Origin of the sequence: Shewanella sp. KT0246, assembly GCF_019654955.1 — a bacterium.
Lineage (GTDB): Bacteria > Pseudomonadota > Gammaproteobacteria > Enterobacterales > Shewanellaceae > Shewanella > Shewanella goraebulensis.
In genome coordinates this window covers 1-48,171 of sequence record NZ_BPEV01000036.1, presented here as the reverse complement: position 1 = coordinate 48,171, position 48,171 = coordinate 1, and the positions used below count along the sequence as shown (strand labels likewise).

Below are 48,171 nucleotides of genomic sequence, written 5' to 3'. Positions count from 1 at the left end.
CGCCGCTCGTCAGCAAAGAAAGCAAGCTTTCTTCCTGTTACCGCTCGACTTGCATGTGTTAGGCCTGCCGCCAGCGTTCAATCTGAGCCATGATCAAACTCTTCAATTAAAGTTTTTTGAAACATTCACTCTTATAAATAAAAGAGAAGTTTCGGCTCAATGAATTCTGATTACATTATGCAGACTCGGAAGAATCTACATCCTGTTTGTTACATATTGCTATGAACACTCATCACTTACGTGATTCAGAAAATATTGATAATAATTTTGATTGCTTCCTAAGAAGCAATTTCGATTAACTCAACACCTGTGAGTGTCCACACAGATTACTTGATAAATTGTTAAAGAGCGGACTCGGTAACTAGCGCTAGACGCCTTGTTCCGTGTCAGTGGTTGCGCATTATAGGGAAATCATTTTATCCCGCAAGTGCTTTTATAAATTTATTTATAAAAAACAGTTCAAAAGCACATTTTTTAAACGTTTCGACCTAAAAACCATCAAAATAGGCGTATTCATGACTTTTTAAGACAATTTAAAGGCGCTTTAATCTAATCAAATTATAGTTGTTTAATATAAGCTGGTACATCAGCAATACTATTTACGACTGTCGTAGCAAGCTCTAAACCTGCCTCATCGACCACTTTGCCACTGCGAACTAATATTGCAGTGTTAATACCCGCAGCTTTAGCTGCACGAATATCATCAGCTTTATCACCCACCATTATAGAGTTAGCCATATCTATTTTAAGGAACGCGGCAGCATCTAGCATCATTCCAGGTTTAGGCTTACGACAATCGCAATCCTGCTTATATTCGCCTAAACCATTTACAGGGTGATGCGGACAGTAATAGATACCATCTAACTCGACACCTTTATCTGCAAAGTTCCAGTCCATCCACTCCGTTAAATGATGAAATTCGTCTTCTGAATACATGCCACGAGCAATACCTGACTGATTTGTCACGACTACAATTTTATAACCCATCTCTTTAAATGCTAAACAAGCTTCGAAAACCCCTTCGATATATTCAAAGTCATCCACAAGGTGCACATAGCCCTTATCAACATTAATGACTCCGTCACGATCTAAAAAAACGGCTTTATTCACGGTACTACTCCTAAATTCTTTATTAGCGTGATTATCCCATTACTGAGAAAAATATGCACTTGTATTATAAAAGGTACATTTTTTGCGGTTGTACTTTATAATGCATTCTGTAAAGGTTACCCTTCCGTAGATATTTTGTGGCATTTATTAAGAAGTAATGAGTCAAATACAACCAATAATTCATAAAACACGAACCCAAGCAGTTGTTGAAGTGCTTAGAGAGCGTATTTTGTCTGGCTATATAGAAGCAGGCGAACCTCTAAGACAGTCTGCAATTGCTGAACAGCTCAATGTAAGTCGTATTCCAGTACGCGAGGCGTTAGTTCAACTTGAAGCGGAAGGCTTAGTTAAGTTTGAAGCGCATAAAGGCGCTACTGCGACTGAACTTTCTGTAGAACAAGTCACAGAATTATTTGAATTAAGGGCTATGATTGAGACTGATTTACTCGCAAAAGCAATTCCCAATTTGCGAGAAGAAGATTTCAATAAGGCTGATGCAGTTCTAGCTAAATTAGAGTCGGCATTAAAGTTACAAGACTCCGTCGCAACATGGAGCGAACTCAATACTCAGTTTCATACCTGTTTATACGAAGCCGCAAACAAACCACATACACTCGAAGTTGTCCATGGACTGAATAACAACTGTGATCGCTATATTCGCTTACAGCTATTGTTAACAGGTGGTATTCCCACCGCTGAGCGAGAACATCGCGCACTATTCGAGTTATGTAAAAACAAAGATATCGATAAAGCGACGCAGCTTTTACGCGAGCATATTTTACATGCCGCAAAAGCAATTAAAAAATTGGTGATTCAGCAAATTAAATAATTTGCACACTCGTCTAATGTCGTTTTAACAAACAATTTTAAATTTTATTTGAGAGATAAACACATGCAGTATGCTCATATTACCGGTTGGGGAAAATGTGTCCCACCAGCAACATTGACCAATGATGACCTAGCCACATTTATGGAAACGTCTGATGAGTGGATTAAAACTCGTACAGGCATTAGCGAAAGACATATCAGTCATGTGAATACATCTGAGCTTGCGACAGTAGCTGCAAAAAACGCACTACTAGCAGCAGGTATTGATGGAAGCGAATTAGATTTAATCATTTTAGCAACAGCGAGCCCTGATACGCTGATTCCAAATATAGCATCAACAGTTCAAGCGAATGTGGGCGCTACCTGTGGTGCATTTGATATCAACGCTGCATGCAGTGGATTTTTATATGCTTTAGGCATGGGTAGCTCAATGATTAAGAGCGGCCAAAATAAAAAGATATTAGTAATAGGTGCAGAGCGCTTATCTTTCTACCTAGACTGGTCACGTCGTGAAACCGCAGTGCTATTCGGAGATGGCGCTGGTGCTGTTGTTATTGAAGCCAGCAACGAACCTGGTGGTGTATTAGGTTATGAATTAAACAATGATCCTGCTGCTCGTGATATTTTATATTCAGGTTTTGGTACCCAGATGGATCGTTTTGATTCTTCATCTTTAGATTTCTATATTAATCTAAATGGACAAGAAGTCTTTAAGCGTGCAATCCATGGCATGGGGGGCTTAAGTACTAAGGTGCTTGCTAATTGTGAGATGACTAAGGAAGAAGTTGATCTTGTTATCCCTCATCAAGCCAATGAACGTATTATTGATACGTTAATCAGCCGAATGAAAATCCCGAAAGAAAAAGCATTCGTGAATATTGCAAACTACGGTAACACCTCAGCTGCAACCATTCCTATCGCAATTTGTGATGCGTTAGATCAAGGCCGAATAACTGCTGACCAAACGATTTTATCTTGTGCTTTTGGCGCAGGACTGACTTCTGCAGCGTTATTACTGAAATGGGGGCAACGTACTCAACCAATTAATCCTCCAACAGCTGAACTACCACCGTGTGAGGTCTCAGCCTTAGAGTTGATTAAACCGGCGGTTGACTTTTTCTGTAATAAAGAAAAATAAACTGGGTTAATTAAACTTAACTCATCTAACAGATTTAAAAACCAGCATAATGCTGGTTTTTTTGTGCCTAAAACTGGGCAAGCGGTATGGAAAAACCTGTAATGAACAGCTTATAAAAGCGGCCTATATAAAAAAGCTTGAATAAACCAGTTTAAATTGAAATAAACTCTGACACTGACAATTTGTTAATATCGCCAACAGAATTGAGTTGCGCGACAAGTAACTCTGCGCAGGCTAATGCATCAATTAAAGCATCATGCCCAGAATACGTAGGTAAACCATATCGCTGCCTGCATGCATCTAGGCGTAAACTCCCCTCTTTTAACACATCATGTTGGCGAAGCAATCGCTGCTTTTCTAGTGCTAAGGTATCAATATAAGGAAGTTTAATAGCTCTATTATGACTTTTTAATAAATGAGATTGTAAAAAACCGATATCCATTGGCGCATGATGTGCAACCAATATATGTCCTTTTGTTTGTTCAATAAACCATTCCATGGCTTGCTCTAAGCTAAGAGCATTCGATAAGTGATTATCAATAATACCATGCACCGCCGCACTTTGACCGACACTACCATCGATATTTATCATTACCTGCTGCGCTTTTGAAAGCGGAATTGATAAAGGAATTAGACTTGGTTCAATAGGAACGATACCAATACTAATAATTTGGTCTTGAAGTGGATTTAAGCCCGTCATTTCTAAATCAATAGCCATTAAAGGAGCTTTGATGATGGGTTTATCAATCACACTTAAACAATGTAGCTGATATTCAGACAACTGATCTTTTTGACCGAAAGTTTCAAAATAAAGCCGCGTTTTGAGCCAGAGTTCATTCACAGATTAATAGCTCCGCATGAACTTCATTCTGAGACCTGATTGCGCATCATGAACCACTTTAAAAGCATCTCGCAATTGATGACGCATTAACGAAGACAATTGTTGAGGTTTTAAATAATTCGTCGCCTCTTGCTGACTGGTATATTGCTCGCCTTGATTAGCTAGGCGCATATGAGCGATAAACTCATGGGCATCTGCAAGATTAAGTGCATCTTTACGGTTAATAATATTAGCATCCATAAGTGCTCGGATACGTTTCGGGGTATTTACCTCAGTGATCCCAGCACTTAACGCATACACCCTAGCAATATCATTAATGAGTGCGACACCTTTGTGCTTTAAGTCCATACCTTTGACTTCGCTGCCATCTCGTTCAAGAACAAACTTTCTAAAAAAGCCCAAAGGCGGCGATTCAACTAGGGAGTTTCCTGCCATTCCAGCTAAAAAAATATCATTACCCTTTGTGCGCTCTAATACGTGTTGCTGCAATTGGTCGAACAAATTTTGTGGGCCATAAACGGCACGCATATCGAAAAAGATACTCGCGTGCATTAAGGCTTTGGGCTCAGGTGCATTTAGCCATTGCTCAAAATGCTGCTGCCATTTATCAAGTGATAAACGCCACTTAGGATTTTGCGCCATGATATCGCCAGGGCAATAGATATAACCACACTTATCAAGACCTTCACAAACCGCATGGGATAATGCGTTGAAATAACCTTTAGCATGTTCATCTGGTTCATGCGCCAGTAATAAACCATTATCTTGGTCACTACAGGCTGCTTGGTCTTGCCTGCCTTGAGACCCAAAAGCTAGCCAACAAAATGCCATTGGCGCTGCGCCTAATAACTGCTGATTTAAAATAATCAGTCTTCGCGTTAACGCATCTGTTACCGAGGTCAATACACGACCAACTTCTTCAGCTCTTGCATCTGCACTAATTAGGTTTTGCAGTAAAACAGGGATCTGCTTACTGACATTGATCAAACATTCAATGTCTTGTTGCCTTTCAATTTCACCAATTAACAGCAAAGGCTGTGAGCTTTGGCCACGAAGAATATCGGTACTGGTCAGTATACCTACCGCAGACGGTTGTGTTTTTTCATCAATGGGAGGTTCAGCTAAAATGGGTAAGTGGTGTATACCGTGCTCACTCATTAATAACATGGCTTCAAAAACCAATGCATTGGCAGCCAAAGTCTTAGGGGCCGCCGTCATTGCTTGATGAACAGCTAAGTTGCCATCAAAGCCTTCTGCTAAAACGCGGTTGCGTAAATCCCTATCGGTTAAAATGCCTATCAGTTTATTGTTATCTATCACCAATACAGAAGATACTCGAGCTAGGCGCATTTTTTTTGCGGCTTCGCTGACGGTTTCATGGCAATCAATACTTAAGGGGTCTGCTGACATCAAACTATTAACGCGACTGGTCGTGGTTAAGTCTTTCGCTTTAAACCTTGCTTGATGACGCATTCTTTTCGCAAAGGCACGATTAAAAAAGCGGTCAAAAACTCTACTTTCATTTCTAAGATAATTAAACGTCTCAGGATCGAGGTGATATACCAAGCTATCTTCTAAAATTTGTACCTGATTACTGACTTTTTCACCCGACAATAGAGATGGGAAACCAAAGTAATCTCCTTCTCCTAACCTATCGAGTAATTCGCCTTGCTCATCTCTGACCTCAAACGCACCACTTCTAACAATGTATAGCTGTGGATGGTTTTCATCTAGAGGAACCATTTTGTTGGATTTACTGTAATAACCAATGGTGAGTTGCTGACAGCAACGTACGAGATTTGATTCAGATAAAGAATCAAACGGGATCAATGCATGAATAAACTGCAAAATAGGCTGAATTTCACTGGCATCTTTCATATTGGCCTCATGCTTACACTGCTTAAAACAGTAAATTATTCTCGCTAAACTGTGTTAACTATACGTAGATCTTAAAATTGGCTCTATTCGACTTTAAGGTTAGTGAATGAAATTTCGCGTCTATAATCTTATTGTTATGGCTAGATGAAACAAACAAAAAGAGCGCCGAAGCGCCCTTTTTAGTGAAGTCATTAACAAGGTCGTTAATGCTAGTCGATTAACAACTCATACTAGTGGTCGTGCGCTTCACCTGAACCTTTAGGGAAACGAATCGACTCAACCATTGCAACCACATCATCAGGTATTTTCTTAGTCACTTTAGTTACAGCAAATGCGACACCAAAGTTAATGAACATACCCACCAGACCAAAGCCTTCAGGTGAGATACCTAAGAACCAGTTGTCACTGACGTTGGCACTTGGATTAACGAACTTAAAGTAAACAATATAAGCCGCTGTACATAGTAGGCCAGACAACATACCTGCAATAGCGCCTTCTTTATTCACAGTCTTAGAGAAGATACCCATAATAATCGCAGGGAACAGTGATGATGCAGCAAGACCGAATGCAATCGCCACTACCGCAGCCACGAAACCTGGTGGATTAATCCCGAAGTAACCTGCCATCACAACACCTAAACCTGCTGCAATACGAGCGTACTTGAGCTCCTCTTTATCAGAAATATCAGGCATTAAATTCTTCTTCAATAAATCATGGGATACTGAAGTTGAAATAACCAATAGTAAACCTGCTGAAGTAGAAAGTGCCGCCGCTAAACCACCCGCTGCAACTAATGCAATAACCCATGCTGGTAGTGATGCAATCTCAGGAGTCGCTAGAACCATGATATCGCGGTCAATCTTCATTTCATTGGCATCGCCATTGGTATAGTAGATGTTGCCATCATTATTCTTATCATCCCAAGTAATAAGACCTGTTTTTTCCCAGTTCTTAATCCACTCAGGTGCTGATTCATAAGAAACGCCGGTTGAATCTGGGCCATTAATGGTTTCGATCATATTTACACGAGAGAACGCTGCTAATGCTGGGACTGTTGTGTACATAATCGCAATAAATACTAATGCCCAACCCGCTGAAACACGTGCATCTTTAACTTTAGGCACAGTGAAGAAGCGAACAATAACGTGAGGTAAACCAGCCGTACCGAACATTAATGCACCAGTGATAAAGAACACATCAATCATGCTCTTCGAGCCTTCAGTATATTGGGCAAATCCGAGTTCTGCCGACAATCCATCGAGCTTATCAAGTAAGTACACCCCCGTACCGTTGCCTGCTGCATCGACCATTTCAGCACCAAAACCGATTTGAGGTAAAATATGACCTGTCATCATCACTGAGATGAAAATGGCTGGAACCATAAAGGCAAAGATAAGTACGCAGTACTGAGCAACCTGAGTATAAGTAATCCCTTTCATGCCACCTAAAACCGCATAAAAGAACACCACTGCCATACCAATGTACACACCCGTTTCTACATCGACTTCTAAGAAGCGAGAGAACACGACGCCTACACCACGCATTTGACCTGCAATATAGGTAAAGCAGATGAAAATGGCACAAATAACAGCAACAGTACGTGCAGCTTGTGAGTAATAACGGTCACCAATGAAGTCTGGCACTGTAAATTTACCAAACTTACGTAGATAGGGAGCCATACATAGCGCTAGCAGAACATAGCCGCCCGTCCAACCCATTAGGTAAACTGAACCGTCATAACCTGTAAAAGATACGATACCAGCAAGCGAGATAAATGATGCCGCTGACATCCAATCTGCTGCAGTTGCCATACCGTTCATGACTGGAGGAACCCCACCACCAGCAACATAGAATTCTTTAGTTGAACCAGCACGAGACCAAATAGCAATACCGATATATAGGGCAAAAGTGACCCCAACAATAAGATAAGTTAACGTTTGAACATCCATGATTTATTCCTTAGTCTTCGTGTACATCATATTTTTTGTCTAAAGCATTCGCTTTCGCTACATACACAAAAATTAGTGCAACAAACACATACATGGCACCTTGTTGTGCAAACCAAAAACCTAACTTAAACCCCATAAAGGTAATTTCATTTAGTACGTCCACTAATAAAATGCCGCACCCAAAAGATACAAACGCCCAAACTGCGAGTAGTTTTAAAACTAATCGTAAGTTTTCGCTCCAATATCCATTTGCCTTGTCTTCATTTTCAAAAGCCATTGTGACTCCCCTGTGCTAATTATTTTTAAAGTCGATAGTTAATCTAGCAACTCAAAATGTGACCACAATCACGACCTTAGTCTAAAGAGGTCTTCTAACAGATTTGCGAAAAGCAAATATACAACTTTTAATTCAATAACTTACATAACTATTTACTTAATATTTTCAAATATTACATCGAGCACTGTTTAGACCAAGGTCGAATTAGAAAAGCATAAAAAGAAAAGAACTTAGCAAGAAAGTAGCAAACGGAATGTTAGGGATATGAACAATTTGAAGCGACTTTAAACGACTTTTAGAGTGATAAAAGTGATAAATAACGAAAGGAAAAGGATGGCTAAGCGAATAAGTTACTTATTATTCAAGAAATTTATAGTTATTCATAATGGGAATCACAATAAATGACTCCCATTAAACTTTCTGCCAATTATTAAGTGGTAAAAGAAAGAGGTTATAGCGAAGCTGCATCAAGACAAATCGTAGCGGTATCAAGAAAAGGCTGTCACATCACGGCATTCAAAGCTTTCAATAAGCCAGCGACGTTTCATACAATTAAAACAGCTTCTCAACTCATCATCAATCATTTCATCTTCATCATCTTCCATGAACTGCTTACAAGAAAATGCAGCTTGTTGGGCTTTATCGATATCGTCATTAGTAAAGCGGAATACCCAATGCCCTTCTTTTAGATAAAACCAATTTTCTCGATTAAAAGACGTGTTATTAGTCATAATTCCTACCCATTAATACTTTTTCAAATGCTGCTTTAAAGCGTTACGCCAAAGAGGCTCACCTGTCAGTTCATCTCGCTGCTGATACACTAACAAAGCAAACTGATGGTTCTGCATGACGGCTTTGATTTTTCCTTTAACATGGACGATTTCATTGTCATTAAGTAAAAATCCATTTAGCTCAATTATCTCGTCCAATCCTGTTAGCTGTTTGATTTTTCCTACCGTTACCGCTAATTCTGACCTTGAATCAGGTAAGCCGACATCTAGTTGACCTTTTACCCTTCCGTCTCGTCCTGAAAGCCTCAAGCCAATGCCCGCTATGGCACCAATGACACCTTGCCCTGTTCCGCCATGTTCTGATAAGTCGATACCAATATCGGCAGCTAATTCATATGCATCCGACTTGGTTTTAACCTGCTGCTTGGACTCAAACCCGAATGTCATCAGTCTCTGTATATCATTAGTGGCTAGCTGGCTTTTTTCAATAATCGCTAAACCTGGATCTGCAGCGTGTGCACTTTCAGCTTTTAAATGAACAACACAAATATCCTTTATTTCAGCTAACGATTGTGAAGTCGTCACTTCAAAACACATCGCACTATTATGAGAGGTATAAGGTATATCTGGGTGAACAAATAACTGATGTCGAGTTACCCATGTTGGAGATGACGCCTGCTTATATTGACCAATATCTTCTTCGTTAAATGCTTTTGACATTAACAAACTCAATATTTCTTCAGCAATTTCACCAGTACCTTTAGTGCCAATATCATCTGTATCGTCAATACAAATTAACCACGTTTTCATCATTATTGCGGCGTCCTATTTCTTGTTATTAAATCATGAGCATCCAAACGAGTAATAATTATTGGCACAAGTAAAGCTGCGGCAATCGCAAAGCCACCTCCTTTTAAACTGCTTAACCCAAATTGGATAAATGCGACTTGCGGATCCATTCCAACCAATAAATTCTGTATCCAAGATTTACTCGCCCAAGCGATACTGCCGATAATAGCCAGTAGGATGCAGCGCCAGCGTAAAGTGAGTAAGTTAGCCATAAATATCAATGCAATATCCATCGCAAAAGCGGGTAAGGCAAATTTCAACAATATAAAAGGACCACCTTTCCCTACGCCTAAAATCATCGCTAACATGCCCGCTAGCAGGCCACATAGCGTCATGCCGCCAACTTTATTCGTTGCGCCGTAACACACTAAATAAAATAAGCTCATTAAAAACATCGAATGGCCCGTTAATCCCAGTTTCATTCTCATCATGCTTTTAATGGCTACCAGCAGCGTGGCACAAAAACCAATGAATAATGCATTATGTAAAGTGAAGCCTTGCTTCATTTATCAATCCTCTTTGTTTAAGTAACTAATGTAATGGCCAATGGGTATGTTTACTGTGTTTATCAAAATGTCGTTGTTGTGCGGATTTAGCGATATGTTTAGATAAACTAAGTAACTGAATGAGTAATGGAAATAACACACAACGAATCAACTCTGCCCAATTAAATGGATTAACCAAATTCTTTGGGGCAATATGCGCGCCACGTAAACACTGGATGTGGTAAATATCTCTTACTTCTTGGGTGATAAAGGGGAGTAACTTAATAGAAGTCGTAATCACAAATGCCCATTTATTCGGTAGTAACAAACACAAAATTTGGCTCATATGCTGCGCAGTTTGGGTGCTAGCTAGCCACCAGCTTGGCAACATGACTAAAATAATCCTTAACACCACTATCATCGCTTCTATTACCCTGTCACTGCCATAAAACAAAAAGTAGAGCCCCACTGTCATGACTGATTGAATCGCAAATAATTTAAGTAGTGGTGTTAGTCGAGCTTTACGAAACCATGCATGGATAAGCAAACCTAGGTTGGTTAGCACTAAATAGACGAGTTGCTCTGTTGGCACTAAAAAAGCACTGCTAGATAAAGCTATACTAAAAATAATGGCTAATCCGCATATCCATTGAGCATTTTTAGATTGTCTTAACCTCTGACTAATATCTGAAGACATATCAACAATAGGAAGCGATGCAGTTGGTGGCAGATTTGACTTGTCATGGCAGCAACGTTGAGAGTAAATCTTTTTCATAGATTTACCTGTTGAAACCTTGCTGAACTCATCACCAACTCTTGATAGCCTGATACGTTACATAACTGCTCGGTTAACTCTCTATCTGTTATTTGCCAGCTCTTGTTAATTAAGTTCTCAAGTATCGGTCTATGACTAGTGACAATAATGGCTCCACCTTGATGTAAAAAATGCTTTAACACCTCAATTACTTCAGAGAAATATCGGTTATCAAGGCCTGCAAAGGGGTCATCTAACAATAACAATTTCGGTTTAATACAAAGCACTGAAGCCAAAGCAACCAAATGTTGTTGTCCGTAGGAAAGTTTATGAGGAGATTGGTGTGCTATGTGGCTGATTTCAAGCTGAGTTAATATCTCGCTTGCTTGAGCTAAAGGCAGACCAAAACGTTTGAGGCTAAATTCAAGTTCCTGCATAACAGTCATCTCAAACAACTGCCTTGACGGACGCTGCATTAAAAAACCAAGATCTTTGCCAAAAGAGCCGAGTTTTATAGGCTTATTTAAAAACAAAATGTCGCTTTGATTGCTGTTATCAATACCCACGATTTGATTCAGTAAGCTTGATTTACCACAGCCATTTTCACCAAATACACCTATCAGGTCTCCAGAGTTGGCATGTAAGGTTTGTTTGATTTGGAGTAATGGCTGAGCATCTTTGAACTGAATAGTTAGCGGAAAAATCGTAAGTTTTGTTGCTGTGTTATCAGTATCGGCTATGCTTGGTGACTTTTGAGTAGCAGCATCATTCACTGGCAAAATAGCTTTAACTTTAGCTCTTGTGAAAGGACAGACACTTTTAGCTTGCTTTGGCCCTGAGTCTTGCTGTTTCAATAAGCCATTATCTAATAACCAATATGTATCGATGATCCCAGCAAAAGCCCCCGAGTGATGTTCTGTCATGATCACACTGACACCACTGTCAATTAGGCTTTTAAGTGCATCAACAAGTTCTTTTACACCTACATTATCAAGCTGCGCCCACGGCTCATCAATGAGTATTAGATTGGGGGTTAATACCAGTTGAGCTGCCAGCATCAGTCGATACTTTTGCCCTAAAGACAAATTAATCACTAAAGAATCTAGTGGTAAATCAAGTCCAACTAGCTTTAATGCTTGCTCTACCTGCCCAATCATTTCGGTAGCAGAAATAGCGATATTTTCCAAACCAAACGCAACTTCAGCGCCAATAGATTCGCGTATGAGTTGCACGTTGGGATCTTGCATCACTAGGCCCAAACGAAGTTCAGAGTGATGTATTACCTCGCCTTGGTAATCGAAATCACTTGGCATTGCCATGAGTTGTAACAACGTCGATTTGCCAGCACCTGTGACACCACAAATACAGTGGCACTCACCCGCTGAAACTGAAAAGTTAAGCTGATGAAACAAGTCTTCAGTTGCTGAATATTGCCTAAAAACAACTTCATGCAATGCCAATAATGTCATGGACTATATCTGCCAGTTAATGCCAACAAAGATCTGTCTGCCTGCTTGAGGAAGCGCTTCACTTTGGTAGTAATTAACATCAAGTAGATTAGTCGCTCTGATATAAGCTTCTAAATTATCAACCAGCAATGGCTGCACTAAATTAATGTCCACCAAGGTATAACTGTCCATCTCATTTTTAACTGAAACAGTTTCGCCTGATATTTTCTCACTGGTGTAATAAATTTGATCGGCAATATATTCGACGTTCAGGTTTACACTCATACCAAAATCGAATTGATAAAGGCCTTGAAATCTAAACTGATGTTTTGGTCGATACTCTAATTCGTTCATAAGATCATTATCAGAATCCTCAGCATCTAAATAGCTGTAAGACACCGTCAAATCTAAGTCATCGAAGTATTCGTTTCTGACTGAAAAATCGACACCTTTAAACGCGTAGTTACTGATATTTTGATAAACACCGTCATTGTCTTTGGCAATGTAGTTTTCAGCGTCAGTGTAATAGCCGGTAATATCTAAACTGGTGTTATAAGCTAATCCTTGATTCAGACCTAACTCAACATGTGATGATTCCTCAGGCTCTAACTCACTGTTACCTGATGATTGTGCATAAAGGTTTCTTAATGATGGAAAACGCACTTTACGAGCAATACCTGCATGCAATTTACTGTCGTCAGTCACTCGCCAAAAACTAGAAAGTTGCGCCGAGTAATTAGTATCGTCAGCATCATCACGCTCTTGACTGTGAGCCGCACCACCTATAGTGACACCGTACTTACCGTCATTCTGGTACTGATATTCGACGGCCAGCGTATTTAGCCAGCCATCCTTATTAAAATCATCACTTGAACCTGAACCATCGCCACTTCCAGAACCCGAACCACTGCCACTGCCACTGCCACTGCCAAGAATAGAGGCACTGCTTGCATTAGCTTCGTAATTAACGGATTCCCAAGTTTGCTTTTCGCTAATAATTGACCCTGTTAATAAACCCGCTGTATCAAAATCTGCAATCAGCTGTAAGTTCCCGCCCTGCATCGTTGATATGCCATCTTGCGTAGAATCGATATCGCTGTAATCACTACTGGTATAGACTGTTTCAAATACCTGACTCTCGTTATGATAGCCATAGCCTCGTAATGCGAGACTATCAGAAAACTTATGTGCAAAGCCTAACTGAACAATGGTGCTTTCAAAATCATCAACTCGTTCAAACTTAGATTTACTGGTTCCAGTGCCATCCGTGCTTGGTTTACCCCAATTACCAGATTTATAGTTCACATTTGCGGTCAACATCGTTTCATCAGAAACAAAGTAGCTTCCTTGGGCGTAAAAGTTATCGACAGTCTTATCAGCATTTAAACGTGTATCACCACTTTGCTCATCCGTGTCTTCAAAATCTGATGACATAGGGAATCCATCAGTTTGCTGGCGGTTATAACTGGCAAAACCTTGCCACTTTTCACCGCTACCGGCTAAGTTCACATTGCCATTTATTGTGTCATTTTCTGCGAACTCAAGGTTACCGGATACACTTGGAGAGCTATCGCCTTGTCGAGTGATAATATTGATCACACCACCAGCACCACCTGGTCCGTAAAGAACAGACGTTGGGCCAACTGACACTTCAACTGATTCAATTTGTGATGCAGGAATAACACTTGGGTCGAATTGCCCATCTTCAGCATCATTTGCTGGAACACCATTAATTAAGTAAATAACATGGCGAGCTTTAAAACCACGAATATCCACCCTTGGTGCACCTTGGCCACCAACTCGTACATATATGCCTGGTACATTTGCCAGAATTAGATCAAGACTTTGAGCACCAGATGCCTCAATTTCTTCTCTTGATATATCCCAGTGAGTCATTGAAGATTGAGCAGCAGTTGGACCTTCTCCTTTAACGACGATCACTTCTTGAATATTGAGAATAGGATCTCTTTCAACCTTTTCTGCATGTACGTTAAAACTGGCTAAAATAGCAATTGATAAGATTGAAAGATGTAGTGACTTATGGGATGGCTTGATAAAGTTCATTTTGCTGCAACGTCCTAATTGGAAAGTCTTATTTTTGTTGCGCGCATTGTTACTTCCACTTAGTCAACACTCAACAAGAAGCCTTAAAAACTACTGCTGAAACCACAAAAGCCTAAAAAATGGAAAACCAAAAACAAAAAAAGGACAAAATGTCCTTTGAAATTGTTCGGTAAATAACTGTTATAACGAATAACTATTAGGCATTGCCCTCTTCTGCCCATTCGTTCAGCTTCCTATCAATTGTCTTGCGAGAGATATTCAAATGTTCAGCGGCAAGTAACCGATTACCTTGATAGAGGTTCACAACCCGTAAAATGTGGGCTTTTTCAATTTGTTTTAAATCCCAATCTACGGGAAAGAAATGTTGGCTTGAACTAGGCAGCTCATTTTTTTCCTGCCTTTGGGTTTGTAGGCAGTCCGTTTGCGGATTTTGTTTAAAAAATTCATTCGGCAATAGGTCCATCAACAAACATTGCTCTACCGTATTCTTTAACTCTTGAATATTTCCTGGCCAGCAATACTCAGTCAGACTTTGAAAGTCCGTTACTCGCCAAGCTTGAAAACGATTAAGTAGCACTTCCCTGTTAGAGTCACTGTTTGTGATTAATTGATTAGTGAAATACTTAACCAACAATAAAATATCTTCAGCGCGCTCATTTAGTGGCGCTAAGTACATATTAATACCTGCAAGTTGATAATAAAGCTCTGTGGAAAATACCCCGCTTTGAACCCGTTTTAACAGTGAAGAACAGCTTAAACTGATGAGCCGAAATTGTGGGTTACTGATTAGTTCAGAAGAAGATAACAACTGCATTAAGGCAATTTGACCAGACACTGAAATCTCATCGATATGGTTAAAAACAACTAAGGTAGATTGAGTTTTCTCAAGACTCAACTTGCCAAGCTCTGTCTGCTGATAAAGGTTTAAATTATCCAGATTAAACAGCGCTTCATAGCGGCAATCAATATTAATTATCTGGCTTTTATTAACCGATAAATGCTGTAGATGTCGAACTGCTAGTTTTTTCCCGGTACCGCTCTGCCCTTCAATTAACAAAGGTTTGCCACTGATACTGGCATTAATGATATTTAAACGAATGGCATCAGCAACTTTGCTGTCGCCGATATGTTTATCCAACTTCAGGCTAGAAACCTTAGTATTGTTTTGGGCTTTACATTGATGGTTTACACACCAGCGTGAAATAACAGATTCAAGACGAGAAACATTAATAGGCTTACTGATAACGTCTTTTGCGCCCAACCGCATCATACTGAGTACATCTTCAGCTTCAACAATACGGCTCAAAACCATAAAGTCTTTGGGAAATATCTGCTGCTCAGTTAATTCTGAATAAACATTAAAGTTATAATTTTCATAAGGTTCAATAAACTTAGGCTCTATAAATTTAGGCTCATGAGGTTTAGATTGAATAAACTCTTGTTTAATAGGCTTTGCCTTAATGGACTTTGGTTTTATGTTCTCTGGCTGAATGAGCTTAGGTTGAGAGTGATTAGACTGAAAGCTATTTAACTTAGCTTGATTTAATTGAACAAAACTAGACTGATTATTCTTTTCAGTTAAGGCCTGCCAAAATGCAGACACTTGCTTAATATCAATAATAACCAGATTAAAACTAAAGCGCCTGTAACTCACCACGGCTAACTCAACACTTCTAGCATATTGAACCAATCCAAAGTGCTGAGATAATGTCGGCTCTACCTTTTGCCACACACTGACATTTGGCTCTATCACCAATACGGCAGCGTCAAGGGGTTTTATAGCTTGTGATGTTTTATTCAAAGGTGTTGTTCCCAAACAAGCTGTATCGGAAGATAAAAGGCTCTAAGCATTAGCAATATTCAGCCTTGTTTATTCACAAACACCATGGACAAAAATAATTTATTAATACTTATTATTTAAAGATAATGCGAACAGGTTTCATCGCAAAGTTAATAGTCAATTCCAGTGCAAGAAATCCAACCTTGCCCACAAATATCAACTTTTGCTTGTATGTTAATTTGCAACTGAAACAGCAATAATTACACTAGCTTGTAATTATATTTAGCTCTATCGATTCCATTTACTTTAGGATTACTATGCTCGCTGACTCAAACATCATTTATATGAGCACTAAGCAAGTTGCTGAATATTTGGATTTAAACGAGAAAAAAGTCTACTCAATGGCAAACCATCGTATTTTACCCGCGACAAAAGTCACGGGGAAATGGTTATTTCCCAAAGTGTTAATCGATAGATGGCTTATGGACTCATGTCACAGTGGTATGTTGTCCGACAGAATGCATATCACGGGTAGTGACGACCCGCTACTGTCGATGTTAGTTGCACAGTTAATGTCCGAAGGTGATCACCAAGAAATAATCAGTTATAGCTCAACGGGTTCAAAGTCAGGTTTAGAGTTACTTTCACGTGGCTATGCTGATGTTTGCAGTATTCACTGGGAAAGCGAGCACGGTAACCGTGATAGCTTATTTTCATTATTAAAAAGCTACCCTAATCATCAGCAATGGATATTGGTCAGTGGCTATGAGCGCCATCAAGGTTTAATGGTGCGACAAGAAATGGCTTCACTTTTTGAAAGTAATATAGCTGTACCACAACAACCACTAAGATGGGTATCACGCCAAAAAGGCGCAGGCAGTCAACGACACTTAGAACAATGGTTAACAGAGCAAAATGTTAATGTAAATGAACTACTTTACACCGCCACAGCGAAATCTGAGCGTGAGTTAGCAGGCTATATTGCTCGTAATAATGCTGACATTGGCTTTGGCTGCCAAGCTGTTGCTGCCGAAAGTGGCTTACACTTCATCCCTAAACTGACCGAATCATTCGACTTTGTTATGTCACAAAGCATCTTTTTTAGACGTCAACTTCAAGCATTAATTAACTTGTTAAACCAAACTCAAACGACACAACTCGCCAATTTATTATCGGGCTATCAGTTAACGAAAAGTGGCGAGCTGCTTTGGCGAGGTCAGTAACAATTAAGTACTGTAATCGCTGCATTAAATAAAGCATAAAACAAAATCACCCTAAACACGTCAAAGACTTGTACTCGCAGAATAAGGCAGGTAGTATTTTTTTATAATAATGACAAGGATGATTCATTGAATACCAAAACCATTAATCCACAACACCTTCTTTTTGCGCTTATTTTAGGTGTGCTCGGTTTTATCATCAATTGCTACCCCATTCCCATTTTTGCCAATGTTCAATTGGTGATCGGAAATACTTTTAGCATTATTTCAGCTGTCATCTTAGGCCCATGGTATGCCTTAATCACTGCTCTATTGAGTGCTTCTGGTTTAATGCTTACTTGGGGGAGTCCTCACGTCTACTTAATATTCAGTGTCGAAGTACTTTTCATTGGTTACTCTCGTAGAAAAGGCTTATATCCATTATATGGTAGCGCACTCTACTGGCTCACTATCGGTATGCCATTGACTTACCTTTATATGAAAACCTTTAGTGACCTACCAGGCAGCCACATGCCTTTTGCTATTATTAAACAAGGGATTAATGGATTAATCTACGCTAGTTTGGCTTCATTACTTATAGTATTGATTCCGAAACTATGGCAATTCAATGGTCGAAGTATCGCTAGAACTCGCCGTTCTTTTAATGACCAAGTCACCTATTTCATGACATTAATGCTTACATTATGCTTGTTAATTTCGGCGCTAACATTCAATTATTTATTCTTAGAAAAGCAGCAAACACTTTTACATCGAAACTTAACTGAAACAGCTGTGCACCTCAGTTCTGCAACCGAGCAATATATTGAAAACCATAAAAGAGTCGTCGAGTACGCAGCAAATTTTCTCAGTTTAGCGAATACAAGCAGCAATGAATGGCAACCCATGTTGAGTAAGTTGCACAACAATTACCCAAGCTTTATCACCATGCTTATCGCTAATGACGAAGCAAAAGTAGTTGCAGGAAGTCCGGGTGTAATGATGTTAGATGAAAATAGAGACATCAAAGATATGTCGATTAAAGATAGAGACTATTTCATTGAATCATTTCACAATCATCAGGTATATGTATCACCTGTATTTAAAGGTCGAGGGTTTGGTAACGATTCAATAATTGCCATTAGTGCACCTTTTTACCATGGCAACAACGCAACCAAAGCCGCAGGCATTATCGAAGGATCATTAGATTTACGCTTTTTTTCCAGTATTGATAGCAAAAATAACTATGGCGATAAAGAGTTGCTTGTTTTAGTCGATAATAATAATCACGTTATTTATGCTACATCGGAGCTTGGATTAACCGAACACGAAGATTTTAAGTACTCAAATGATAAAGGTCAGTATCACATCACTTTAGATGTAATTAAAATTAATAATTTAGAAGCAACCTCGCATGAATATGTTTATACCAAAAAGAAATTAAATAATGGTTGGCAACTATATGTACTTCAGCCACTTTCCCCATTATTAAAAACGGCTGAAAGCCAAATGTTGGGCACATTTATACTGCTTATTATCTCAATTATTCTCACTTCTTTTATATCGAGAAAAGTGTGTCAGTTACTCACAGCTCCATTAGAAATTGTCGCTAATCAATTTGGGCAAATGAGCAATGAAGAAATTAAAAGCCAAGTCATCGATGAAAACTCTTCCAAAGAAGTGTTTAATTTATACCAGAGTTTAACCGCCAGTAAACGGGCTTTGTTAAAGCACCAACTCGAATTGGAAGAAACGGTAGCTATTCGCACCGATGAACTAGAACAAGCCAATAAAAAGTTACTATCGTTAGTCGAAGAAGATCCGCTCACAGGGCTTAAGAATCGTCGCTTTGCCGAAGATAAATTTGAAGCCGTACTAGACTTCTGCCTTCGTGGAGAACATGCCATTACTATAGTCATCTTAGATTTAGATTTCTTTAAAAAGGTGAATGATACTTATGGGCATTTAGCTGGTGATGAATGTTTACGTGTGGTATCAGGGTTACTAAAAAATGAATTTAAACGTGATACTGATATTGTGGCTCGATACGGCGGTGAAGAGTTTTTACTGATCCTGCCACTATCAAATGCGCTCAAAATCGAACAACACTTAAATAAATTCAAACAAAAACTATCAGAGGTTGTAATAACCTCTCCTACGAGTGAACAGCAGTTTTCTGTCACTACTAGCATTGGAGCAATTACTGCTAACGCAAGCTTTTCGAATGATATCGATGTTTGGATAAAAGTGGCTGATGACAATCTTTATGCCGCCAAAGAACAAGGCAGAAACAAAGTCATTATTAATGTGATTAACGAACAGGTTACTGAGCAAAAGGCACAATAAAACCTTCAATTTGCTCAATCATATAAGGATAAAAAGGGTTCCACTTTTGTCTTAACATTTCAGATGCAGGGATACCGAATAATCCCCGTTCACCTGTAAATATTGCTTGGCCAATTTGAATATGTGCATTTTCTTTTTGATAATGAGGTCCATATAAGGGATCCGACTCAGGAAATGGTAACGCCACATGAGAAAGTGAGTAAACTCCTCGCGGCCATTCAAGCTTTAATGGTTCAGAGGTTTGGCTCTTTCCTTTATCGGTAATAGTGTTTTGAACCTTAGTTTCTTGTACATAGTGCTCGCGTTCAATGTCATTTTCAATCAAGGTTAATCTATAATCCATGGCGTTATTTAGCCATAAAGGTGCCATCTCCTCCATTGGGTCATTCACAATCAATTGACGATTATTAGGGTTACGGTTGATATCAAATATAACTAACTCATGCCTACTCGAAGGTAAAAACTGATATAAATGCTCCACTACAGCAGTAGAAGACACAGTATCGTCAGCTAACGATTGAAAAGTGAGTATCGGCGGTAATGACTTTAATTGCTCATTATTCATAGTCGAGGTGATTTGATAATTTCGCTGTGATAACTGATAAACAACATCACCTGCATTCACGGCAAATGAAGTGTATTTAAATGGATCGTACTCCGCAGAAATACTATTCCAAAATAACTTTTCATAACCTAGCACATTTCCTAGCAACGCTTGCCACTTTGCTCCAGCAGCTATAGGCTGAAGCCCGATAGCAGGTGAGATAAAGACCATCCCTGAGTATACAGACTTCATTGCTAATGGCTCACTAGAGTGAGTAGATAAAACAGTTTTAACGCTATTTTCCAGCTCTAGATTTAATGCCAGCGCAGCGCCAGTTGAAAAACCAACCACATATAAAGGCTTGCCATTAAGCTTACTTTTCATATGTTCAGTGGCAAGATTTACTGCACTGGCAAGATCTGGCCAAGTAATATCTGTTAAACCTGCAGGAATGGTACCGTGGCCAGGTAGTCTTAGTCCTAACACATAAGCCGAATCTCGAAAATGTTTAGCTATATGAGACATCGCGTAAGGTGAATCAGACATGCCGTGAATTAACAACACACCATATTCAGCCGAGGGATTAGACCACTCAAATGTGCGGTTCCAGTTAGTTTTCCACATTCTAGGATCTGATAAACTACTTGTTTCGTAGCGATTAATTAAAGAAGACTTACTTGGCTGATAAGTTTGATAAATCTTACTTTCAAGTTCGCTGAATAAGTCATTTTCTAGTGCAATATATTCATTAAAAGTTTTTAAACCAGATTGTTGATGATATTCATGTTTCAGTTCGGTGGTATGCCAAAGATCAAGTTCTGAGCGAGCATTAAGCAACCACACCACAGCGGCTAGAAAAACAATAATACTGCCAATGAGACCGTATACAGCAAAGAATAGTAGTTGCTTAGTTGAGCCAATTACGAGCGCTTTCATTCATCTATCCTTGAAGTGGGTAAACTAACTATGTGAATCAAATTGATAACTGCTCTGATTTACGCTGGTGAATACTCTATTAGAGTCTAGCCTACAATAATGATAATCTAACAAAAATGACTGAATTAACAGATATTAACATGACATCTGACCTGTATGACGATAAAAAGTATGGTTTAAAAATAGGTGTGGATAATCCAGAAATTGCCTTCTACCTGCCTAACGCCCCGCTAATGCCAAATTTTAATAGCGCTCTATATTCGGGGATATGTTTAAACCTAGAACACCAAGTTAATGTTGATATTGGTGCCGATGTTGACATTGAAAAAGTGATCGAATTGAACGGCAATCATTGGCGTAAAATTTTTACGATAATGGCAAAAATCACCGTATCAGATGACAAGCCTGAAAGCTGGCGCAACCACAGAAACCAAGTATTGAGTGTCAACGGTTCTGGGCTAAAAACCATTCTGCACATTAAGTCTGAGAAACTCTGTTCAAACGCTAAGATACATATTATTTGTGGTCAGCAAGCATTTGACGATTTGTCTCGTATTGAACCGTTGGCTCATTTAAATGATAATCAGACCGTCACAGTGCTGGGCGATAAACAAAAAATAATGGCGCATAAGCAGATACTTATTGCGCCATACTTAGATTATCGTCAGTTTCCTAATCAGCTCATTTCCGAGCTAAGACAATATATAAAGTCTTTCGTTTAATCATAAATAGTTGGAATTGGCTGACGCTTATGTTGAGTGCGTTTGTAAATCGCAATTAACTTGTCCTCAACGCTTTCATCAACTGATTTGCCTTCTAGAAAGTCATCAATTTGATCGTAGCTTAGTCCAAGCGCCACTTCGTCTTCAAGCTGTGGCTTGTCGTCTTCTAAATCGGCAGTAGGCGCTTTAATCACCAACACCTCTGGCGCACCTAAAAAGCTAGCTAATTGACGTACCTGACGCTTATTTAAACCAAATAACGGGGCTAAATCACAAGCGCCATCGCCAAATTTTGTATAGAAACCAGTAATATTTTCAGCACTATGATCAGTACCAACCACTAAGCCACCCGTTAAACCAGCAATATGATATTGAGCAATCATACGCATACGCGCTTTGACATTGCCTCTGACAAAATCAAGGTTATCATTTCCAGCAACGGTGATGCCGGCATCTTCTAAGCCTGTTACTGTTGCATTGTGAACCCCAACAACTCCGTCAGCAATATTCACAGTGATCTGTTTGCTTGGTTTAATAAACTGGCAAGCTAACTGCGCTTCATCTTCATCTTTTTGTACTTGATAAGGTAAACGCACTGCAATAAATTGATAAGCTTGTTCAGGATTTGATTCGTTTAAACTATCAACTGCCAACTGGCATAATCTACCCGTCACGGAAGAGTCAACACCACCACTTATACCAAGCACTAAGCAGTGAGCATGAGCTTCAACCAATTTAGTCTTCAAAAACGCCACACGACGTTCAACTTCATAAGCTGGTTCAATCGCCTTAAGTACTTTCATTTCTCTTAAGATTTGTCCCTTCACAATGCTCTCCCAAGTTTACCGCGAGTTTAAATAGGCTTGATTTACTTACAATGAGGTAGTTAATCAATTTACCCAAACATCCTACTGAAATTTACCGCAGGTACAAGTGCAAGTTGCGCTAATTTACCTTGTAGCGAGAAAACAAAAAAGGCGGCCATATCACTATGGCCGCCTTTTCATCAAATATTGATTTATCTTTCCCAGTAAGACTCTTCTAAACTGTCTTCGCGTTCTGGTAAACCGCGAGAAAGTCTTGGACTGTGTTGGGCTAGCACTTCATATGCGACGCGGTTAGCGTATTTACATACTTGTGAGAACGATGAGTAACACAGACCATCACGCTGATGCTTGCTCGATCCCGGCACGTTTGTTTTATGGAAAGTATTGGCCGATAAATCATGTAATAACGCCGCTAATGCACCATCTCCTGCACCATTGGTATTTCTGATTAACTCAGGGCCGCCCATGTAAGGAGAAATATGTGCAAACACTTTAATTGGTGTTTCACAATCTGCTTTTAACTTTGGACGAGAGAACTCGTAACGGTTAAATTCAGGAATAGCGCCAGGAAGAAGTATATGGCTGGTTGCACGCTTTTCAGTATCTTCAGCGTAACCTGCAGTATATAAACCTAGTGGGCCAGCGGTGCAAAGCACCATATCTGCCCACTCAAGCGCAGCATCACTTGCCAGTAACGGATCGCTAAATCCAGTTAACGCCTCACCTTCATCTTCATTCATCGCCAAAATAGTCACATTTTCACGGATGAAATCTTGCCACCACTTAGGATCTTCTTGAATTAAGAAGCGAGTACCTAAGGTTAGTACCACTGGTACATCCGCAGCTTTTGCATATTCAATCGCTTTCATTGCTGCTGATGTCATACCGTCGCCTTCACTGGCACGCATTAAATATGCAGTGATCACCAAAGCTGAACTTTTTTGCACAACTTCTTGATCGATATACTCAGGAGTGAGTTTATCCATAGAGCCTTTACTAATGGCAAAGGTTCTTTCACCGTCTTCAGAGATAAGCGTGAAACAACGACCAATAGGGCCATCAACAGGTTGCAGATAGTTCAAATCAACTTTTGATGAGGTATTGCAAAGGTAGCGATAAGCATAGCTGCCTACCATGATATTTTGGCTCATCACACCGAACAACACTGAACGGTCATCAGCCAAAATGGAATAATTGTGTACTGTATTACCAATGGTACCGCCAGCAAACTCATCGCTGATCATCTCATTGCTTTTTAGCTCATGGTAAAGTTCATGGGCTTGTTGGTCATCAATGAGGGTTGAGTTCCCTTTTGGAAGACCATAACGGCTTAAAAGCTCGTCTTCTACTTTAGCTTCAATATCTACCAAGGTTTGGTCGATACCACAAATATAAGTCGACACCGACTGCTCTTGTTGGGTTAACTGAGCCAGTAATGGGTCTCTGTTATTGACAGGAAAATAATGCTTAGATTTGCGTTGACCAGGAAACTTCATCTTAAACTCTCTGAGTAGGCATCCGTGCTAAAAGGGATAATGAATAAATACGGCATTTTGCTTATTAACAAACGCTAATTTTAACACAAAAACAATCAACACAAAGATAGATATCTATCTTTGTTTCTTTTTGTGACGGTGATTTTATTTATGCCATAAAAAAGCCTGCAATGCAGGCTTTTTTATGAACAACAGCAATCAGATACTGTTGCTTAACACATAACTTAGGTAATTAACCTAGTAACTGTTTAACTTGCTCACTAACAGCGGCAACAGTTTGTGTTCCATCAAACTTGGTGTACTGAGTGTTACCTTCAGCAGCTACTTTACCGTAGTACTCTACTAACGGCTTAGTTTGCTCGTGGTAAATACCAAGGCGTTTACGTACTGTTGTTTCTTCATCGTCAGGACGGATTGATAAATCATCACCCGTCACATCATCTTTACCTTCCACTTTAGGTGGATTGTAAACGATGTGATAAACACGACCAGAACCAGAGTGAACACGACGGCCACTCATACGCTTAACAATTTCTTCGTCTGGTACGTCAATTTCGACAACGTGATCGATTTCAATACCGTTAGCAACCATCGCATCTGCTTGAGGAATAGTGCGCGGAAAACCGTCTAATAAGAAGCCTTTTACACAATCATCTTGTGCAATACGCTCTTTAACTAAACCAATAATTAGGTCATCTGATACTAACTGGCCTGCATCCATCACTGATTTTGCTTCTAAGCCTAATGCTGTGCCAGCTTTAATTGCAGCACGAAGCATGTCACCAGTTGAGATTTGTGGGATACCGTATTGCTCCATAATAAACTGAGCTTGTGTGCCTTTACCGGCACCAGGGGCACCCAATAGTATAATGCGCATCTCAAAAGTCCTCTTTATTGCTTTCATATTTTTAGGCCGCGATTCTCGCACATTTAGCCTGTCTTTAGAAGGCAAAAAGCGAAAGAGTTAGACCAATATCTAATACGCCTCGGCGTACTTATAAGGGTTCTGTTTAATACAGTAAGCTGTATAAACGGCGGCGATACTGATTGGCAAAGGTATTGCCTTGCCCTAAAGCAGTCAGTATTTCCATAAACACTTGTTTAACTTTGCCATCGGCCGCTGATAAATCTTTTTGCAAAATCACAAATAAGCTTTCTAATGCTTCTTCGCCGCGATTTGCTTGATTTAACGCTTTAGCAAGGTCAATTGAAATGTCTGTATTATCAGGTTGTTGATCTAGTGCCTGTTGTAACTGGCGGATTTCAGGCGTATCAGCCGCATCCTCAGCTAGCGCAAGCTTGGCTTTAAGGTTTTGATAATAGCTATCTTGGTCCGCAAGCCCTATCGTCTCTAATAAGGTTTTAGCGTCAGCTAAAATGCCAAGCTGCAAATATACATCAACTAAGACCAATGCCACTGCGCCATTCTGCTCAGATTCAGCATAAGCACTTTTTAATAGCGCCAATGCTTCTTCAAGCTTCTCTTTAGCTGGTTTATCTTCAACAAGTATTGCTTTAGCCGCATTTAAATCTTGCACCCACATAGCAGGTAAATGCTTATTCAGTAGCTCGTTGACTTGCGCAGCACTTTGCGTGCCAGCAAAACCATCAACAGGCTGGCCTTTACTGAGCACCAAATGAGTCGGCAAGCTTTGAATTTGGAAGTAATTCGCAATTTCTAACTCTGCTTCACAATTCACTTTAGCCAAAATAAAGCGACCTGCTTGCTCGTTGGCAATTTGCTCCATCACTTGCAGCATTTGCACACTTTCAGGCTGTTGCTGCGCCCAAAAAGACATAACAACAAAGTTATCCATCGAGGCATCAACCACTTGCTGGATGTTATCTTTGGTTAAATTAATTATATGTTCCATCTCGGATCCTTGTTAGCTATCCCATTAACTCAGTATCACACTGGCTAAAAATGATTGCTAATAAAAAGCGGACACTGGGTCCGCTTTTTGGTTATAACTTACTAAGTAACAGGATGAACTGTGCTTACTTCAAGCTTGCTACTAGCATTTCATTGGTTAGCTTAATAAACGCAGAAGGATCCGCTAAGCTACCTTTTTCTGAAAGCTGTGCTTGTTGCAGTAATAAATCTGCCCAGTTAGCAAATAACTGCTCATCTTGTTCGTTGTTTAAACGCTCAACCAGTGGATGATGCGGGTTAATTTCAAACGTTGGCTTAGACTCAGGTACAGGCTGACCTGCTGACTGCATTAGCTTAATCATTTGCGATGACATTTCACCTTCACCAGCAACCACACAAGCAGGGGTATCAGTTAAGCGTGAAGTCACTTTAACGTCAGCTACTTTAGCGCCTAAAGCAGTCTTCATGCGCTCAACTAAACCTTCAGCTTCACCAGCCAATTTTTCTTGTGCTTCTTTTTCAGCCGCATCTTCTAACTCACCTAACTCTAAATCACCACGAGTCACTGAATGCAGTTTCTTGTCTTTAAATTCAGTTAAATGGTTAATTAACCACTCATCGATACGCTCTGACATTAAGAGTACTTCAATGTCTTTTTTACGCAGCAATTCAAGATGTGGGCTGTTTGCTGCGGCTTCATGGCTGTCGGCAACAATATAATAAATCTTATCTTGGCCTTCTTTCATACGGCTGATGTAATCATCTAAAGATACATCAGTCGCCGGGGTATCATTGTGAGTCGAAGCAAAGCGTAATAGGCCTGAGATACGTTCACGGTTTGCGAAATCTTCAGCTGGACCTTCTTTTAATACTTGGCCAAATTCAGCCCAAAATGCCTGATACTTTTCAGCATCATTTTTAGCCATTTTTTCAAGCATACCCAGTACGCGCTTAGTCACACCACCACGTAGTGCTTTTGTCACACTGTTATCTTGTAAGATTTCACGCGACACGTTTAACGGTAAATCATTTGAATCGATTAGACCTTTAACGAAACGCAGGTAAGTCGGCATGAACTGCTCAGCGTCATCCATGATGAATACACGTTGAACAAATAATTTAAGGCCATTTTTAGCATCACGGTTAAACATATCCCACGGCGCTTTGCTCGGAATGTACAGTAAGCTAGTGTACTCTTGCTTACCTTCAACACGGTTATGAGACCAACTCGCAGCATCGCCATAATCGTGCGAAATGTGCTTATAGAATTCTTGATACTCTTCATCAGAGATATCAGATTTGCTACGAGTCCAAAGCGCAGTAGCTTTGTTCATTGGTTTCCACTGACCTTCAGTAGCAGGAATAGCTTTACCGCCCTCTTCAGTCGCTTCAACCGCTGGCGTACCTTCTTCAAACATTTCTACTGGTACTGAGATATGATCAGAGTACTTAGTAATGATTGAACGTAAACGTGTATCGTCTGCGTATTCTTTTTCTTCGTCACGTAAATGCAGCGTGATTTCAGTACCACGGCTGTTTTTAGTGATGGTATCAACAGTAAAGTCGCCTTCACCTTCTGATTCCCACACCACACCTTGGTTAACATCAGCACCTGCAGCACGAGTACGAACAGTAACTTTGTCGGCAACGATAAATGCAGAGTAGAAACCGACACCGAACTGACCAATAAGTTGCGAGTCTTTTGACTCTTCACCAGATAAGTTTTTGAAGAAATCAGCAGTACCTGATTTAGCAATAGTACCTAAATGTTCAATCACACCATCACGTGTCATACCGATACCGTTATCTTCAATCGTAACGGTGCCTTTTTCTTTATCGGTGCTAATACGAACGCGAAGTTCTGTATCATCTTCAAATAAGGTGTTGTCAGTTAAGGCAAGGTAACGCAACTTGTCTGCAGCATCGGCCGCATTTGAAACTAGTTCACGTAAGAAAATTTCTTTATTTGAATATAAAGAATGGATCATCAGATGAAGAAGTTGTTTTACTTCGGTTTGAAAGCCATGTGTTTCTTGTTGAGACATGAAAATTTCCCTTGGTTTAACGTTAATACAGCAATTTTATTGAAACCATTTCGGTATGCTCAATAAAACTAAAATTCTTTGTTACCTAGGAAATGGGGCGTGAAATTACGTTTTCAAGGGGATTTTTTTCTGATGGCTAAAAAAAACGCAAAAAGGGCTAAATTAGCCCTTTTTTATCTACTTCACGTCAAAAGTTATGACGTTTAATATAATGTCTATAGCGGGATCCGACCGTTAAATGATAATGCCAAAGTAGTGCTATCGACATATTCAAGCTCGCCACCCACTGGCACGCCGTGAGCAATACGGCTGATAACCACATTATGACGACGAGCGATATCGGCGATAAAGTGCGCTGTTGCATCACCTTCAACCGTTGGGTTTGTCGCTAAAATAAGCTCGGTGACATCTTCTGACGACAAATGCTTTTCAAGTAACGCAAGACCTAACTCTTCAGGCCCGACACCATCAAGGGGGGATAAATGCCCTAATAACACAAAGTAGCGCCCCATAAAGTGACCACCAGCTTCAATAGCTAATACGTCTGCTGGCGTTTCAACAACACAAATAACACCTGCATTACCACGCTTTGGGCTACTACAGATTGGGCATAGCTCTTGTTCAGTAAAAGTTCGACATGCTTGGCAATGACCAACTTCACTCATTGATCGCTCTAATGCATTCGCCAGCTTTTGACCCGCTTTACGGTTACGCTCTAATAACTGAAACGCCATACGCTGGGCAGACTTAGGTCCAACACCCGGTAAACAACGTAACGACTCAATTAATTCATCAACTAGCGGACTAAATTTCATAACCTAATACTGGCCTTAACAGTGCTATTGCACTTCATAAAAATGGGATTGGCTGACTCTACATTTATCAGCTAAATGAATGGGTGATTATTATCGTAAGCGATAAAGATTGCAAAGAGTATCTGAGCTGAAAGCGCGGTTAGGCTTTACAACCCTGTGAATCATTCATGCTGAACCATTAACCTCACCGCAGCTCATCTCAAGCTGCCAGTACTATCATTCACTACTATCGTTTATTACTTTCAAGAAGTGATAGTAGATAGCAGCAACTCATCATCCTAATAAAAACCTACAAACAGCTAGTCTGTTTGTAGGTTATCGTTTGCAGATCGATAGCGAAACACCTCTTCAAGAGGTAAATTAAATACCTCAGCAATCTTGAACGCGACTTCTAATGTCGGCGAATACTTATTTGATTCGATAGCCATTACCGTTTGTCTAGTGACACCGATAAGCTCAGCAAGTTGCTTTTGGGTCATTTCGTCATGTAAAAAACGTAAGGTACGAATTGAGTTAGTGATCCCAACACCACCTTGATCATTTTTACCCATAAATCTCTCCCGTGCGACCTTTGTACAACTGCACGCCATAATGAGCGACTTCAGCAACAAGAAATGCCACTAACAAAATGTGCAAAGGTAAATGTGGGATAGGCTCAAAAAATAAGGCTTCTGATTGTTGATCCAAACTGTATTGCACAATCGCCAACACCACACCTACCTGCAAAATCATTGCAGAATATTTATAACCAACAAGGTTAATCTGTTTCTCACGCACATCCATGGGCTGATTCAGTTCATCGTCACTAACAAATGCAAGCAGGATATAACTGATAACCATTAATACGACTGAGTAGATAATGACTTCTAATAAAACACCAGAAATCCATACAGTTGATGCAAGTTCTTCAGCGCTCGCATAATACATACGATTAATATAAATATAAAAAATATATGCCGTCACCAATAAATCCACCGATAACGTAACTTCCCTAAAACTGGTTTCTTGCAGCCACTGAAATAATTTATGTTTAATATTCATGTTAACCAAACCCCACTTCATGTTAAATATTTTTAACTTATGATTAATTTAAGCTTACTTTTTTTTCATGTCAAATATTTTTAACCTGAAGTAAAGTATTAAGTACTTAAGTTGTATTCGATATAAAGGTACAGACCAATGCTAGGCACTTAGCAACTGTCGACTTTTCATTGTTTTGGGGGATAGTTTGTTTTTTTGGAACCTCGCTAACCGCTAGATTTGTTATAGGGTTACTTAACTGACAGCAATAAAAAAGGAAGCGATTAAGCTTCCTTTTTTATTGGAAAATGATAAGCCGTTTACTAACTCAGGTGCTATTCATTAAATATGACATGAACTATGCCACTTTGAATTGTGAAATCGTCTGAGTCAGCTCTTGAGTAATGTCCTTTTGGGCTTTACTTTTAGTGGCCATTTCTTCCGTTTGTGACACAGCAGTTTCAGCTAACTGGTTTACAGAAACGGTTTGCTTAGTAATTTCATCTGATGCAGAAGCTTGCTCTTTGATGGTCGATGCGGTTTCATTCGACTGCTCTTTAATCAGTGCTATAGCTTGATTAATTTGCGCAAGTTTATCGCTGACTTTACTAATAAGTTCTACGCCTTGATCTGTTTTGCGTTTACCTTGATTCATCGCTAATACCGCGCTTGAAGCAGACTCTTGTAGTTTGGCAATAATCTTCTCAATATCGCCGGTTGAATCTTGAGTTCGACTCGCTAAGGTCCTGACTTCGTCAGCAACAACGGCAAAGCCACGTCCTTGCTCACCCGCCCTTGCCGCTTCAATCGCCGCATTAAGTGCCAGTAAATTGGTTTGCTCAGCAATGTTTTTGATCACTTCTAACACTTCAGAAATAGACTCAGAGTTTTTATGTAAATCACTCACAACCTCAGTCGCATTGCCAACTTCTTCAGTAAGATCTTCCATCAAGGTGTTTGCGTTATCAGCAAGCTGGCTCCCTTGTGACGACTCTTCTGTCGCTCGTGTAGCGTAATCTAGCGATGTTTGTGCATTATCAGAGATACCGTGAATCGTTTGCGTCATTTGTGTGGCTGCGGTAGCGATTTGTTCGATATAACCTTTTTGAGTATTCACAGTCGTTGTAAAGTCGTTGACCAAGATGCTCACATTGTCAGACTCCCTCATAACCTGCTCTGTCGTATTATTACATTGGCCAATAATGGCTTGAATATTTTGTACAAAGGCATTGAATGAGTCGCTTAACTGGCCAAGCTCATCATTACTATTAATATCAATTCGTTTTGTTAAGTCACCTTCACCAGAAGCAATATCATCCATTGCGGCAACGATACGGTTAAGTGGTGTAGTCAGGAGTTTTTGAATAGTAAAAAAGATTACTGCAGAGGTAATTAGCATCACCAATAAAACCATAATGATTGATGACACTATGGTGTCAAACACAGGGTCATCGATAACATGCATTGGCACCATGAAGCCAACTCGCCAGTCGAGCGCTTGAACATCATCATTCACTGAGGTGACATAAGCAAGGTAGGTTTCCCCCTTAAAGGTCACTTCACTGATCAGCTCTTTTGTATCTTGGCTGTCACTAAGTAATTGGCCAAATCCATTTGCGTCATTGAAAATGCTATCAACGCGATCCAATTTCGGCAGCTGGCTCATATCTATTCGGTTCTGATTATCAGGAAAAGAGATAATTTGCCCTTCGCGGGTAAACAAAAAACCAAAGCCTTCGTTTTCAAACGTCATGGTATCAATCAGGCCACTTTTAATTTCAGACGCTAAGATATCGATGCCCATCACACCAAGTAGTTGGCCAGAATAACCATAAACCGTTGTTTTTATAGATGTAACAATAGAACCGTCATTAGCATCAATTTCTGGGTTCGTGATAAAAAGTCGATCTTTCTTTAGCGCTTCTCCCCACCAAGGTCGCTTACCTGTGAAATAGGCTGAGTCGTTGTAGCGACCATTGATGTCAAAATACTCTTGTGTGGCAGCAGGTGCATAAAATACAGACTTTATCATCGGGTCATAAGCAGACTCGTGTTTGAATAGTTTAACCAAGTTTTGATATTGAGGATCACTATCAATGTCTGAGCCACGCTGGGTGTATTGGCTGAACCAGCCATTAACGAAAGAGTTGCCTTTAAGCGAAGTAACCACTCGGCTACGTTCTCTAAAGAACTCATGAATACCATTCGATGTTTCTTGAGTCGCACGCCTGATCTCTTGAATAACCGATTGTTCAACACTTTCAGCGCGATAAGTGGTTACAGCATAAGCAACGATAATGGCGATAACTGCAATGATGCCAGAAACGGAAAAGAGCACTTTACGTGCCACCGATTGTCTAGATTTCATAAATACATACCCTGGGATTTAAGTTTTTTATCAAACACAGAGGGCGTGGCCTTAATCAACAAGCCTAAATTTACTTAAAATCTGCTCAAGACAACGCACACTGTGTGATATTTATTATTGTTCTACTTTCAAACACAGAACGATTGAAGTATTTTCATCATACAATAGCTCAGTATCTTTTTGTAATAAAAAACCAACAAAAAATCAAATACTGCCATTATTAATCAACAACATACCATGTTCACACTTTCACTCTCATCGACAATTAACATTCTAGTCACTTATCGATAGGCAAAACAAAATGCGTCTAAACCTGTCGTAATAACCCTTTTTAACCTAAATGGTTCGGGTATGCTCACTTACTAATGTTTAAAAACTAACGCTTATTGAAATAGTATTTACCTAAAAGCACAGTCATAATCCCGCTCAAAATCACCAATGATGATATAGCTAACCTTAAAGTAAACACTTCATCAGCAAATATCACCCCGCCAACGGCCGCTATAACTGGTACCAGTAATTGCACCACACCAGCTTGAATTCCAGATAATCCAGCTAATGCTGTATACCAAATGACATAACCCACAGCCGATGCGAGGCCGCCAGAGATTATCGCTAATAAAACTCCTGTAGGTGTTATTGTCGAAAACGAGATAGTTGCCATCGATAAAATGAACACCAGTGGCAAAGTGCGGATAAAGTTAAAACTGGTATCGCTAATAGGTTCGCGAGACCGCTTACCTTCAAGGGTATATAAGCCCCAAGCAACACCAGATGCCGCCATCAATACAAAACCAGATATTGAAGGTGCACTCGCGCCTGGCATGACTAAGTAAACAAAACCTGCAAAGGCAATCATGACACCAAACCACTCAGCAAAATGCAGTTTTTGACCTGACATAGCATCGACAACAATCATAGTCATTTGGACTGTACCAAATAAAATTAGCGCACCAGTTCCTGTATCTAGGGAGGTATAAGCGTATGAGAAGGTAATTGCATAAATAAATAGCATCAAGGCGGCTTTCCAACTACCTTTAGAGATAGCTTGAGGATGGTATGATTTAAAACCTGCAGTTGAATGGCGACTGCTTCGTAACTTTTCCTCGTCAGTCGAATTGACTTGTCGCCAATTTGCCAATTGCAAAATAACAACTAACACCACTACTCCTGACAATAACCGAATTGCTGTAAAGCTTGCAGGATCGATAAGATCGTTTCCCAGTGCGACTCGACATAAAATGGAGTTTCCCGCAAACGCGAGTAATGCTAACAGCGTATAAACAAAGGTTTTCATAAGAGATGATATTTCAACTTAATTCTCTCGCCATCTACTGAAGATATACAATGAAATGTAGTTACTTTTTGTAGTTACTTTTTGTAGTTATTTTTTGTAGATACTTTTTGTTGATTCTTTCTACGTATTTTTTTGTACCTGCAGCCATTGTGAGAATATAAAAGCCATCTCTGGCTTGTTAAGCTTTCTATCCTCATTTTCTAGCCTTCTTTCTGCACTTCCAGTTCTACCTTTCCGTTCTACCCTTCTTTTCTGCCCTTTTGCTCAACATTGATACTTTTGCTGCATGTATTGTACTGACAAGCGAGCGATGTCTTTAAACACATCTAAGTTTAAATCAGATAACTTATTAATATATAGACACGATTTACCTAACTTATACTTGCCAAGGTTTTTAAGTAAGCTCTCAAACTCATTAAAACCTGGCATAATATAGACCACTAAGTTTTGTTTTCTGGGCGAAAAACCAATGACTGGTGAGTCTCCTTCTCGGCCACTTTCATATCGATAATGATATTGGCCAAAACCAATAATACTGCCAGTTAAATACGGTTTGTATCCTGATACTTCTTCCAAGATAGTCAGTAAATTGTGAGCGTCTGATTTTCTTGTTTCCTTGTCAATATTCGACAGGAATTGTTCAACCTCAGTCATTTAAACTCCTTTTACAATGATGGTTAGTAATACAAAGCCATAACTAACAAAGTATATTTTTGCGGATGCATTTATTAACTGATGCATAAATTAACTTTAGTACAAAATAACTTCTTGAACATCAAGCTAAGGGAGTTTCAAAAACTACTTTTATCTAACAAAAGACAAACATCAGCTATGTTCCATTTTCCAACCTATGTATGGAAACTGGATCCAAAAAGAGAAGTAAAAGAATGTTAAATACCAGTATGGGTAAACAAACTGAATACCGAGATCTTTATATAGCGCTAGCAATAAATAATCATAAATGAACAATGGAAGGGTGAGATAAAAAGCGAGCCAGCACGAGTTTACAAAATGCTTGTTGTCGTCCCACATTTTATTAAGGGTATAGCGAGTAACAGGAAAGTAAGCCAGTGTCACCAAAGGCACGATAATTAGTTTAGCTTCTAAATACCATTGTTGATAGTAATCAGGTAAGCCAATTAAGTAAAAACTCAGCCAAGTAATAAAGCTATAGACTAACAATTGAAAATGTTTTTTAACCGACATTATCACTGTTACCTCGTTAAACTATAGAGAAGAAGCATGATTTATAGCGTTACTTATCATACTCTCAATGCCTGCTTTTTTATTTGTTTTTTTCATACATAGCAGCCATGCCAATAATAGCTTCAGAGATAAAGATAACCCCATATTGGAGACTGACACCAAACATAACACCTATTCCAGCTTGAGGATCTGGGTCAATCCCAAACAATAAACCTATCGCCAGTATTGAAACAAAAAAGCCAGCTAAAGCTCTGCAAGTCGTTTTTAACGAAGTGGAATAAGTATTTTTATTCGATAATAAATAAACCACCGCATATGGGAGCATCATTAGAATAGTTGCAGTAACCCCACTTCCCCAAAAACGCCAAGTCATTGCCAAAAGAGATAAAATCGATAAACACTTAATTACATTAAATACCGTTAAGATAACCATAAGCCTTCCTTAGCTAATAACCTTAGTTCAATGATAATGCTGTATGAGCTCAATACTGTTCACTTTGTTATTGATTTCATATTAAGTATTTTCAAGTAACTCTATGATTTCATCAGATACTCGTATCATATTCTGATGAATATGGTGAGACAGTAACGCTAAATTATTAAAATCAGGTTTAGCGATTATTACAGCCTCAATTATTGAATATTGAGGCATTTCAGTTTTATATTTGTTCCACTTGGTAGATTTTAGCAAGTTCCAATATTCTTTTTGGATTGGGATGGTATTACCCAACAACCAAACCTCGAACCTCATCTCTAAGTGATTAAGTACAAGACCTAGCTTAAGCTTTTTACTCTTTAAAAAATCATTGGTGTAATAGAAATACGTGTAATCCATATAACCATGAAGGATTGTTGCAAACGAAAATTGATGCCCTAGCTCTTTTACAAGCTCCGTTCTGGTATTCATCATAAGTTTAACTAACTGGTTATATGCAACGATTATGTCTCCCTTACGAAGCTCATTTTGGTAAACTGCAACAATGTCATTTAAATTTTTCATAATTACTCGCAGAATTAGCAGCTATTTTCCTTGCATGAGTTAACCATATACCAAAGGGAAATTTCATCAACAAATGGCATAACAAAACGAAATATTAAGTCAATCGTCGCCCACAAAAAAGCCCAAGTCGATGACTTGGGCTTTCATTTAAACTTAACTAGCTTCTAACTCTGCATATTGCTTAGCTAGATACTTGTAGTCTTAGAATGGCATTTTCATTCCAGGAGGTAATTGCATACCGCCAGTCACTTCTGCCATTTTAGCTTTTTGATTTTCTTCGATGCGACGTGCTGCGTCGTTGAATGCTGCAGCGATAAGATCTTCCAACATCTCTTTGTCGTCTTCCATTAAGCTTGGGTCGATATCAACTTTACGGATGTTGTGTGCACCTGTCATGGTCACTTTAACTAAACCTGCACCCGCTTCACCAGTCATTTCTGACTGAGCGATTTCTTCTTGCATTTTAGCCATTTTGTCTTGCATTTGTTGGGCTTGTTTCATTAAGTTGCCCATACCGCCTTTTCCAAACATAGTCTTTTCTCTTAATTAGGTTATTAGCAAGCAGCCAAAGTGGGGCTAATCTTACTGAAAAAAAATAAATTGGCAATAAATCTCAGTTTATTGCTATCAAACTTTTGAAGCCGCTAGCGCTTTCGCGCAATTATTGTGCGACTAAAGCAGGAATTTGTTGGCCAATGGCTTGTAACTTCTCTGCTGGATACACCAAGGTATCAGGATTTAACTGTGCAGCTAATCGTGTGAACATCCATTGTACTTTGTCATCATTAATTAAAGCGTAATTTGCATTAGCTAATAACTCACGATGGAATCTTTTTCTTAATTCTAGCGGTGTTTCATGTTTTCTGTCTAAACCAACTGTAATTGATACTGTTGTTGGTTCGCCTAAATGCTCAGATAATGCGATTTGAAGTTGCTCAATCGCCACATCAGCAGCCAAATGTTTTTGATCCGGCTTTAATAATAATGGGATTGGGTTTTCCAATCGCTGGCAAACAGAATTGACTGCCAACTGCCGTACTCGGCCACCAATGCTCAATGATGCCATCACCTTGTACCAATGTAAGTCTAGCTCATCACCTGATATTTCATGTTCACCACTGACAGCAATTGCTGTTGATGGCGCCACTTGCGACAGAGGTGTTTGTGATGGAGTTGTTTGTGATGGAGCTAAGGCATCACTCTGTTCACTAGCATTAACTTCGTTACTATCCACTATGTTATTTGTGGCATCATTCGATAATGAAGATGATACAGTCTCTGTCTTAACTGAAGCTGTATCGACTTGCTCAGTTGATTCAGCTTTAGTTAATAATTGCTCTTTAGTTATCTGAGCTTGAGCCATTGGTGGCTCGACAGCACCTTCAGGCTTATTCCAAGGCGCTCTATCATTCCCATTTTTAACTTCATCTGTTTCGGCAGAAGTCGCGTTAGATGAATGATCTTCTGAATGCGAGTTTGATTGCTGGTTTGATTCAGTTTGTGCATTTCCTTCTGCGGCAATTTTACTGCGTGGTGCGGGTACCTTAATACTAGGATTCGCTGCCGCCTGTTGCTTTTTTACTTGTTCACCTTCTGTGGCAAGTGTTGTTAAATCAGCTTTTAATGAATCATTGGTCGCCAGTACAGCATCAAGCAGCGCATCTAAGTCCGCCGCTTCTTCTGCAGTTGGCTCTGGCGCAGCTTTAGTCTCATTGACTTGAGTTTGCGGCGCGTTATTAGTTGAATGACTTACCATCAACTGGCTATCATCAAACGAAGAGGCTGAAAATGAATTCATATCATCGTGTTGATAATCATCCATTGAGCCTTCTTCACTTGCTTGGGCAAATTGCTCATAAGCATCCATTGGCATGCCATCACTGTCATTTGACTGCGCTTGAGGCTGATTTAAAGGTCCTGTTTTATGTTCAGGTTTAATTTCAGGCTCTGTTAAAGACTGCGCAGTAGATTGCGGCTTACCATCGTCAGCTGTAGGGGTGTTTACTTGAACTTGCGCTTCAGCAGGTGCTGTTTCAGTGTTTGACTGCGTTAATTTTTGCTCTGTGACTGATACAGCTTTTTGTTTAGTTGCAAGCTCTGTTTCCTGCTCTGGTTCTGAATTAGCATTAAAACCTAAGCTACTTGCTTGGCTTAATAGTATTGCTTGTTCAGCAGCAAGCGCTTCGTCTGATTGAGCCTCTAGTTTAGGTTCTAGGTTAGATTCTGGCTCTAATTCAGTATGTTTAACTTCTTGAGCTTCTGGTTTTAGCTCTGACGTTGAAACAGCTTCAGCAATAGCTTCTGCACTTGGCGCAGCAGGTAATGACACTTGCGCAGCATCATCGGTATGCCAACGTTTTACAGCTTTTTCAGGCACAAAGGCAATAGCTCTTAGTAATGCCATTTCTAACCCTGATTTAGGATCAGGGGCAAATGCCAGCTCTTTACGACCAGTGAGTAACAACTGGTAATAAAGCTGTACTTGCTCAGGAGTTAGTTGCTCAGCGAAAGCTAGAATTTGCTCGCTGTAAAGTGATTGCTGCGCGGCAGCTGGAGCAAACTGGCCTAAGGTAATTTGGTGGAGTAACTCGAGTAAACTTCGCAGCACTTCATCGGCATCAGCGCCAAAGCTCAATACTTGCTGAATTGTTACCATTAAATTAGCAACGTCTGCATCACACAGGGCTTTTAAAAGTGCGATAACTTGTTGGGCGTCAATACTGCCTAACATAGTCTGCACTTGCTGATGCATGACTTGACCACTACCAAATGCAATGGCTTGATCCGTTAAACTTAACGCATCACGCATACTGCCGTTAGCAGCCTTTGCCAATAAAGAAAGAGCTTGGGGTTCGTATTCAAGTTGCTCTTGAGTCAAGATGAAGTCTAATTGTTTAGATATTTCATCTTGGGAAAGGCTTTTTAAATTAAATTGTAAACAGCGAGACAACACTGTTACTGGCAATTTTTGTGGATCTGTCGTCGCCAATAAGAACTTCACATGCTCAGGTGGCTCTTCAAGTGTTTTAAGCAAGGCATTAAAACTACTGCGCGATAGCATGTGAACTTCATCGATAAGGTACACTTTAAAGCGACCGCGTGAAGGCTTGTACTGGACATTGTCGAGTAACTCACGGGTGTCATCCACTTTGGTACGCGACGCGGCATCGACTTCGATTAAGTCAACAAATCGACCTTGGGCAATTTCAACACAACTCGAGCACACTCCACAGGGCGTAGAGGTTACGCCTTGCTCACAGTTAAGTCCCTTGGCAAATAGCCGAGCTAAACTGGTTTTACCGACACCTCGAGTGCCAGTAAATAAATATGCATGATGTAAGCGCTGCTGAGTTAATGCATTTGTAAGAGCCAATAAGACATGTGACTGCCCTACCATTTCTTCAAATTTTGCAGGGCGCCACTTACGGGCTAACACCTGATAAGACATGGAATTCCCCAAGCTTTATATAAAACGGGATAAATTATAGTCACTGTAATAAATACGGTATGTAAGATATGGTATCTAAAAACGGTATCTAAAGTCAGTATCCGAAAATAAAAATTAACAATAACATGCAACAGATTGACGCGCTATGCATACACAATAGATACGCCATTTGTCGGGCGGGTTTGGCGAAGATTTAGACTAAGTTTATCGCTATATTCCCATTAAGTACTATAAACCTTTACATACCAATGCAAACGTTACCAATAGTGGTTTAAATAGGTAGCAGAGCTATATAACAGGCATAAAAAAGCAGCGCTAAATGGTCGCCATTTTAGCACTGCCCTTATTTGCCTTATCTAGGATATCAAATTACTCGCCTTCAAACTCACACAAGGTCAAAATGTCGATCCCTAAGGCTTCAATACGTTTCTCGCCGCCAATATCAGGCAATGAAATAACAAATGCCGCATGAGCAACATCGCCGCCAAGTTCACGAATTAACTTAACTGTCGCTTCAATTGTTCCGCCAGTTGCTAGTAAGTCATCAACCACTAATACTTTGTCACCTGGTTTTATGGCATCAACGTGAATTTCTAAGGTGTCTTTGCCGTATTCAAGATCGTAAGTTTGCGCAATTGTTTTTCTAGGTAACTTGCCTGGCTTACGTACTGGTACAAAACCAATACCTAATTCAAGTGCTAATGGCGCACCGAATAGAAAACCTCGGGCTTCAGTTCCTACAACTTTTGTGAATCCAAGCGACTTATAATGTTCAACGAATAAAGCGATAGTAGCTTTATAAGCTTCAGCATCTTCTAATAAGCTGGTCACATCGCGGAACATAATGCCTGGAATGGGATAATCAGGAATGGCTTTAATGCTATCTTTGATTAACGCTAAACTTGCTGGATTCATAGTCATATTGTGTAGTCTATTTAAAAAGGAATGGATTAATAGCCAGATTGGCAATACTCATTAAACTGAAATTGCAAAAATAGTATCTGGCATATCACTCGATTTGGCTGATAGTAAGCATGTTTTAAGTGAGTTGCAACTAACGAGCAAAATACTAGCAACTTTTAGTCTAACTCTGGGATCTGCCACATAAAAATCAGTAGTACACATAACATACAAACTAACATTATCTGTACCCAAAATAATGGCACTATTGCGATACTGATTACAAAGCTCAGCGTGGTCATTATCATCGCTTTACGCTTTAACTTCTTATTGATCGACCGTTTGTTTTGCCAATCGTTTAAACCTTGAGAAAACCATGGATGGGTCATCAACCAATGATGTAACCTGTCACTGGATCGTGCGAAACAATACGCTGCCAGTAATATAAAAGGCACTGTTGGCAACAGCGGCACCACAATACCAATGGTACCTAATGTTACGCTGGTTAAACCTACAATTACAAAAAAGCCGCGCTTTAACGACATATCACTCCATGCAAAATCAAAAAAACCATTCAATAGAATGGTTTTTGGATAACCGATGCTATTAAAAATAGCCCAGTATAATAACTGAGATTAACAGTTAAATTAAGCCTGCAAGTCTCAACGCTGAAATAGAAGCTGGTAATGTTGGTAATAGCAAAACAAGGATAAAACCAATAAAATACAAAATGTTAAATGGGTCTTTAAACGGCTGACTCATGTTATTTGATTCCTAAGAGTAATGTTAACCACCTTCTGGCAGCGTGAACTAGATCACAAAATTCGCGCTATTGTAAGTAAAAAGATGGTCAATAAAAACCCTTAAATAACTGTGTGTTTTGAGTTGTTCTGTTGTGCATCAGCTAAAGTGCAGATAATGCCCTTTTCAGCCAGTTGTTGGAGCATCTGTAAGCAGCCGTTTGACAAGGTTTCAGTACTCATTTGAGGATAAGATGTTTGCAGCCAAACGATAATATCATTCAGATAACAAGCTTGTGATTGGCTGATAAACCCTAATACTTGCGCTGTTAGCGGGTTCAACTGTAAAAATATAACTTCATCAGCCTCGTCACGATAGACACAAAAGCTATAAGGCTGCTCGCTTGGTTCTGTTGGCTGATAATTAACACTAATATGTTGCACATCATAATGATACTGAGTGACAGTGGCTTTTACTGACAGTGATAATGGCATCTCGGTGAGCATTTTGGTGGTTATTGATTGTTCTTTTTCATTATCAAAAACAGTAGCGATATATAACTCAAGCCATTCGTAATGCGCCAGTTCAATCATAAATGGTGGGTCATAATCCACAGTTTGATATTGAGTTTGTAAAAACGCGATAAACTCTTGAGAAATTTCTATAAAAATTGGGGTTTTACAGTCAAAGCTGACAAAAAACTGTTGAATAAGCTTGAGCCAGGCTTCATCTGTATATAGAGACTTTAATACTGGAAAAGCACCCGATACAAAACCATTTATATTATTAAAAAATAGTTCTCGATATACCGTCATTCGCTCTAAAGTCATACCATAAGGTAACGGCCGACTAGGATCTCGAATGTAGTCCATAAATGATTGCTGAGTGTCAATAAAATTCATTAAGCACTCCTTGCTTTTGACGAGGCTAACGTTTGCTGCTGATATTGATGAATTTGATTAATTTCCAGCAATAGCTCTGGCGTTTTAGGGATATTAAAATCTCGTTCTAACAAGGTTGGAAACACACCGTGTTGCTGATAGCTTTGTTGCAATAATGCCCAAACTGGATCAATCACATCCGCGCCGTGAGTATCCACCATTAGCTCGGAAGTTTCTTCGTAATGCCCTGCTATATGCATGTACTCGATGCGCTCAGTTGGCATTGATGTCAAAAACTCAGCAGCATTATATTGGTGGTTAATTGAATTGACGTAAATGTTATTAACATCTAAAAGCAATTTACAGTCAGCTTCCGTTAAAACAGCATTAACAAACTGCTGTTCATTCATTTGCGCACCTGGAGCGGCGTAAAAAGACACGTTTTCAAGTATGAATGGCCTCTCAAGAATATCTTCAACTTGTTTAATACGCTTAGCCACGTAACTGACCGCCTCTTCCGTGAATGGAATAGGCATCAAATCATACATATGACCGTTACCAGAGCAATAACTTAGGTGTTCTGAATAAATATTGATCTGGTGTAAATCGAGAAAGGCTTTGATGTTTTTAACAAACTCGGTATCAAGCTTTTCAGGACTACCAATTGAGAGTGATAAACCATGACAAAAAAACTCATGCCGTTCGGTTAACTGTCTAAACTGTTTGCCAAATTTCCCACCTAAAGTCATCCAGTTTTCTGGTGCCACTTCAAAGAAGTTAATCTCATCTGGTACCTGCTGACAAAACTCATCAAGCATCTCTCGGCGTAAACCCAGTCCAACTTTAGCTTGCTCTGTCATTACAACACTCCGTTTGTTACTTTTTATCAATTAAAAAGGCCTGCATAACAGGCCTTATCATGACGTACTTTACATTCACATTAAACATTCAATGGGGTAAAAAATGTTATGGATGTAAAGTTTATATGCTAGTAAAAAAATTACTTAGCACCACCACATTTACCTTCACCACACTTACCTTCTTTAGCTTTCCCTTCTGCGGCTTTTTTCATGTCACCGCCGCATTTACCTTCACCACACTTACCTTCTTTGGCTTTCATGTCGCCGCCGCATTTACCTTCGCCACACTTGCCTTCTTTGGCTTTCATGTCGCCGCCGCACTTGCCTTCGCCACATTTACCTTCTTTGGCTTTTTTCATGTCGCCGCCGCACTTACCTTCACCGCACTTGCCTTCTTTGGCTTTTTCATCACCGCCATCAAGTTGGTAACCTGCACTCATTTGCTCAAAACCAAATGGGTTAGCTTCAACTGAAGTTGATACACCAGCCGTTAATACTACCGCGCCTAAAGCCATTGCTACTGTTGTTTGTTTTACTGAGTTCATAATATTCTTCCTTATATTTAAACTTTTATAATGATGACCAACAGCTAACAGTGCTGGCTTACAATTGATTAGACCTACAACCGTTTACTTTTATTTCACAAAAATTGATCTAAGTCATAAATATTTTTAAAATTTCTTGCTAGAGAGTTCATTTCAATTGTAATCATAGTGTAAAAAAACAATCTATCAAGCTGATATTTAAGATTAATATTTCACCAAAGCCGTTTTAAAGTTTATTTACTGTTTCGAAATGAATTTGTATAAAAAACGAAAGTCGCTAAAATGGCGCTCCTTTTATTTACAACAGGTTCAGCCGTGCGCGTAGTATTAGCTCCAATGGAAGGCGTCATTGATGATTTGATGCGAGAAATTTTATCTGAAATTAATTCCTATGATTTAGTCGTCACTGAATTTGTCCGGGTGATAAGTCAATTACTACCAGAAAAGGTGTACTACAAACTGTGCCCTGAACTCCATAACGGTGGTTTTACAGCATCAGGCACACCTGTTCGTATTCAATTACTAGGACAACATCCAAGTGTGATGGCTGAAAATGCCCAACGTGCCGTTGAATTGGGCTCACAAGGGGTTGATGCTAACTTTGGCTGCCCAGCTAAAATGGTCAACCGCAGTAACGGTGGCGCTGTATTACTGCAATACCCTGACACCATTCACGACATTGTAAAAGCCATGCGTGATGCTGTACCTGCAGAGCAACCCGTAACAGCTAAAATCCGACTCGGTTTTGAAGACAAATCATTGTTCATGGAAAATGCATTAGCTGTATATGAAGCCGGCGCCACAGAACTTGCAATTCATGCCCGCAGTAAAGTGGACGGTTATAAACCGCCAGCTTATTGGGAGTACATCACCGAAGTGCGTGAACGCTTACCTATTCCTGTGATTGCCAATGGTGAAATTTGGAGTGCTGAAGATGCTAAACGCTGCATGGAAGTCACAGGCTGTGACAATATTATGCTTGGACGCGGCGCCATGTCGCTGCCTAATTTAGCCGCAACCATCAAAGATGGTGTTGCGCCTTATACCTGGTCGCAAACGTTAAGTTTACTGCTGAGCTATACCCAAAAACAGCTTATTGGTAAAAAAGCTGATTACTATCCAGCTCGAGTGAAACAATGGTTTACCTATCTTAATAAGCAATACCCTGAAGCTGACATATTGTTCAGAGAGTTAAGAGTAATGAAAACGACAGATGATATAGTGAAAATTTTAGAAAAAGCCTATAAACAAAATAGCCATTAATTGAATTTGCGAATTTATTGTTTAGATTCAATATAAACAAACCTTAATGTTAGTTCACTAAAATGAAGCATAGGTTTGATCTCCATCATAACAATAGAATTGATTAGCGTTAGACTAATATACCCAGTAAAGAGATTAAAAATTAGGCCCTTTTGTGAGCATTGAAGAGATACAACAGACATTAATGCAAAAAGAAGCACAACTTAAATATGAGTTAGTGCATCAACTTAACCAGCAGGTGAATGTTAATAGTGCGGCTCAAATTCACTTTAATATGAGCTTGACTGAACTCATTGAGCTAATGAGTGCCCAAAAGCTAACTGACATCCCTTTATTTGCTCAACTGACTCGCCTCGATGCAGCCCTTTGTCAGCTTGAACTTGGCCTATACGGTTTATGTTCTGATTGTGAGTCTGAAATTGAAGCACAAAGATTAGCTGCCGATCCGACAGAACAACGTTGCGCCAAGTGTGGAGAAAAACACCGCCAAGAACACCGTCAAGAACTTCGCTTAAGCCACTAATTTTCTTAGCCCTTTATTAATCTCCCTTCTTTTTAGCTTTTGACTTTCAATAATCAACTATTTGATGAGTATCATCCATAAAAAAACCTCCGACTCGCGGAGGTTTTTATTAGCTAAATTTCACTTTAGAATTTTTGATTGATACGTAGGTAGTAAGTACGACCTAGTACATCATACAAGTCAGTATTCACGTCACGGTAGCCTGAGAAGTCGTACCAAGTTGGTGCTTCTTCATCAAATACGTTATTGATACCTACTGTGATAGAACCATTCCAATCGTGAGAATAACCAAATTGGATATTATGTTTAAAGTAATCAGGTGTATCTGTAATATAATCATAGCCTAGATCACGCCAGTATTGACCTGATTGACTACCAATGTACACAGTAGTCCAAGCAGCGTTAAAGTCGTTGTAGTACCAAGCTGCTGCTAAATTACCACGCCATTGTGGGTAATCCTGAATACCTGCGTAATCGATTGCAATAGATTCTGAATCAGCTTGCTCTTCAAATTCTAATACGTGTGTCATATCGACTTTGAAGTTAAAGTCACCGAAACCAGTTTCTAAATTATATGATGTGGCAAAATCTAAACCACTGGTTACAACAGAAGACATATTGATGTAGCCACTTTCTATGTATTCAATTTTACCATCAGCTCCACGAGTGACGAAGTCTGAACTGCCGTTAAGTTTTTCATCACGAATAACATCTGTAGCACTTACTGCTTCAATCTTGTTGTCGTAAGTAATGTCGTAGTAAGAAAGCTCAACACTCCAAGCATCTGTGACATTCCAAACAGCACCTAATGTTAGCGAGTTACCTTCTTCAGCTTCTAAGTCTGGGTTACCGCCAAACCATGTTTTATGCTGGTTACCTGTAGCACAGTAGTTAGCATCTGAACCGTTGTTTTCTTCACACCATACTGAGTCATATGCAGTTTCAAAGCTTAACGACTGAGATGAGAACATCTCGCCCATATTAGGCGCTCGGAATGAATCACCATAACTTGCACGGACTAATAAGCTGTCAACTGGACGCCAGCTCACACCAATCTTAGGTACAACAGCATCAAATGTTGAAGAGTTAGTCACTACACCAGTAGCACCAGTTAACGAACCCTCTTGCTCATAACGCTCGTAGCGAACAGCTAGCGAAACATCGATATTAGCTGGTAAGCCCATTTGGATTTCTGTATATGCAGCAGTACGGTCACGCTCAGCATCGACATCATCACCACCTGAACCACCAGAGATAATACCTGCTGCTGATTCTGGGTCTGAAGTTTGCTTAAAGTTGATCATTTCATATTCAGCACCAACTAGCATAGCAAGTGTGAAGTTGTCATTATCAATAAATGTTGTAGAAGCTAAACCATCAATCTGAGTACTATCGAATTTACCTTGGTAAACACCGGTATGATTTGCTGCGCTATAAAGTGCAGTCATCGATTGATCCCACTCATCATAGCTCAAACCACTGGTGTTGAAGATATCGTAATTACCAGTATCGATTTCGCTTTGAATAATGTCATCATTAATCAAATTGTAATTAAATGAGTTAGTTGTTGAGCCTGAATATTGAGCATTGATTTCCCAATCGATACCGTTGCCGATATCAGCGAATCCAACAAAACCACCTAACATATCGTAGTTATTGGTTTCAGTTAAGGTATCACGCTCACCGATTTGCACAGAACGCATATATACTGTCATGTCTTCGCCAGTTGGGTTATAGGCATTATCAGCAGACATAACTGGATAGTTAGTAGAAACAGGTGTACCAGCATAACGAGTGTTAGTTTCACTTAATGATGCAGAACCACGACCACGGAATTGAATGTCGTCAGTAATGTCATAACTAAAGTTAGTCATGAACGAGTTACGCGTCATATCACCGAAAAGTTTGGTCACTTCACCATAACTGTAATAACAACGACCATTGTTATTGCCATCTGTACCGTTTACAACATTTTCTGTTTCATCACACATTTCAGAGTTTGAGTAGAAGTCATAAATGTCATCACCATTTTCATCTACTTTACCAGTGTTGTAATAACCATTTGGTACTGAACTGAATGAACTATAATCACCGTAAGAATCATCATCCATATTCCAAATATCACGATCCATTACAGCTTTGGTATCATAGTACTCGTATGTGAAAGTGATGTTACCTTTATCTGTGTTGTAACCAGTTGCAATAGAGAAACGAGTTGCGTCACCACCTTCAACATCAGGCATTTCAACACTGTAATCTAATTGCACACCTTCAAATTCTTTTTTAGTGATGATGTTGATTACACCAGCTACTGCATCAGAACCATAAACAGCTGAAGCACCATCACGTAAAATTTCAATACGTTCTACAATAGCGATTGGTATTTGTGACGTATCCGCTGTAGATCCAGAACTTGAACTAGTACCAGGCATACGGCGACCATCAAGTAATACTAATGTAGCTTGCGACCCAAGGCCACGCATGTTAATTGAGCTCGTAGCACTTGCACCTGAACCATAGCCAGACGTACCACGCCATGAACCGAATGCGTTAATAGATGAGTTGTTAAGTACATCAGCAACTGTTTTTTCACCTGTAAGTGCAATATCTGCGGCACTTAATACGGTAACAGGCGAAGACGTTTCCATATCCACTTGCTTAATACGTGAACCAGTCACCTCAATACGCTCTACTTTTTCTACTTCTTCAGCAAATGCTACACCTGAAAAGGCAACCGATGCTGCTGTCGCAGCTAGAATACTGCGACGAATCGCCTTAGCTGTTAACGTTAATGAACTCATGTAAATCTCCCTGGATGTTAGTTTTGCTAACACATTGACTTTTTATTGTTTTATTTAGTTAAACCGAAGTTAATAACCTCAACTCGATACTGTTAAATCAACATAAATCATTCAACAAGCAACACATAAATTTAACCACCAAGGTACAAATTGATACGTTTCAGCGAGAGCCAGATCACAGCAAATAACTATATACCCCTGCAAAACAAGTGGTTAATAGAACCCTTACGCAACCAGTCAGTAACTAACCCAAAGTGATACAAAAGGCTACACCTGTTTACACCAAGTTAGAGCTAACTAACATACTGAAACAAATGTAAAAAAAACGCAGAAAATAGCCTTAAAAACTTACAGTGTGAAAATAAAAAGTTAATGGATTATTTCTT

Annotated in this window: 42 protein-coding genes and 1 rRNA gene; 7 read left to right on the top strand and 36 right to left on the bottom strand. The window is 39.6% G+C overall.

Going from position 1 to position 48,171, the window contains the following annotated elements; translation table 11 throughout:
* Window positions 1–109, bottom strand: a 16S ribosomal RNA gene (locus K5Q58_RS16540); the annotation flags it as partial.
* A gap of 449 nt (window positions 110–558) precedes the next feature.
* Complete coding sequence (gene gmhB / locus K5Q58_RS16535; RefSeq protein WP_220755003.1) at window positions 559–1,110, bottom strand: D-glycero-beta-D-manno-heptose 1,7-bisphosphate 7-phosphatase; 552 nt, start codon at window positions 1,108–1,110, stop codon at window positions 559–561.
* Window positions 1,111–1,267: 157 nt separating this feature from the next.
* On the opposite strand from gmhB, the gene K5Q58_RS16530 reads away from it, so the two are divergent.
* Window positions 1,268–1,939, top strand: a complete 672-nt coding sequence (locus K5Q58_RS16530) for a GntR family transcriptional regulator (protein WP_220755002.1) — start codon at window positions 1,268–1,270, stop codon at window positions 1,937–1,939.
* 63 nt (window positions 1,940–2,002) lie between these two features.
* Window positions 2,003–3,076 carry a ketoacyl-ACP synthase III gene (locus K5Q58_RS16525; protein WP_220755001.1) on the top strand — a complete coding sequence of 358 codons (1,074 nt, stop codon included), beginning with the start codon at window positions 2,003–2,005 and terminating at the stop codon, window positions 3,074–3,076.
* Between the two features lie 151 nt (window positions 3,077–3,227).
* Here the strand turns inward: K5Q58_RS16525 and K5Q58_RS16520 are convergent, their stop codons facing one another.
* The 11 genes from K5Q58_RS16520 to K5Q58_RS16470 all read right to left on the bottom strand — a co-directional run bounded on the left by K5Q58_RS16520 (window position 3,228) and on the right by K5Q58_RS16470 (window position 16,153).
* Complete coding sequence (locus K5Q58_RS16520) at window positions 3,228–3,917, bottom strand: exonuclease domain-containing protein (RefSeq protein ID WP_259651373.1); 690 nt, start codon at window positions 3,915–3,917, stop codon at window positions 3,228–3,230.
* A gap of 3 nt (window positions 3,918–3,920) precedes the next feature.
* Window positions 3,921–5,795 carry a DUF294 nucleotidyltransferase-like domain-containing protein gene (locus K5Q58_RS16515; RefSeq protein ID WP_220755000.1) on the bottom strand — a complete coding sequence of 625 codons (1,875 nt, stop codon included), beginning with the start codon at window positions 5,793–5,795 and terminating at the stop codon, window positions 3,921–3,923.
* Between the two features lie 230 nt (window positions 5,796–6,025).
* Entirely contained in the window at window positions 6,026–7,744 is a 1,719-nt protein-coding gene (locus tag K5Q58_RS16510; protein WP_220754999.1) for a sodium:solute symporter family protein, read from the bottom strand.
* A 10-nt stretch (window positions 7,745–7,754) separates the two neighbouring features.
* Window positions 7,755–8,021: a DUF4212 domain-containing protein gene (locus K5Q58_RS16505; protein ID WP_153916452.1), complete on the bottom strand. Its 267-nt coding sequence runs from the start codon at window positions 8,019–8,021 to the stop codon at window positions 7,755–7,757.
* A gap of 488 nt (window positions 8,022–8,509) precedes the next feature.
* Window positions 8,510–8,752, bottom strand: coding sequence for a hypothetical protein (locus K5Q58_RS16500; RefSeq protein WP_220754998.1), 243 nt, complete (start codon window positions 8,750–8,752; stop codon window positions 8,510–8,512).
* A 12-nt stretch (window positions 8,753–8,764) separates the two neighbouring features.
* Entirely contained in the window at window positions 8,765–9,562 is a 798-nt protein-coding gene (locus K5Q58_RS16495) for a DNA-binding protein (RefSeq protein WP_220754997.1), read from the bottom strand.
* A gap of 2 nt (window positions 9,563–9,564) precedes the next feature.
* Window positions 9,565–10,107: a core component of ECF transporter gene (locus K5Q58_RS16490; RefSeq protein WP_220754996.1), complete on the bottom strand. Its 543-nt coding sequence runs from the start codon at window positions 10,105–10,107 to the stop codon at window positions 9,565–9,567.
* Window positions 10,108–10,132: 25 nt separating this feature from the next.
* Window positions 10,133–10,861 carry an energy-coupling factor transporter transmembrane component T gene (locus K5Q58_RS16485; RefSeq protein ID WP_220754995.1) on the bottom strand — a complete coding sequence of 243 codons (729 nt, stop codon included), beginning with the start codon at window positions 10,859–10,861 and terminating at the stop codon, window positions 10,133–10,135.
* Entirely contained in the window at window positions 10,858–12,309 is a 1,452-nt protein-coding gene (locus K5Q58_RS16480) for an ATP-binding cassette domain-containing protein (protein WP_220754994.1), read from the bottom strand. Before K5Q58_RS16480 ends, K5Q58_RS16485 begins: the two co-directional genes overlap by 4 nt.
* 3 nt (window positions 12,310–12,312) lie before the next feature.
* A complete protein-coding gene (locus K5Q58_RS16475) occupies window positions 12,313–14,352 on the bottom strand; it encodes a TonB-dependent siderophore receptor (RefSeq protein ID WP_220754993.1) in 2,040 nt (679 codons plus the stop codon).
* A gap of 196 nt (window positions 14,353–14,548) precedes the next feature.
* On the bottom strand, window positions 14,549–16,153 hold the full coding sequence (locus K5Q58_RS16470) for a sigma 54-interacting transcriptional regulator (RefSeq protein ID WP_220754992.1): 1,605 nt from the start codon (window positions 16,151–16,153) through the stop codon (window positions 14,549–14,551).
* Window positions 16,154–16,449: 296 nt separating this feature from the next.
* Here K5Q58_RS16470 and K5Q58_RS16465 point away from each other — a divergent pair, with 296 nt between their 5' ends.
* Complete coding sequence (locus K5Q58_RS16465; protein WP_220754991.1) at window positions 16,450–17,355, top strand: helix-turn-helix transcriptional regulator; 906 nt, start codon at window positions 16,450–16,452, stop codon at window positions 17,353–17,355.
* A gap of 126 nt (window positions 17,356–17,481) precedes the next feature.
* Entirely contained in the window at window positions 17,482–19,674 is a 2,193-nt protein-coding gene (locus tag K5Q58_RS16460) for a diguanylate cyclase (RefSeq protein WP_259651372.1), read from the top strand.
* Here the strand turns inward: K5Q58_RS16460 and K5Q58_RS16455 are convergent.
* A complete protein-coding gene (locus K5Q58_RS16455; protein WP_220754990.1) occupies window positions 19,652–21,154 on the bottom strand; it encodes a carboxylesterase in 1,503 nt (500 codons plus the stop codon). The two genes, K5Q58_RS16460 and K5Q58_RS16455, sit on opposite strands and share 23 nt — an antisense overlap.
* A gap of 116 nt (window positions 21,155–21,270) precedes the next feature.
* On the opposite strand from K5Q58_RS16455, the gene K5Q58_RS16450 reads away from it, so the two are divergent.
* Window positions 21,271–21,876: a DUF6942 family protein gene (locus K5Q58_RS16450; protein WP_220754989.1), complete on the top strand. Its 606-nt coding sequence runs from the start codon at window positions 21,271–21,273 to the stop codon at window positions 21,874–21,876.
* On the opposite strand, the gene nadE is transcribed toward K5Q58_RS16450, so the two are convergent.
* From nadE to K5Q58_RS16345, 21 genes are all read right to left on the bottom strand, one after another.
* Entirely contained in the window at window positions 21,873–22,703 is an 831-nt protein-coding gene (gene nadE, locus K5Q58_RS16445; RefSeq protein WP_220754988.1) for an ammonia-dependent NAD(+) synthetase, read from the bottom strand. The two genes, K5Q58_RS16450 and nadE, sit on opposite strands and share 4 nt — an antisense overlap.
* Window positions 22,704–22,894: 191 nt before the next feature.
* Window positions 22,895–24,199, bottom strand: coding sequence for an inosine/guanosine kinase (locus tag K5Q58_RS16440; RefSeq protein WP_220754987.1), 1,305 nt, complete (start codon window positions 24,197–24,199; stop codon window positions 22,895–22,897).
* A gap of 232 nt (window positions 24,200–24,431) precedes the next feature.
* Window positions 24,432–25,076 (bottom strand): adenylate kinase, encoded by a 645-nt coding sequence (gene adk / locus K5Q58_RS16435; RefSeq protein WP_220754986.1) that lies wholly within the window; start codon window positions 25,074–25,076, stop codon window positions 24,432–24,434.
* A 133-nt stretch (window positions 25,077–25,209) separates the two neighbouring features.
* Window positions 25,210–26,073: a tetratricopeptide repeat protein gene (locus K5Q58_RS16430; RefSeq protein WP_220754985.1), complete on the bottom strand. Its 864-nt coding sequence runs from the start codon at window positions 26,071–26,073 to the stop codon at window positions 25,210–25,212.
* Window positions 26,074–26,197: 124 nt separating this feature from the next.
* Window positions 26,198–28,117, bottom strand: a complete 1,920-nt coding sequence (gene htpG, locus K5Q58_RS16425; RefSeq protein WP_220754984.1) for a molecular chaperone HtpG — start codon at window positions 28,115–28,117, stop codon at window positions 26,198–26,200.
* Between the two features lie 215 nt (window positions 28,118–28,332).
* Window positions 28,333–28,932, bottom strand: coding sequence for a recombination mediator RecR (recR, locus tag K5Q58_RS16420; protein ID WP_220754983.1), 600 nt, complete (start codon window positions 28,930–28,932; stop codon window positions 28,333–28,335).
* Window positions 28,933–29,231: 299 nt separating this feature from the next.
* On the bottom strand, window positions 29,232–29,483 hold the full coding sequence (locus K5Q58_RS16415; RefSeq protein ID WP_220754982.1) for a helix-turn-helix transcriptional regulator: 252 nt from the start codon (window positions 29,481–29,483) through the stop codon (window positions 29,232–29,234).
* Complete coding sequence (locus K5Q58_RS16410) at window positions 29,476–29,973, bottom strand: hypothetical protein (RefSeq protein WP_220754981.1); 498 nt, start codon at window positions 29,971–29,973, stop codon at window positions 29,476–29,478. Before K5Q58_RS16410 ends, K5Q58_RS16415 begins: the two co-directional genes overlap by 8 nt.
* Before the next feature lie 337 nt (window positions 29,974–30,310).
* On the bottom strand, window positions 30,311–32,320 hold the full coding sequence (locus tag K5Q58_RS16405; RefSeq protein ID WP_220754980.1) for a methyl-accepting chemotaxis protein: 2,010 nt from the start codon (window positions 32,318–32,320) through the stop codon (window positions 30,311–30,313).
* A 376-nt stretch (window positions 32,321–32,696) separates the two neighbouring features.
* Window positions 32,697–33,617, bottom strand: a complete 921-nt coding sequence (locus K5Q58_RS16400) for a DMT family transporter (protein ID WP_220754979.1) — start codon at window positions 33,615–33,617, stop codon at window positions 32,697–32,699.
* 264 nt (window positions 33,618–33,881) lie between these two features.
* A complete protein-coding gene (locus K5Q58_RS16395) occupies window positions 33,882–34,271 on the bottom strand; it encodes a DUF1801 domain-containing protein (RefSeq protein WP_220754978.1) in 390 nt (129 codons plus the stop codon).
* Window positions 34,272–34,442: 171 nt separating this feature from the next.
* Entirely contained in the window at window positions 34,443–34,823 is a 381-nt protein-coding gene (locus tag K5Q58_RS16390) for a hypothetical protein (RefSeq protein ID WP_220754977.1), read from the bottom strand.
* Between the two features lie 79 nt (window positions 34,824–34,902).
* The gene (locus tag K5Q58_RS16385) at window positions 34,903–35,256 is read right to left on the bottom strand and encodes a hypothetical protein (protein ID WP_220754976.1); all 354 of its coding nucleotides are present in this window, start codon (window positions 35,254–35,256) and stop codon (window positions 34,903–34,905) included.
* Between the two features lie 81 nt (window positions 35,257–35,337).
* A complete protein-coding gene (locus K5Q58_RS16380; protein WP_220754975.1) occupies window positions 35,338–35,823 on the bottom strand; it encodes a DUF7000 family protein in 486 nt (161 codons plus the stop codon).
* Window positions 35,824–36,024: 201 nt separating this feature from the next.
* On the bottom strand, window positions 36,025–36,354 hold the full coding sequence (locus tag K5Q58_RS16375) for a YbaB/EbfC family nucleoid-associated protein (RefSeq protein WP_153916128.1): 330 nt from the start codon (window positions 36,352–36,354) through the stop codon (window positions 36,025–36,027).
* 130 nt (window positions 36,355–36,484) lie between these two features.
* Window positions 36,485–39,271: a DNA polymerase III subunit gamma/tau gene (gene dnaX / locus K5Q58_RS16370; protein WP_220754974.1), complete on the bottom strand. Its 2,787-nt coding sequence runs from the start codon at window positions 39,269–39,271 to the stop codon at window positions 36,485–36,487.
* A 369-nt stretch (window positions 39,272–39,640) separates the two neighbouring features.
* Window positions 39,641–40,192, bottom strand: coding sequence for an adenine phosphoribosyltransferase (apt, locus tag K5Q58_RS16365; protein ID WP_220754973.1), 552 nt, complete (start codon window positions 40,190–40,192; stop codon window positions 39,641–39,643).
* A gap of 158 nt (window positions 40,193–40,350) precedes the next feature.
* Window positions 40,351–40,716, bottom strand: coding sequence for a YbaN family protein (locus tag K5Q58_RS16360; protein ID WP_220754972.1), 366 nt, complete (start codon window positions 40,714–40,716; stop codon window positions 40,351–40,353).
* A gap of 318 nt (window positions 40,717–41,034) precedes the next feature.
* On the bottom strand, window positions 41,035–41,814 hold the full coding sequence (locus tag K5Q58_RS16355; RefSeq protein WP_220754971.1) for a DUF2063 domain-containing protein: 780 nt from the start codon (window positions 41,812–41,814) through the stop codon (window positions 41,035–41,037).
* Window positions 41,814–42,653, bottom strand: coding sequence for a DUF692 domain-containing protein (locus K5Q58_RS16350; RefSeq protein WP_220754970.1), 840 nt, complete (start codon window positions 42,651–42,653; stop codon window positions 41,814–41,816). Before K5Q58_RS16350 ends, K5Q58_RS16355 begins: the two co-directional genes overlap by 1 nt.
* Window positions 42,654–42,793: 140 nt before the next feature.
* The gene (locus K5Q58_RS16345) at window positions 42,794–43,198 is read right to left on the bottom strand and encodes a hypothetical protein (protein WP_220754969.1); all 405 of its coding nucleotides are present in this window, start codon (window positions 43,196–43,198) and stop codon (window positions 42,794–42,796) included.
* Between the two features lie 315 nt (window positions 43,199–43,513).
* Here K5Q58_RS16345 and K5Q58_RS16340 point away from each other — a divergent pair, with 315 nt between their 5' ends.
* Both K5Q58_RS16340 and K5Q58_RS16335 read left to right on the top strand, forming a co-directional pair.
* On the top strand, window positions 43,514–44,461 hold the full coding sequence (locus K5Q58_RS16340; protein WP_220755004.1) for a tRNA-dihydrouridine synthase: 948 nt from the start codon (window positions 43,514–43,516) through the stop codon (window positions 44,459–44,461).
* 154 nt (window positions 44,462–44,615) lie between these two features.
* A complete protein-coding gene (locus tag K5Q58_RS16335; protein WP_220754968.1) occupies window positions 44,616–44,984 on the top strand; it encodes a TraR/DksA C4-type zinc finger protein in 369 nt (122 codons plus the stop codon).
* 125 nt (window positions 44,985–45,109) lie between these two features.
* On the opposite strand, the gene K5Q58_RS16330 is transcribed toward K5Q58_RS16335, so the two are convergent.
* A complete protein-coding gene (locus K5Q58_RS16330) occupies window positions 45,110–47,785 on the bottom strand; it encodes a TonB-dependent receptor (protein ID WP_220754967.1) in 2,676 nt (891 codons plus the stop codon).
* Between the last annotated feature and the right edge of the window lie 386 nt (window positions 47,786–48,171).

What these genes read in the sequence shown, in the direction of transcription:
- K5Q58_RS16330 (WP_220754967.1), bottom strand. Translation starts at nt 47,785, where the DNA reads ATGAGTTCATTAACGTTAACAGCTAAGGCGATTCGTCGCAGTATTCTA.
- K5Q58_RS16440 (WP_220754987.1), bottom strand. Translation starts at nt 24,199, where the DNA reads ATGAAGTTTCCTGGTCAACGCAAATCTAAGCATTATTTTCCTGTCAAT.
- K5Q58_RS16415 (WP_220754982.1), bottom strand. Translation starts at nt 29,483, where the DNA reads ATGGGTAAAAATGATCAAGGTGGTGTTGGGATCACTAACTCAATTCGT.
- K5Q58_RS16380 (WP_220754975.1), bottom strand. Translation starts at nt 35,823, where the DNA reads ATGAAAAATTTAAATGACATTGTTGCAGTTTACCAAAATGAGCTTCGT.
- K5Q58_RS16345 (WP_220754969.1), bottom strand. Translation starts at nt 43,198, where the DNA reads ATGAACTCAGTAAAACAAACAACAGTAGCAATGGCTTTAGGCGCGGTA.
- K5Q58_RS16430 (WP_220754985.1), bottom strand. Translation starts at nt 26,073, where the DNA reads ATGGAACATATAATTAATTTAACCAAAGATAACATCCAGCAAGTGGTT.
- htpG (WP_220754984.1), bottom strand. Translation starts at nt 28,117, where the DNA reads ATGTCTCAACAAGAAACACATGGCTTTCAAACCGAAGTAAAACAACTT.
- K5Q58_RS16495 (WP_220754997.1), bottom strand. Translation starts at nt 9,562, where the DNA reads ATGAAAACGTGGTTAATTTGTATTGACGATACAGATGATATTGGCACT.
- K5Q58_RS16400 (WP_220754979.1), bottom strand. Translation starts at nt 33,617, where the DNA reads ATGAAAACCTTTGTTTATACGCTGTTAGCATTACTCGCGTTTGCGGGA.
- K5Q58_RS16385 (WP_220754976.1), bottom strand. Translation starts at nt 35,256, where the DNA reads ATGGTTATCTTAACGGTATTTAATGTAATTAAGTGTTTATCGATTTTA.
- K5Q58_RS16485 (WP_220754995.1), bottom strand. Translation starts at nt 10,861, where the DNA reads ATGAAAAAGATTTACTCTCAACGTTGCTGCCATGACAAGTCAAATCTG.
- K5Q58_RS16480 (WP_220754994.1), bottom strand. Translation starts at nt 12,309, where the DNA reads ATGACATTATTGGCATTGCATGAAGTTGTTTTTAGGCAATATTCAGCA.
- K5Q58_RS16410 (WP_220754981.1), bottom strand. Translation starts at nt 29,973, where the DNA reads ATGAATATTAAACATAAATTATTTCAGTGGCTGCAAGAAACCAGTTTT.
- K5Q58_RS16505 (WP_153916452.1), bottom strand. Translation starts at nt 8,021, where the DNA reads ATGGCTTTTGAAAATGAAGACAAGGCAAATGGATATTGGAGCGAAAAC.
- K5Q58_RS16360 (WP_220754972.1), bottom strand. Translation starts at nt 40,716, where the DNA reads ATGTCGTTAAAGCGCGGCTTTTTTGTAATTGTAGGTTTAACCAGCGTA.
- K5Q58_RS16450 (WP_220754989.1), top strand. Translation starts at nt 21,271, where the DNA reads ATGACTGAATTAACAGATATTAACATGACATCTGACCTGTATGACGAT.
- K5Q58_RS16500 (WP_220754998.1), bottom strand. Translation starts at nt 8,752, where the DNA reads ATGACTAATAACACGTCTTTTAATCGAGAAAATTGGTTTTATCTAAAA.
- K5Q58_RS16490 (WP_220754996.1), bottom strand. Translation starts at nt 10,107, where the DNA reads ATGAAGCAAGGCTTCACTTTACATAATGCATTATTCATTGGTTTTTGT.
- K5Q58_RS16395 (WP_220754978.1), bottom strand. Translation starts at nt 34,271, where the DNA reads ATGACTGAGGTTGAACAATTCCTGTCGAATATTGACAAGGAAACAAGA.
- adk (WP_220754986.1), bottom strand. Translation starts at nt 25,076, where the DNA reads ATGCGCATTATACTATTGGGTGCCCCTGGTGCCGGTAAAGGCACACAA.
- K5Q58_RS16455 (WP_220754990.1), bottom strand. Translation starts at nt 21,154, where the DNA reads ATGAAAGCGCTCGTAATTGGCTCAACTAAGCAACTACTATTCTTTGCT.
- K5Q58_RS16510 (WP_220754999.1), bottom strand. Translation starts at nt 7,744, where the DNA reads ATGGATGTTCAAACGTTAACTTATCTTATTGTTGGGGTCACTTTTGCC.
- recR (WP_220754983.1), bottom strand. Translation starts at nt 28,932, where the DNA reads ATGAAATTTAGTCCGCTAGTTGATGAATTAATTGAGTCGTTACGTTGT.
- K5Q58_RS16405 (WP_220754980.1), bottom strand. Translation starts at nt 32,320, where the DNA reads ATGAAATCTAGACAATCGGTGGCACGTAAAGTGCTCTTTTCCGTTTCT.
- K5Q58_RS16465 (WP_220754991.1), top strand. Translation starts at nt 16,450, where the DNA reads ATGCTCGCTGACTCAAACATCATTTATATGAGCACTAAGCAAGTTGCT.
- K5Q58_RS16525 (WP_220755001.1), top strand. Translation starts at nt 2,003, where the DNA reads ATGCAGTATGCTCATATTACCGGTTGGGGAAAATGTGTCCCACCAGCA.
- K5Q58_RS16390 (WP_220754977.1), bottom strand. Translation starts at nt 34,823, where the DNA reads ATGTCGGTTAAAAAACATTTTCAATTGTTAGTCTATAGCTTTATTACT.
- K5Q58_RS16515 (WP_220755000.1), bottom strand. Translation starts at nt 5,795, where the DNA reads ATGAAAGATGCCAGTGAAATTCAGCCTATTTTGCAGTTTATTCATGCA.
- K5Q58_RS16530 (WP_220755002.1), top strand. Translation starts at nt 1,268, where the DNA reads ATGAGTCAAATACAACCAATAATTCATAAAACACGAACCCAAGCAGTT.
- K5Q58_RS16375 (WP_153916128.1), bottom strand. Translation starts at nt 36,354, where the DNA reads ATGTTTGGAAAAGGCGGTATGGGCAACTTAATGAAACAAGCCCAACAA.
- K5Q58_RS16350 (WP_220754970.1), bottom strand. Translation starts at nt 42,653, where the DNA reads ATGACAGAGCAAGCTAAAGTTGGACTGGGTTTACGCCGAGAGATGCTT.
- K5Q58_RS16355 (WP_220754971.1), bottom strand. Translation starts at nt 41,814, where the DNA reads ATGAATTTTATTGACACTCAGCAATCATTTATGGACTACATTCGAGAT.
- dnaX (WP_220754974.1), bottom strand. Translation starts at nt 39,271, where the DNA reads ATGTCTTATCAGGTGTTAGCCCGTAAGTGGCGCCCTGCAAAATTTGAA.
- apt (WP_220754973.1), bottom strand. Translation starts at nt 40,192, where the DNA reads ATGACTATGAATCCAGCAAGTTTAGCGTTAATCAAAGATAGCATTAAA.
- K5Q58_RS16475 (WP_220754993.1), bottom strand. Translation starts at nt 14,352, where the DNA reads ATGAACTTTATCAAGCCATCCCATAAGTCACTACATCTTTCAATCTTA.